Genomic DNA, 57,671 nt, shown 5'->3' on the forward strand with positions numbered 1-57,671 from the left:
CCGCGCCGCGCCGGGGGAGCCGTCCTGACCGCCGGGGGCCAGCAGGCCGTTGGCGACCGGCTCCTTGACGATCACCCGGGCGCCCGTCGCCGCGGCCTCGGCCAGTGCCGGGGCGGCCGAGGGCTCGAGCACGTTCCACGTCGCCTGGATCGAGGTGAACAGCGGGCGCCCGCCGACCTGGATCTCCAGGGCGCGGCGGATCGTCTCGGCCTGTCGCGGGCCCGACGTCGAGATGCCGACGCGGACGCCCTCGTCGCGCAGCACGGCGAGCCTGGCGTGCAGGTCGGTGAGCTCCAGGACGCCGGTCTCCAGGGTGGCCGAGTGCACGTGGTAGACGGCGAGCCGCTCGCCCAGCAGCGCGCGGGTCTGCGCGATCTGCTCGGTGAACGCGCCGAGGGAATGGTCCTTGACCTCGTGGACGGGCGCGTCCGTGCGCCACTCGCCGACGTAGCGGTAGCCCCACTTGGAGCCGACCTCGACCGGCGCGCCGGGGTGGGCGTCGAGCCAGCCCGCGAGGAACTCCTCGGCACGGCCGTAGGACCGGGCGACGTCGACGTAGTCGATCCCGGCCGCGACGGCCGCGTCGAGCACCGCCCACGTCCGCGCGCGCAGCGCGTCGACGCTGCGGTCGGCGCCGAGGTCGTGGTCGCGACCCGAGGTGATGTAGGCCGGGCGCGCGACGGCGGCGAGCCCGATCCCGAGCCGGGCGGTCATGCGCTCGCCGCCGGCCGGTCGCGCACCACGGGCGGCCACGACGGTGCGCCGAGCTCGCGGGAGATGCTGCGGGCCGCGGCGCGCAGCGCGTCGGTCGCCCCGGGGCCGACGGGCCACTCGGTCTGCGGGACGACGAGCCCGATCGCGCCCGCGATGGTGCCGCTGTGGTCGGCGACCGGCGCGGCGAGCCCGTACTCGCCGAGCACGGCCTCCTCGGCCTCGGTGGCCAGCCCCACGCGGCGGATCGCGGCGAGCTCGGTACGCAGCCGGGCGGGGTCGGTGATCGTCTCGCCCGTCATGCTGCGCAACGGCTCGCCGGCCGTGTCGAACGCGGGCTCGCCCGCGGGGTCGAACGCCAGCAACGCCTTGCCGAGCGCGCACGCGTGCGCGGGAACCACGATCCCCACCTCGTTCATCTGCCTGCCGCCGCCCGGTCGCGGCTCGTGGGCGACGACGATGACGTCGCCACCCGGTCCGGCCAGCAGCACGGCGGTCCGCACGGCCATCCCCGTCCGCGCGGCGAGGTCCTCCGCCCACGGTACCGACCGCGAGCGCAGCTCCAGGGTGTCGAGGTAGACGTTGCCCAGCCGTAGCGTCGCCGGGCCCAGCCGGTAGCGGCCGGAGTCGCGCTCCTGGGCGATCATCCCGTGGTCGAGCAGGGTGCGGACGATGCCGTGCACCGTCGACGGCGCCAGCTCCAGCTCCGCGGCGAGCTCGCCGAGGCCCATCCGCCGGGCGCCCTGCAGGGCCGTGAGGATGCGGACGGCGCGGTCCACGGACTGGATCACGCGGGCCTCCCGCCACGTCGCCGGGCTCGTCGGGTCGGAGTCTTGCCCCGCACCACGGGTGAGCGTACCTTCCGATGGACGTTCGGCATAGTCGAAATGCGTTCAGCTCGACCTGCACGTGCCGTCAGGATCCGGTCGCGCCCAACGGAGGGCTCACGATGAAGAAGCTCATCAACGATCCGGCCGACGTCGTCGCCGAGGCGCTGCGCGGCATGGATGCCGCCCACCCCGAGCTGCGCGTGGACCACGCGAACCGGATCGTCTACCGCGCCGACGCGCCCGTGCAGGGCAAGGTCGGGCTGATCTCGGGCGGTGGCTCCGGCCACGAGCCGATGCACGGCGGGTTCGTCGGTCCCGGCATGCTCGACGCCGCGTGCGCGGGAGAGGTCTTCACCTCCCCGGTGCCCGACCAGATGATCGAGGCCACCAAGAACGTCGACGGCGGCGCCGGCGTCCTGCACATCGTCAAGAACTACACCGGCGACGTGATGAACTTCGAGATGGCCGCGGAGCTGGCGGCCGCCGAGACCGGCGTCGACGTGCTCTCGGTGGTCACCGACGACGACGTCGCCGTCCAGGACAGCCTCTACACCGCGGGCCGCCGCGGCGTCGGCGTGACGGTGCTGCTGGAGAAGATCGTCGGTGCCGCCGCCGACGAGGGACGCGACCTCGCGGCCGTGGCGGCGGTGGCGCGCAAGGTCAACGGCCAGGGCCGCAGCATGGGCATGGCGCTCACGTCCTGCACCGTGCCGGCCGCGGGACAGCCGACGTTCGACCTGCCCGACGACCAGATGGAGATCGGCATCGGCATCCACGGCGAGCCCGGCCGACGCCGGGTCCCCGTCGCGCCCGCCCGCGAGATCGCCGCGATGCTCGTCGAGCCCGTGCTGGCCGACCTCGACTTCACCGGCCCCGACGGCGTCATCTGCTTCGTCAACGGCATGGGCGGCACGCCGCTGCTGGAGCTGTACCTGATGTACAACGAGGTCGCCGCCCTGCTCGACAAGGCGGGGGTGCGGATCGCGCGGTCGCTGGTCGGCCCGTACATCACGAGCCTGGAGATGGCGGGCTGCTCGGTCACGCTGCTCAGGTGCGACGACGAGCTGATCCGGCTGTGGGACGCGCCGGTCAGGACTCCTGGACTCCGGTGGGGGGCATGAGCGCGACACTCGACCAGCTCACGGACTGGGTACGGCGGTTCGCGGCCCAGGTGCACGAGCACCGCGACGAGCTGACCCGGCTCGACGCCGCGATCGGCGACGCCGACCACGGTTCCAACCTCGACCGCGGGATGACGGCCGTCGTCGCGGCACTCGACGCCGAGCCGCAGCCCTCCGCGGCGGCGCTGTTCAAGAAGGTCGGGATGACGCTGGTCAGCACAGTCGGCGGCGCGAGCGGCCCGCTGTACGGGACGCTGTTCCTGCGGGTCGCGACGTCGGCGGGCGAGGTCACCGAGCTCGACGGGCCCGCCTTCGCCAAGGCGCTGCGGGCCGGGCTCGAGGGGGTCGTCGCGCGCGGCAAGGCCGAGGCCGGCGACAAGACCATGTACGACGCGCTGAGTCCCGCCGTCGACGCGCTCGACGCGGCGCTGGCCGACGGCGACCCGCTCGCCGAGGCCCTGCGCGCGGCGGCGGCCGCCGCAGCAGCAGGGCGGGACGCGACGATCCCGCTCGTCGCCCGCAAGGGCCGGGCGAGCTACCTCGGCGAACGCAGTGCGGGACACCAGGATCCGGGAGCCACCTCGGTCACGATGCTCGTGGCCGCCGCGGCCGACGCACTGGCGTGACCGCTCCCGCCGAGAGCCGCGGGCCCGTCGACGGCGGCGAGGCCGTCGCCGTCGTGGGGATCGTCGTCGTGTCCCACAGCCGGGTGCTGGCCGACGCGGCCGTCGGGCTCGCCCGCGAGATGGTGCACGACGGCGGCCCACGGATCGAGGTGGCCGCCGGTCTCGACGACACGACGTTCGGCACCGACGCCGCCGCCATCATGACCGCGATCGAGGCGGCCGACGAGGGCGCCGGGGTGGTCGTGCTGATGGACCTCGGCAGCGCGGTGCTCTCCGCGGAGCTCGCGGTGGAGATGCTCGACCCGGACCGCGCCGAGCGCGTGCTGCTCTGTGCGGCACCGCTGGTCGAGGGGCTGGTGGCCGCCGTCGTCACTGCGGCCGGGGGTGCCGACCGGGCGGGGGTCGCGGCCGAGGCGTCCGGTGCGCTCGCGGCGAAGACCGCGCAGCTCGGTGGCCCGGCACCGGCGCCCGGGGACGCCGGACCCGTCGCGGGCGGCCCGGTCCTGCGCCTGGTGGTCACCGACGCGCACGGCCTGCACGCACGGCCCGCGTCCCGGCTGGTCGGCGCGGTCCGTGGACTCGACGCCGACGTCCGCGCCCGCAACGCGACGACCGGCTCGGACTGGGCCGACGTCACGAGCCTCTCGCGGCTCGCGGGGCTCGGCGTGCTCGCCGGGCAGGAGATCGAGGTCGTCGCCTCGGGGCCGGACGCGACCACCGCACTCGACCGGGTCGGTGCGGCGGCGACCGCATCCGGCCTGACGGGCCCGGCCGCGGCGGCGTCGGCGCAGGCCGCGCCGCAGACGGCCCTGGCGCAGGCCGCGCCGCAGACGGCCCTGGCGCAGGCCGCGCCGCCGACGGCCCCGGCGGCGCCGGCCGTCGCCGGCCGCCCGCTCGGCGCCTCCCCGGGAGTCGTCGTCGGACCCGCGCGTCCGCTGCGGGCCCCCGCTCTCCCCGACGGCTCCGCTCTCCCCAACGGGTCCGACCTCCCCGGGGCGTCGTCACACGACCCGGAGGCCGACCGGGCCGCGCTCGACGACGCGTTGCGCGCCACCGCGTCCACGATCGAGGCCGCCCGCGCGCACACCGCCACCACGGCGGGCGCCGACGAGGCGGCGATCTTCGACGCCCACCTCGCCCTGCTCGACGACCCCGACCTGCGGGAGGCCGCGGTCGCCGGCATCGACGCCGGCGTCGGCGCGCCCCGGGCGTGGGCCGACGCGATCCGCGCGGTCGCCGAGCGGTTCGCGGCCCTGCCCGACGAGTACCAGCGCGCCCGGGCCGCCGACGTCCGGGCCGTCGGTGACCAGGTCCTGCGGGCCCTGCTCGGCGTGCCCGCGGCGGACGCGCCCGTCGCGGGCGAGGGTGTCCTCGTCGCCCGCGACCTCACCCCGGCCGACGCGGCCGCCCTCGACCCGGTGGCCGTCGTCGGGGTCGTCCTGGCGGCGGGCAGCCCGACCGCGCACGCGGCGATCCTGCTGCGGGCCAAGGGCATCCCGACGATCGTCGGGGCGGGCGACGCCGTGCTCGACATCGCGGCCGGGACGCCACTGGCCCTCGACGGCGCGACGGGTGAGCTGCTCGTCGACCCCGCGCCCCCCGACGCCGACCGGTTCCGGGACCGCGCCGCCGCGCAGGCCGTCCGCGACCGCGCGGCGCGGGCGCTGGCGCGGGAGCCGGCCGTTTCCCGCGACGGGGTGCGGGTGCTCGTCGGGGTCAACGCCGCCGGGCCCGCCGACGCCGCGGCCGCGACCGGCGCCGACCTCGCCGGGCTGGTCCGCACCGAGTTCCTGTTCCTCGGCCGCGACGCCGCACCCGGGATCGACGAGCAGGAGGCCGCCTACCGGGGGATCGCCGCCGCGCTCGGCGGTCGCCGGATCACGCTGCGGACCCTCGACGTGGGTGGGGACAAGCCGCTGCCCTACGTCGCGCAGCCCGCCGAGGCCAACCCGTTCCTCGGGCTTCGCGGCCTGCGGCTGGCGCTGCGCGCACCGGACCTGCTCGACACCCAGCTGCGCGCGATCGTCCGCACCGCGCACGCGACCCCGGTGAGCGTCATGTTCCCGATGGTCTCGACGGTCGCCGAGCTGCGCGCGGCCCGGGCGGCGCTCGACGCCGCCGTCGTCGCCGAAGGCCGCGGCACCCCGGCGGACCTGCAGGTCGGGATGATGGTCGAGGTGCCGGCCGCGGCGCTCAAGGCCGCCGCGTTCGCACCGCACGTGGACTTCCTGAGCATCGGCACCAACGACCTCACCCAGTACGCGCTGGCCACCGAACGCGGCAACGACGCGGTGGCCGGGCTCGCCGACCCGCTGGACCCCGGCGTCCTCGCGCTGGTCGCCGCGACCTGTCGCGGCGCCGGTCCCGACGTGCTCGTCGCGGTGTGCGGCGAGGCCGCCGCGGACGAGGCCGCCGCCACCGTGCTGCTGGGCCTGGGCGTGCGGGAGCTGAGCGTCGCGGCGCCCGCCGTCGCCGCTTCCAAGCACACCGTCCGCGAGATCGACGTGTGCGCGGCGGCCGAGCTGGCCGCCCGCGCGCTCACCGCGCCGGACGCCGACGCGGTGCGCGCGTTGCTGTCCGAGGGCCCGTGAGCGGGGGACCCCGACGAGGCGTGGCCTGCGCGATCCGCGCTCAGACCTGCGGCGTGATCGCCTGCAGCGCCGCCGAACCGCGGACCGCCCTCGCGAGGTCGGCGAGCGCCGCCCCGTGCACCGCGGCGAGCTCCGCGGTCTCCGGCGTCAGCGTCGTGCGGTCGACGTAGCCCGCCTGCTCGACGTAGAGCCCGGGGGAGAGCACCTGGACGGCGAAGAACCCGGCGAGGACGTTGCGCAGGTCGTCGACCGCGAGGAAGTGGTGCGCGCTCGCGCCGGTGAGCACGGTCGCCGCGACCTTGCCCTGCAGGGGTTGGGTCTTCTCGCCCCAGCGGCCGCGCTCGGTGGCCTCGAGGACCTGCTTGAGCAGGGCGCTGTAGGTCGCCCGGTACACCGGGCTGCCGAACACCACGCCGTCGGCCGCCTCGAGCGCCGCGGCGACCTCGTCGGGAGCGGCCTGGCTCAGCTCGAGCAACGACGTCGTGGCGCCCGCCTTCTCGGCGCCGACGAGCACGCCCTCGACCGCGGTCGTGGTACGGCCACCGGCGTCGGGTCCGCCGACGAGGCCCAGCAGGACGGGGCTCATCGGCCACCCTCCTCGACGGCGGGGGAGACCGCGCTGTAGCCGCCCCGGTAGAACAGCAGGGGCAGCCGGGAGGCGTCGGCACCGAGGTCGTGCACCCGGGCGACGACGATCGTGTGGTCGCCACCCTCGTACTCGTGCTCGAGCGTGCAGTCGACCCACGCCGTCACGCCGTCGAGGACGGGTGCGCCCGAGGGTGCCGGGCTCCACGTGACGCCCGCGAACTTGTCGACGCCCGAGCGTGCGAACCCGGCGCTGTAGTGCTGGTGGTCCTCGGCGAGCACGTTGATGCAGAACGACGAGGTCTCCCGGATGCGGGGCCAGGTCGACGACGTCCGCGCCGGGGAGAAGTTGACCAGCGGCGGGTCGAGCGACAGCGACGCGAAGGATTGACACGTGAAGCCGATCGGTCCCTCCGGGCCGATCGCGGTGATCACGACGACGCCGGACACGAAGTGCCCCAGTACGTCGCGCATCGTCGCGGGATCCACCGGGCCGGGACGGGCCTGCGCACTCGAGAGGGAACCGGTCACACACGCAGGGTATGCACCCGGCCCAGGGCGACACCATTCCTGAGAGTCATCCCACCGCGCGGTATCGGTGTGACCTGTGTCATGGAGCCGGGCGCGCCGCGCAGCGATGGCCGCCCGGGTCGGGTTTCTCGTAGCGTGATCCGGCAGCACGCCCTGGCGACGTCGAGGAGGACGGACGAAATGGCGGATCTCGAGCACTTCCGGATGGTGATCGGCGGCAAGTCGGTCGACGCGATCTCGGGAGCGACGTTCGAGTCGGAGAACCCCTACACCGGGCGGCCGTGGGCCGTCCTGCCCGACGGCGGGACCGAGGACGTCGACGCGGCGGTCGCGGCGGCGAGGGCGGCGTTCGACGGCGAGTGGGGCGAGCTGACCGGGTTCGCCCGCGCGGCGCTGATGCGTCGCCTCGGCGACCTGATCGGGGAGAACGCCGAGCGGCTCGCCCGGCTGGAGGTCAACGACTCCGGCAAGCTCTACCGGGAGATGCTGGGCCAGCTCAACGGGCTGGGCGGCTGGTTCCACTACTACGCGGGGCTGGCCGACAAGCTCGAGGGACGTCAGATCCCCTCGCCCAACCCGAACTACCTCGTCTACACCCGCCGGGAGCCGGTCGGCGTCGTCGCGGCGATCACGCCGTGGAACTCGCCGCTGCTGCTGCTGACGTGGAAGGTGGCGCCCGCCCTCGCGGCCGGATGCACGGTCGTCGTCAAGCCGTCGGAGCACGCGCCGGCGTCGTCGCTGGGCCTGGCCGAGCTGTTCGAGCAGGCCGGCTTCCCCGCGGGCGTGGTCAACGTCGTCACCGGACGCTCCCGCGAGCTCGGGGCCCACCTCGCCGGGCACCCCGGCGTCGACAAGGTGGCGTTCACCGGCTCGACGGCCACCGGCCGTGCCGTCGCGCACGCCGCCGCGGAGAACCTCAACAAGGTCACCCTCGAGCTCGGCGGCAAGTCCCCGCAGGTCGTGTTCGCCGACGCGGACCTCGAGGCCGCGTCCAACGGGCTCGTCGCCGGCGTCTTCGCCGCCACCGGGCAGACCTGTATGGCCGGGTCGCGGCTGATCGTGCACGAGTCGGTGCACGACGACCTCGTGCGGCTGGTGGCGGAGCGGGCATCACGGATCCGGCTCGGCGACCCCAACGACCCCGACACCGAGATGGGTCCGGTGGCGAACCGGCCGCAGTACGAGAAGGTGCTCGGCTACCTGGAGACGGCCAAGGGCGAGGGTGCGACGGTCGCCTACGGCGGGGCCGCCGACACGGGACTCGGCGGGCTGTTCGTGAAGCCGACTGTGCTCACCGGTGTGGGACCGGAGTCGACGGTCGTCCGGGAGGAGGTGTTCGGCCCGGTGCTCTCCGCGTACACGTTCAGCACCGAGGAGGAGGCGATCAAGCTCGCCAACGACACCCAGTACGGCCTCGCCGGGGCGGTCTGGACCAAGGACGTGCACCGCGCGCACCGGGTCGCGGCCAGGATCCGGGCGGGGTCGGTGTGGATCAACGCCTACCGCGTCGTCGCCCCGAGCGTGCCGTTCGGCGGCTACAAGAGCTCGGGCCTGGGCCGGGAGAACGGCGTCGAGGCGGTCAACGAGTACACCGAGAACAAGTCGGTGTGGGTCGAGCTGACGGGCGGCACCCGCGACCCGTTCACCCTCGGCTGAGCGCCGTTCACGCTCCGCCACCCGATAGGGGTGCCTGTCGCCCGGCCGTGTCGAGGCCGGGCACGGTACAACGTCCGCGGAAGTCGTCGCCCGTCAACTCACGGGGAGCCCGGTGGGCGGCGACGACCCGACGGTCGGCGACCGGGGTCCGGTCGCCGACCGACGGCTGTCGGACGGTGGTGGGACGGCTCAGCTCGCGTAGGCGCGGAGCCGGTCGGCGCGCTCCCCGACCCGCAGCTTCGCCATCACCTCGCGCTCGATCTGGCGCACCCGCTCGCGCGACAGGCCGAACCGGCGGCCGATCTGGTCGAGCGTGCACGGCTGACCGTCGTCGAGGCCGTAGCGCATCCGGATCACGTTCTGCTCGCGCTCGTCGAGCGTCGCGAGGACCCGGCGCAGGTCGTCGTGCAGCAGGTGCGAGATCACGGTGTTCTCGGCGTCGGCGGCCTCCGCGTCCTCGATGAAGTCGCCGAGCGGCGCCTCCTCCTCGGACCCGACCGGCATGTCGAGGCTCACCGGGTCGCGGGCGTGGTCGAGCAGGTCGGCGATCTTCTCCTCGGGCAGGCCGGACTCCTCGGCCAGCTCCGCGTGGGTCGCCTCCCGGCCCAGCCGCTGGTGCATGTCGCGCTTGATGCGCGCGAGCTTGTTCACCTGCTCGACGAGGTGCACGGGCAGCCGGATCGTGCGGGCCTGGTCGGCCATCCCGCGGGTGATCGCCTGGCGGATCCACCAGGTCGCGTACGTGGAGAACTTGAAGCCCTTCGCGTAGTCGAACTTCTCGACGGCGCGGATCAGACCCAGGTTCCCCTCCTGGATCAGGTCCAGCAGCGGCATGCCGCGGCCGGTGTAGCGCTTGGCCAGGCTCACGACCAGCCGGAGGTTGGCCTCCAGCAGGTGGTTGCGGGCGCGGGCGCCGTCGCGGGCGACGGCCCGCAGGTCCCTGGCGTAGTCGGGGTCCAGCTCGCGGCCCTCGGCCGCGGCGGTGTCGAGGACGTGGCGGGCGAACACGCCGGCCTCGATCCGCTTGGCGAGGTCGACCTCCTGCGCGGCGGTCAACAGTGCGGTCTTGCCGATGCCGTTGAGGTACACGCGGACGAGGTCGGCCGCGGGGCTCTGCGCGTCGAGCTCGTCGGCGGACAGCTCGACCGGGGTGTCTGCCTGCAGCGCCTCACGCTCGGGGGCGGTACGCTGCTCCGGAACGGCCTTGGGCTTGCGGGCGGTGATCGACGCGGTCATCTGTGGTTCCCTCCCTGCGCGACCTCGGCGGTACGCTGTGGCGTCTGCCGCCTGAGGTTCTGTCCGTTCCAACGCAGCGGCGTGGGTATTCGTTCCCGGCCCGGCGCATCCGCCGTGCGGGTGACAGTGCAACTCGTCACGTCCCGTGAACCCGCGGGACGGGCGGCGGGGCGTCGGGACGTCAGGGGGGCCGGGGTGAGCACGTCCGAGGGGATGCCCTCCGGGTCCGGCCGTCCCCCGGGCCCCGTCGCGGCGGCCCGGCGGCTCGGCGACGTCCTCGCCGGGGCCGGGGGTCGCCTCGGCGACGTCGTCTCGCCCTCGTGGCTCGTCGCCCGGGTCGACCCGATGAACTTCGCCGGCGCACTGGCCGAGACGGCAGTGGCCGTCGCCGCGCACCCCGGGACCGCCGTCACCGCGACCGCGCAGCTGGCCGGCGCCGCCCTGCGCGCGGCAGCCGACGCCGTACCGGGGACCCGCGTGCCGGGGACCCGCGCGCCCGGTGCGCGGTCGGCCGACCGGCGCCACCGCAACCCGGCGTGGGAGGACAACCCCTGGTACGCGCTCTGCCGCCGGGAGCACGAGGTGCTCGCCGGATGGGCGCGGACCGTCGTCGAGGACGTCGAGCTGGGCCCGGTGGCCCGTCGCAAGCTCGCCTTCCTCGTCGAGCAGGCCGTCGTCGCCGCCGACCCGGTCAACTGGCCGTGGTCCAACCCCGACGTCCCGGCCGCGGCGCTGCGCACCGGCGGGCGCAGCGTCCTGCGCGGTCTGCGCAACCTGGTCCGTGACGTCGCCATGAACGGCGGCATGCCCCGCCAGGTCGCCGCCGATGCGTGTGTCGTCGGTCACGACCTCGCCGCGACCCCCGGTGCGGTGGTGTTCCGCAACGACCTCGTCGAGGTCATCCAGTACGCGCCGACGACGCCGACGGTGCACCGCACCCCGCTGCTGCTCTCGCCGCCGTGGATCAACAAGTACTACGTGATGGACCTCGCGCCGGGGCGCAGCTTCGCGCAGTGGGCCGTCGAGCACGGCCGCACGGTGTTCGCGATGAGCTACCGCAACCCCGACGGCGCGCAGCGGGACCTGACGCTGTCCGACTACCTGCAGCAGGGCCTGTTCGCCGCGCTCGACGTCGTCGAGGAGATCACGGGCGAGTCCCGCGCCGACGTCGCCGCGCTGTGCCTCGGCGGCACCCTGGCCACGGCAGGGGCGGCCTGGCTGGCGGCCCGCGGCGACCGCCGGATCGCGTCGTTGACCCTGCTCAACACGATGCTCGACTACTCCGAGCCCGGTCCGCTCGGCGTCTTCACCGACGCGCGGACCGTCGACCGGCTGGCGCGCCGGATGCGCGCCACCGGCTACCTGCCGGCCTCGAGCATGAAGGCGGTGTTCGACGCGTTGCGCCCCGCGGACCTGGTGTGGCGCTACGTGCTCGACGGCTGGTGGCTGGGGGAGGACCCGCCTGCGTTCGACCTCCTCGCGTGGAACGTGGACTCGACGCGGATGCCCGCCGCCATGCACACCGAGTACCTCGCGGAGCTCTACGTCGAGAACCGGCTGGCCGCGGGCACGATGGAGCTTGCGGGCGAGCGGCTCGACCTCGGGGCGGTGCGCTGCGACACCTACGTCGTCGGTGCCGAGACCGACCACATCGCGCCGTGGCGCTCGGTCTACGCCGGCGCCCGTCTGCTCGGCGGTGACGTCCGGTTCGTGCTGACGACGGCCGGGCACATCGCCGGCGTCGTGAACCCGCCGTCGGCCCGGTCCGCGCACCGGGTCGGGACGCGGCCGCTGCCCGCGGCGCCCGACGACTGGTTCGCCGCCGCCGCACGCCGGCCCGGGAGCTGGTGGGATGACTGGGCGATCTGGGCGGGGGAGCGGGCCGGTCCGCAGGCGCCCCCACCGCCACTGGGCAGCACCGCCCACCCGGCGATCGAGGAGGCCCCCGGCAGCTACGTGCGCGCCGGGTGAGCACCGTCCCGCCCGCGCACCGCGCCGCATCGGGGAGAATGCGCACGGACGAAGGAGGCGATGGCCACGACGAGCACGTCGGAGAACGGGTCGAGCGCGCGCACCGGGCCGTGGACCGAGCAGGTCAACGCGCTGGGCGACTTCATCCGCGCCCAGCGCCAGCTGGCCAACCTGTCGCTGCGCGAGATGGCCTCGCTGACCAGCGTCTCCAACGCCTACCTGTCGCAGGTCGAGCGGGGGCTGCACCAGCCGTCGCTCAAGGTGCTGCGCTCGATCGCCGACGCGCTCCAGCTCTCGACCGAGCAGCTGCTCTCCCAGGCGGGCTGGTCGACGGCCGAGCCCGCCGGCCCCGCCGCGGCGGGGCCGGGCCCGCAGCCCGCGCCGGGTGCGGCGGCGACCTCCGCGCCGGCCAGCACCGAGGACGCCATCCGCGCCGACGCCCGGCTCACCGAGGACCAGAAGGCCGCCCTGCTCGGCGTGCTGCGCAGCTTCGTCGACGGGGCCACGCCGCCGCGCTGAGCGGCGCCGACGCGCGGCGCGAGCGCCGGGTCAGACCTCGACGAGCACCGTGAAGGGGCCGTCGTTGACCGACTCGACCTCCATCATCGCGCCGAACACCCCGGTGGCGACCGTCGCGCCGCGGCCGCGCAGCTCGGCGACGACGGCCTCGACCAGCGGTTCGGCGACCTCCGGCCGGGCCGCGGCCTGCCAGGACGGCCGCCTGCCCTTCGTGGTGTCGCCGTGGAGGGTGAACTGGCTGACGACGAGCAGCGCCGCGCCGGCCGTCGCGCACGACGCCTCGTCGCGCAGGATGCGCAGCTCGTGGAGCTTGCGGGCCATCGTCGCCGCCGTGTCGACGGTGTCGGCGCGGTGCACGCCCAGCAGGACGAGCAGCCCCGTCCCGATCTCCCCGACGACGGTGCCCTCGACCCGGACCGCCGCCCGGGTCACCCGCGCCACGACCGCTCTCACGGGGCCACCGGGACGAGCAGCCCGTGCCGCACCAGCTCGCGGACCGCGGGCAGGGTGGCCGCGACGAGGGCGTCGTAGGGCCGGTCGTGCGCGAACGACAGCAGCGCGAGCAGCTCGCCCAGCGGTAGCTCGCCCCGGCAACCCGCGAGCATCGCGGCCGCGGGCTCGTCGACCTCGTGGCGCCACAGCGGGCCGTCGCGGCGGGCGACGGCCGCCCCCGCCTCTGCCCAGCCCTCCTCGCCGGGCACCGCGTAGCGCTCGAGCGTCGCCGACGCGGTGAGCGCGAGCGTCGCACCGAGCAGCGCGTCGTCGCCGGCGTGGGCGCGCAGCCAGTCGACGCGGTCGAGCCAGCCGTCGGCCTCGGGCCCGAGCGGGCCGCCGAGCTCGCCGACGAGGTCCTCGACGACGACGACGGGCTCGGCGTCGGTGCGGCGCAACAACAGGTGCCCGAACCCGACGCCCTCGACGGCGCGGGCCTCGGCCCAGTCCAGCCACTCGCCGGCGCGCGCCCTGGCCGACGGTGCGGCCGGGTCGAGTCCCGCGTCGCGCTGCCAGGTGCCGACGTGCATCGCCGGGTCGACGACCTCGCGCTGCAGGATCCACGCGTCGCACCCCGGCGGCAGCCACGACCGCACGCGGTCGGGCCAGTCCTCACCGCGCACGTGCAGCCACGACCCGAGCAGCTGCGCGACCCCGCCCGCCTCCAGCACCCCCGGCAGGTCGCCCAGCAGCGCGGCCAGCGCGTCGTCCCCGTCGGCGCCGGAGTCGCGGTAGACGTAGTCGACGCGGGCGGGGCCGGGCACGAACGGCGGGTTGGACACGACGTGGGCGAACCGGCGGCCTGCCACCGGCTGCAGCCACGGCCCCTCGCGCAGCTCGGCCCGCACCCCGGACAGCGCGAGGGTGGCGGCGGCCAGCGCCAACGCCCGTGGCGCCACGTCGGTGCCGACGACCGTGCGCGAGTGCCTGCTCGCGTGCAGGGCCTGCACCCCGCAGCCGGTGCCCAGGTCGAGCGTGGCGTCCACGGGCCGGCGGATCGCGGCGGCCGCGAGCGACAGCGACGCCCCGCCCACGCCGGTCACGTGGTCGCGGTCCTGGCGCGCCGCGGGGGTGTCGAGGTCGGACACGACCCACCACGCGTCGTCCGCGGCGCCCGAGCCGGCGTCGTCGGCGTAGGGCCGGACGTCGAGGGCGGCCATGAACCCGTCACCCGCGACCCGCAGCAGGCCGGCCCCCACCAGCGGCCCGGGGTCGCCCAGCGCCGCCCGCACCGCCGCGGCGGGCTCCGTGGCGCCGAGCAGCAGCAGCCGCACGAGCACGCCGAGCTCGCCGCCGTCGCGGGTGGCGCGGTCGGCGGCCTCGGGCTCACCGCGGGTCAGGGCGTCGTGCGCGGCCCGCCCGAGCAGCGCGCGGACACCGTCGACGGTGTAGCCGTGGGTCAGGAACGCCGTACGCAGGCCCGGCGCCGCCGGGACGAGATCGGGGAGCACGCGTCCATCCTCGTCGCCCGCCGGTCCGGGCCGGCAGGACGGGTCCGTGGTGCGGCCAGCCCCGCCGTCGGGTTCGTCCCGCCCGAGGTATTCGTCGCGCTGATGGTGCGTCAGCAGCAATGGTTGTTTCCGTCGCCGTATCCGTTCCGGTTACCGTCTGTGCAGGTCCGACGGCTCCACCACCCGATCGGGCCGCCGGGAGGAACGACGATGTCGACCGCCGACGCCGAGCACGATCCCCCACGCCGATCACGCTGTGTCCCCACCGGCGAACGGGCCGCGCCCGTTCGCTGACACCTGCGCCCGCCGGGCCTCCGCCGTGGCCCCGCGGCGGGTGGTCGTCGCGCGCCCGGAACACACGTCGCCCGGGGAGGGCAGGCCCCGCCCGGCGCACACCGCCGTGCGCCGGGCGGGACCGCTCGGGCGGGACCCACCTCACGGACTGCACGACCGCACAGACCGCACGAGCGCCGTCGCCGGACCGGCGGCGCAGGAGCCGAACTCGACGAGGAGTGACGGATGCCGGGAGCGTGTGTGCCTTCACCGCGAGTGCCTTCACGACGGGAGCAATCGCCGCGTGTACCTGCGCAGGGCGGGCCGGGCGGGCGGCGGGCGAGGGGGGGCCGCGGACGCGCACTCGTCGCCACGGCACTGTTGACGGTGCTGGTGACGGTGCTCGCCGCCTGCGGCGGGTCCGCGGCGGGCGAGGGCGGCGCGGGCGCCGGCCCGATCCCGGCCACCAACCCCTACGGCAGCGACGTCGCCGCCGAGGGGACGCCGAAGGACGGCGGGGTGCTGGTACTGGGCACCGACCGGGAGGCGGTCAGCTTCGACCCGACGGTGCAGAACACCAACAACGCGGCGTTCGCCGTGTACGACTCGCTGATGAAGCTCGCCCCCGACGGGTCGGCACAACCGTTGCTGGCCAAGGGGATGGCGACCACCGACAACGGCCGGACGTGGCGGCTGGAGCTGCGGGAGGGCGTGAGGTTCTCCGACGGCACGCCGCTGAACGCCGACGCCGTCATCGTCAACACCCGCCGCCACGTCGAGAAGGTGCGCTCGGCCGCGCACTCCTTCGCGACCCAGATCGAGACCATGACCGCGCTCGACCCGCTGACGGTGCAGTTCACGCTGAAGGCCCCGCTCGGTGACTTCCCGGTCCTGTTCGCGCAGAACCAGTACTCCGGCACGCTCGGGCTCATCGTCTCGCCCGCGGCGCTCGCGAAGTACGGCGACGACATCGGCAGCAACCCCGTCGGCGCCGGCCCGTTCGTGCTCAAGAGCTGGACGCGCGACTCGAAGATGGTGCTGGCCCGCAACCCGACGTACTGGCAGCCGGGCCTGCCCCACCTCGACGGGCTGGAGTTCCGGCCGTTGTCCGACACCAACTCCCGGCAGGCCTCGATCCAGAACGGTGACGTCGACCTGGCGTTCGGTGCCTACAACCAGGAGCTCGTCGCGGCGCTGGACAACCCGAACCTGCAGGTGTTCTACGGTCCCGGCAACTCCGGCGAGTTCCTGATCTTCAACACGACCAAGCCGCCGTTCGACGACCGGAACATGCGCGAGGCCATCGTGCGCGCCATCAACCTGCAGGCGCTCTCGGCCAGCCAGTACAACAACCGGATCGTCCCCGCCGACAGCCTGTTCGACGCGCAGAGCCCGTTCCACACCGACGCCGCGTCGAAGGAGTGGCCCGCGTTCGACCTGGAGAAGGCAAAGCAGCTCGTCGCCGACTACCGGGCGTCGGGCAAGAACCCGGACTTCACCTTCAAGACGTCCAACAGCCGCCCGCCCTACGCCGAGTTCGTCCAGGCCCAGATCGAGGCCCTCGGGATCAAGGTCGACGTGCAGATGTACGACCTGGCGCAGTACTCGGCGTCGGTCGTGCAGAGCGGGGACTTCCAGCTGAGCACCAACGTGGCGTCGGTCGACTACCCCTACCCGGGGGTCCGGCGGCTCTTCGGCACCGGCGGCAGCACCAATTTCGGCAAGTACTCCGACCCGCAGGTCGACGCGTTGCTCGCCGACGCCGCCTCCACGACCGACGACGACGCGCGGGCCCGGGCCTACCAGCAGGTCGAGCTCATCGTGAACAAGGACATCCCGGTCGCCTGGACGAGCCGGGTGTACCTGGCGACGATCGCGAAGAAGGAGGTCAAGGGGATCGACCGGTACCAGTCGCGCGACCTGTTCCTCGCGCGCACCTGGTTGGACCGCTGACCCACCGGTGTGGCGGCGACGGGTCCACGACGGGCCCGCCGCCGCTACGCTGACCGGCGTGACGCTCTGCCTGGCCCAGGACGCCGACGCCGACGCGCTGCTCGACCGCGACCCGCTCGCGCTGCTGATCGGGATGCTGCTCGACCAGCAGTTCCCGATGGAGCGCGCCTTCGCCGGGCCGGCGCTGCTGGCCCGGCGGCTCGGTGTCGAGCGGCTCGACGCGCGCGAGCTGGCCGGGTACGACCCGGACGCGCTGGTCGAGCTGTTCACCGGCCCGCCCGCGGTGCACCGCTACCCGCGGTCGATGGCGCAGCGGGTGCAGGCGTTGGCCGCCGCGGTCGTCGACCGCTACGACGGCGACGTCCCCGGGATCTGGTCCGACGTCGCGTCCGGCAAGGAGCTGTTCACCCGGCTCGCGGGCCTGCCCGGCTTCGGCACCCAGAAGGCGCAGATCTTCACCGCCCTGCTGGGCAAGCAGCGCGGGGTCACCCCCGACGGCTGGCGCGAGGCCGCGGGCGGCTACGGGCAGGACGGCGTCCACATGTCGGTCGCCGACGTCGTCGACGCCGACTCACTCGGGCGCGTCCGGGAGTACAAGCAGGCGGCGAAGGCGGCACGCAAGGCGGCCGCCACCGGCTGACGGTCCGGACCGGGCGGGGACGCGACCGGGATCACGGCGCCGTGTCCGCCGCGTCGCGGACTAGCATCGAGATCGTGCACAAGGTCCCGTCCGATCGTCAGGGCCTGCGGGTCATCGATCCCGACCAGGTCTGCGACGCCACCGCCGTCCTCGCGGACGAGGCGCAGCTGCAGCACTCGGCCACCGTGCTCGACGCGCTCGGCGAGGTCAACCGCCTGAGCATCCTGCTCGCGCTCCTGCACGCGGGCGACCTCTGCGTGTCCGACCTGGCGGTCGCCGTCGGGATGAGCGACAGCGCCGTCTCGCACGCGCTGCGGCTGCTGCGCGCGCACGGAATGGTCACCGCGCACCGCGAGGGCAGGCTGGTCCGGTACCGCCTTGCGGGCGGGCTGGCCCGGCGGCTGCTCGAGGTCGTGTCGGAGGAGGCGGTGGCACCCGTGACGCTGCACGCGCACGGTCACGCCGACCCGGCGGGGGACAAGGCGGGCGCGTCCTGACGGGTCCGCCCGGCGGGTGGCTGCCTGGTTCCTGCCCGTCCGGGCGTTTCCGGTGGTGACACGCCGGACGATCGGCACGACAATCCGCCCGCGGACGGGCGTTCCCGGCCTCGCAGTGCAACGATGGAGGTGGCCGCCGGTCACCCCCGGCGGCAGCGAGGGGTGGTGGTCGTGACCGAGCCGCAGCGGAGCAGCAACGACGAACCCGTGCTCATCACGGACGCCGCGATGTCCTACGAGCAGGAGCTCGCCGTCCGCAAGCGACGCTACAAGACCATGATGTTGATGCGGGTGCCGTGCATGATCGCCGCGGCCGCCTTCTACCAGATCCCGTGGCTCGCCGTCGGCCTGCTGGTGCTGTCGATCCCGCTGCCGTGGATCGCAGTCCTCGTCGCCAACGACCGCCTGCCCCGCAAGGCGGAGAACCCCAACCGGTTCCGGCCCGAGCGTCCCGCGCTCGGACAGGGGGACCGGGGCGTCATCGACGACTGACGGTCGGCCGGTCGGCGACCGATCGCGACGTCCGCGCGTCCGGCGCGCATCCCGCGGAGGCGGTCACAGCAGTGCGGCGAGCTGTGCCGCGAGCGCCGCGTTCGCCGTCACCAGCGCGATGTTCGTCTCCAGGCTGGCGCCGTCGCTGCCGCTGTGGAAGTGCTCCAGCAGCGCCGGGGTGACGTCCTTGCCGACGATGCCGCGCGCCGCGACCATCGCCAGCCCGTCGGCGAGCAGCCGGTCGTGGAGGTCGGCGTCGAGCTCCGCGTCGACCGGCACCGGCTGCGCCAGGACGAGCCCGCCGCCGGTGGCACGGTGCGCCCGCCAGACGGCGGCGGCGTCGGCGGGGGAGTCGACCCGCCACGGCACCGGCACCCCGGAGTCGCGCCGGTAGAAGCCGGGGAACGCGTCGGTCCCGAACCCCAGCACCGGCACCGACCAGGTCTCCAGCACCTCCAGCGTGGCGCCGACGTCGAGGATCGACTTGACCCCGGAGCAGACGACCGCCACCGGGGTGCGCGCGAGCGTCGCCGGGTCGGCCGAGACGTCCCAGGTCTCGCGGGCGCCGCGGTGCACCCCGCCGAGCCCGCCCGTCGCGAACACCTCCACGCCCGCCGCCGCGGCGAGCCACGCGGTGGCGGCGACGGTCGTGGCACCGTCGAGCCCGAGCCCGGCGGCGACGCCCAGGTCGCGCATCGAGAGCTTCGCGACCCCGCCCGCACAGATCCGGTCGAGGGCCTCGGCGTCGAGCCCGACGCGCGGCCTGCCGTCGAGCACCGCGACCGTCGCCGGCACCGCGCCGTGCGCGCGCACGACGTCCTCCAGCGCGCTCGCCGTCGCCCGGTTGCGCGGCGCCGGCAGGCCGTGGGCCAGTAGCGTGCTCTCCAGTGCCACGACGGGCCGCCCGGCCGCGAGCGCGTCGGCGACCTCCGGGGCCACCAGAGGATCGAGCGGGGAAGCGGGGCGCGGCGGCGGGGTCACGTGCGGCATCATGGGGCAATGGCCACCCAGACGCTGCCCGAGGTCGACACCCGCCCCGAGGGCACCGACACGACCGGCAACGACGAGCCGAAGATGTTCCACTACGTGAAGAAGGCCAAGATCGCCGAGAGCGCGGTCATGGGCAACCTCGTGGTGGCGCTGTGCGGCGAGACCTTCCCCGTCACGAAGTCGCCCAAGCCCGGGTCGCCGGTGTGCCCGGACTGCAAGAAGATCTACGAGTCCCTGCCGCCAGGCGGCGACTCCTGACCCAGCCGTCCGCGGAGGTCACCCCGCCGGCACCGCCCCGGGATCGTCCGGGGCGGCCAGGAACGCGTCGACGACGGGCGCGAGCTCGTGCGGCTCCGTCAGGAGCGCGAGATGTCCGCCCGGGTGCAGGTGCAGCTGCGAGCCGGCGATGCCGCGGTGCAGGATGCGCGCGTTGACCACCGGGACGACGGGATCGTCCTCGCCCGCCACGACGAGCGTCGGGACGTGCAGCAACGGCAGGAACGGCAGGCTCGTCCAGCTCGCCGCCGCCAGCAGCTGGAACCGGTAGCCGCGGTCGCCCGGGCCCGTCGTGCGGCCCGTCCCCAGCACCTCCGCCGCCCGCTCCGGCCGGGTCCGCATCGTGCCGCCGTAGATGCGGCCCGCGACCTCGCGGGCGTGCTCCGGATCGTGGTAACGCCGCCCGGTGAGCATCCGCGCCAGCACCGACGGCGGCCCCGGCACCATGAGCGCTCCCGTGCCGGTGGCGACGAGCACCAGCCGGCGGACCCGCCCCGGGCTGCCGAGCGCGAGCTGCTGGGCCAGCGCCCCGCCCCACGAGTAGCCGAGCACGTCGACCCGCCCCCGACCGAGCCGGGAGAGCAGGCCGTCGACGGCCGCGGCCAGCCCGGGGAGGTGGTAGGGCAGCACGGGCGCGGGCGAGCCGCCGACGCCCGGCGGGTCGAAGCGGATGGTCTCGACGTCGGGCGGCAGGGCGTCGACGAACGGGTCGAGCAGGCCCAGCGCCGCCCCGATGCCGTTGACCAGCAGCAACGGTGTGCGGCCCGAGCCGTCGGCGGGCCGCACCGCCACGTGCAGCGTGTGCCCGTCGACGGTCAGGTCCGCGACCCGGTCGGCGACCCGACCGTCGCGGGCGCCCGTCATCGGGCGAGTACGTAGTCGCCCGGCGACGGCGCGACCGCGCGCAGCCCGCGCCCGCCCAGCTCGGCGGGCGCCTCGCGGGTGGGGCCGGTGCGCGGGCCCAGCCAGGCCAGCAGGGCGGTCCACCAGGAGTCGTCCGGCGCGCCGGCGTCCGGGGTCGCGACGACCGCGTCCGGTCCGGCGTGCGAGAGCTTCTCGACGTGCACCGCACCCGACCCGGCGGCCCGGGCCCACCGGGCCACCCCCGGGCCGTCGCCGACGACGAACGTCTCGGCCGCGACCGCGTCGACGTCGACCGGGGTGCCGAGCAGGTCGGCGTGCCCGTGGCCGTCGAGCGCGGCGGCGGCCCGTTCCAGCGCGCCCCGGAGCCCGTCGGGCACGTCCGCGCCGTCGGCGGCCCACTGCCGCAGGTCACGGGCCGCCCCGGCGGGCAGCGGTCCGTCGGCCGCGACCCAGGCGGCACAGGCCACCCGGTCGGCGAGCCCGAGCGTCGCGAGATGGGCGAGCGTGGCGGCCGCGAGGGTGGCCCCGTCGCCGACGCCCAACAACGCGGTGGCCGGGGTCCGGCTGATGCGCTCGCAGGCGTCGAGGGCGTCCAGGACGGCCTGGCCGTGCAGGTCGAGCGGGGCGCCGTGCGCGTCGCCCGCGCGGGCGGCCGGGTCCGCCCAGCTCATCGCCAGCACCTGCTGGCCACCCCGGACGAGGTACTCGACGAGGCTGCGGCGGGGGGAGAGGTCGGCGAGGTAGGACGCCGCCGTGGGCGCGGGGACGACGAGCACCGGCACGTCACGCACCTCGCGGGTCTGCGGCAGGTAGTGCAGCAGCTCGAACGACGGGGTGCGCAGGACGACCGCGCCGGGTGTGGCCGCGACCTCCTCACCGACGACGAGCCGGCGCGGGGCGGTCGGCCGGGCCGCGGGCGGGACGGCGGCCAGGACGACGGAGGTCTCTCCCGGCGCGACGTCGGGGGTGTCCGCCGGCGCGTCGGCCCGTCCGCTCGCCAGCGCCCGCAGCACCGGGTTGCTCGACGGCGACGCGAGGTCGGCGAGCGTCGCGACGAGCCCGCGCAACACCGCGTCGTCCGCGTCGGCGAGGCCCGCGTCGGCGAGCAGCGCGTCGGCGGCGCCGGTCGTCGCGAGATGGGTCTGGACGGCGCGGCGCAGCACCGGGTCGCGGGCCCAGGCCGCGGCGGCGAACCGCGGATCGGCGGGGTCGGGCGCCAGCGTGGAGCTGCCCAGGCCGATCCGGACGAGCTCGCCCACGAGGCCCGCGGTGTGCCGGGCGAGCCGGACGGGCCGCGAGAGCAGGGCCGTGGCCAGCCGGGCCCCGGCTGCGGCGAGGGTGGCGTCCGTCCCGGCCGTGGGCGGCTCGCTGCTCACATCGTCTCCTGGTGTTCTCGGCTCGGTCGGCCGCTCGGGGCCAAGCATGGGCGGGGGGTCGTGGCGTCGGCAAGTCCGGAGGGGGTGAGTTCGGGTCGCGGGGCGGTCACCTGGGTCGTCGCCCACCCAGCATGGCCCGAGCCGGTGCGACGGCGGGTCACGGCATGCCGTCGGATCCCTGCGGGTTAGGCTCGACGCCGGTCGCGCGAGCGGGATCCTCGGTCCCGACGCGAGCCGGAATGCCCGTCCGACCAGGGAGTTGTGTGTCGCAGGCCGTTGATCGCAGCCCCGGGATCCCCGTCGAGCAGCGTCCGCTGCGTGCCTGGCAGCGGTCCGCGCTGGCCCGGTACCTGGCCGGGTCGCCGCAGGACTTCCTGGCCGTCGCGACGCCCGGCGCGGGCAAGACCGCGTTCGCGCTGCGGGTCGCCTCCGAGCTGCTGCGCGACCGGGTGATCGACCGCCTCACCGTCGTCACGCCGACCGAGCACCTGAAGTACCAGTGGGCGGCGGCGGGCGCCCAGGCCGGGATCGCCCTCGACCCGGAGTTCCGCAACTCCGCGGGCGGCACGTCGTCGGACTACACCGGGATCGCGGTGACCTACGCCGGCGTCGCGGCCCACCCGATGCTGCACCGGGCGCGCACCGAGAGCCGGCGCACCCTGGTGATCCTCGACGAGGTGCACCACGCCGGCGACGCGCGCTCCTGGGGCGACGCGGTCAAGGAGGCGTTCGACCCCGCGACGCGGCGGTTGACGCTGACCGGGACCCCCTTCCGCAGCGACGACAACCCGATCCCGTTCGTCGACTACGTGCCCGATGCCGAGGGCGCGCTGCGCAGCCGGGCCGACCACTCCTACGGCTACGCCGACGCGCTCGCCGACGGCGTCGTGCGGCCGGTGGTGTTCCTGGCCTACTCGGGCACGTCGAGCTGGCGGACGAGCGCGGGGGAGGAGATCACGGCGCGGCTGGGCGAGCCGCTGACCGCCGAGCAGACCGCGCGGGCCTGGCGCACCGCGCTCGACCCGGGCGGCCAGTGGATCCCGGCGGTGCTGGCCGCGGCCGACAAGCGGCTCACCGGACACCGCTCGGGCGGTATGCCCGACGCGGGCGGCCTGGTCATCGCGACCGACCAGACGTCGGCCCGGGCCTACGCCGCGATCCTCGAGCGGGTCACCGGGACGCCGCCGGTCGTCGTGCTGTCCGACGAGAAGGGCGCCTCCGCGCGGATCGAGCAGTTCTCGCGGTCGCAGGACCGCTGGATGGTCGCGGTCCGGATGGTCTCCGAGGGTGTCGACGTCCCGCGGCTCGCCGTCGGGGTGTACGCGACGAGCGCCTCGACGCCGCTGTTCTTCGCACAGGCCATCGGCCGGTTCGTGCGGTCGCGGCGGCCGGGGGAGACGGCGTCGGTGTTCGTGCCGAGCGTGCCGGTGCTGCTGGGGCTGGCCAGCGAGCTGGAGGCCCAGCGCGACCACGTCCTCGGCGCGCCGCACCGGGCCGCCGAGACCTGGAACGACGAGGAGCTCGCCGCGGCGCAGCGCGTCGAGGACGAGCCGGGGGAGGACGAGAAGTCGTTCACCGCGCTGCACGCCGACGCCGAGCTCGACCAGCTGATCTACGAGGGCACGTCGTTCAGCGCCGACGAGGAGGACTACCTCGGCCTGCCGGGGCTGCTCGATCCCGACCAGGTGCGCACGCTGCTGAGCCAGCGTCAGCAGGAGTGGATGGCCCGGGGCCAGCGCCGCTCCGGTGCGCAGGCCCGCGCCACCCCGGCCCCCGAGCCGCCCGCGCAGCGTCCGCAGCTCTCGGTGCGCGAACAGCTCAACGGCCTGCGCAAGGAGCTCAACACGCTCGTCGCGATGTACCACCACCGCACGAACAAGCCGCACGGGGCGATCCACAACGAGCTGCGCCGCGTGTGCGGGGGACCCGTCACGGCCATGGCGACGATCGAGCAGCTGGAGGAGCGCATCGCGACGCTGCGCTCCTGGCGGTGAGCATGACCGGCGACGCTGCTCTCGACGTCACGCGGCTGCGGGCCCATTACCCGGCGCTGGGCGACGGGCGCGCCTGGCTCGACGGCGCCGCCGGCACCCAGGTCCCGGAGTCGGTGATCGAGGCGGTGGCCTCGACGATGCGGGCGGGCGTGGCCAACCAGGGTGGGGTGTTCCCTGCGGCCCGGCGCGCGGATGCACTCGTCGACGCGGCCCGCCGGGCGTTCGCGGCCTTCGCCGGCGCGCCGGATCCCGACGGGGTGATCCTCGGGCCGACGGCAACGGCGCTGCTCGCGCGGCTGGCCGCCGCGCTCGAACCGACGTGGGGCCCGGGCGACGAGATCGTCGTGACCGAGGCCGACCACGAGGCCGACGTCGCGCCGTGGGCACGGGCCGCGGCGCGGGCGGGGGCGACCCTGCGGACCGCGCGCCTGCGGGCCGACGGGGCGCTGCCCACCGATGCCGTGACGGCGCTGATCGGGCCCCGGACCCGGCTCGTCGCGGTCACCGCGGCCTCGAACCTGACCGGTGCCCGGGTCGACGTCGCCGCGGTCGCCGCCGCCGGCCGCGCGGTGGGCGCGCTCAGCGTCGTCGACGGGGTGCACCACGCGGCCTACACGCCGGTCGACGTCTGCGCGCTCGGTGCGGACCTCTACGCGACGAGCGCGCACAAGTGGGCCGGTCCGCACGTCGCCGCGCTGGTGGCGGCCGATCCCGCGGTCGTGGCGGCGATCGACCCGCCGCGTCCGGCGGGTGCCCCGGCGTCGGGGCCCGCGCGGTTCGAGCAGGGCACCAACCCGTTCCCGGCACTGGCTGGGGTGGTGGCCGCCGTCGAGCACTGGGCGGGGATGCTCCCCGGGGGCGACGACCCGCACGCGGGCCAACGGGCCGCGGCCGCCCACACGGCGGCGCTGGGCAGCCGGCTGTGGGCCGGGCTGGGGGAGCTGGCGCACGTGCGGCGCTACGGCCCCGACGGCGGTCCTGACGTCCGGACGCCGGTCGCCGCCTTCCGTGTCGCCGGGTGGACGCCGTCGGACACGGTGGCGGCGCTGGACGCGGCCGGGGTAAACGCCTGGGCCGGGTACGCCTACGCGTGGGGCGCCGCGGGGGCGCTGGGCGTCCGCGACGACGGCGGCCTCGTCCGGCTGAGTCCCAACCACTACTCACGCGCCTGGGAGGTCGACCGCGCCCTCGACGTCGTGTCGGACCTCGCCCACCGGGCGCGCTGACGGGCGGACGGCGGAGCACGGACCCCGACGCACACGCAGGGCGGGAACCGGAGTGGTTCCCGCCCTGCGCTGGACGTCTGGTCGACCGGCTACCGCCGGCGCGTCAACTGCCTGACTGCACGTCCACCTCGAGCTCGCGCAGCTTGTCGGCGTGCGCGCGCGCGTGGTGACCACAGAAGAGCAGCTCTCCACCGGAGGGAAGTACGGCGCGAACCTTGGCCGCCGCTCCGCAACGGTCACAGCGGTCGGCGGCGGTCAACTCGGGGCGGGTAAGGGTTCCGGGCTGCATGGCGGTCTCCCTCCGTCTCGACACCGGAACATCCGGTGCCCTGTGCACTGGAGTACCGCTCGCGCGGCACATCCACTCTTGCAGACGTACAGCACCCCTGTACGTGTTCCCGGCCCGGAGGCGACGACCGTCACGTTCGACCACTCGGGGCCGGTGGCGTGTCGTTCCGGTGGGCCGCCGGAGAACCTCTGCGCATTCAGTTGACGACGAGTGAATGATGCGGGGCCGTTTCCACCCCCGCAAGGCCGGGCGCGTTAACACTCGTCGAGCCGCGACTACGCTGCGCAGTCGTGGTGAACGGGTCGGCGACGTGACGACGAGGCACTCGTACCGGGTCCCGGCACCCGTCCTCTTCGTCGCGGGCGGCGCCTCGATGTACGTCGGGGCGGCCGTCGCCGTCGGCCTGTTCGATGATCTCTCGCCGTCCGTCGTGGCCGCGTTACGGATCATGGCGGCAGCCACCGTTCTGGGTGTCTGGCGACGTCCGGGGCGTGCGGCGTGGCGGGGCCGGCGGGCGGGACGGGCCGCCGCGTTCGGGCTGGCGACGGCGGGCATGAACGTCGCGTTCTACGAGGCCGTCGCGCGCCTGCCGCTGGGCACGGCGGTGGCGGTCGAGTTCTGCGGACCGGTGGCCGTCGCGGCACTCGCGTCCCGGCGCCCGCGCGACGTCGCGGCTGTGGTGCTGGCCGCGGCCGGGGTGCTGTGCATCGCCGATGTGCGCTGGTCAGGCAGCCCGGCCGGGGTGGCGTGGGGGCTCGCGGCGGCGGCACTGTGGGCGGCCTACATCGTCCTGGGCAAGCGGGTCGCGCTCGGCGGCAACGGGCTCGACGACATGGCCGTCGGCTTCGCGTACGCATCTGTCCCGCTGGCGGTGCTGCTCGCGCTGGACGCGGGCGGGCTCGGCGCGCTGTCGTCGCCGCGGGTCGTCGCGCTCGCGGTCGGGGTCGGGGTGCTGTCGAGCGTCGTGCCGTACGCGATAGACCAGGTGGTGCTGCGCAGGCTGGGCCGGGCGCGCTTCGCGGTCCTGCTCGCGCTGCTGCCGATGACGGCGACCCTGATCGGGTTCGTGGCTCTCGGCCAGGTGCCCGGACCCCTCGAGTCGGTCGGCATCGTCGCCGTCGTGGTGGCTGTCGCGCTGCGGTCGCGCGACGGCGACGAACCCGCGGTGGCGGCCGCCCGGACCCCCTCGTGACGGCGGCGCGGCCCCGGCGTCTCGATCACACAGAGTGATACCTGAAAGCGTGACTACGCGTGACATTCATCTGATCGAACGGGTGAATACCGCGCCGGGTATGGCTGTGTTGAGCCCGAATTGTCGGTATCAAACCTACGTGCAGTGACGCTCGGACGGCACGGGCTCCTCGTGACCAGGGCGATTCGGGTGCTGTCCGGCACCTCGACCGCCGCGCGTGGTCGGCGCCGGCTGCCCGCGCTCGGATCACACTGACGGCTCCGAACCGTTCGGGCGTGTCGCCGGCGTCCGGAGGACGCGCCCGGAACGCATCTTGTTCGGCTGGGGCAGACAACAAATTCCGCGCTGCGTAACCCAAACGTGATGATCCGCGGCGTACTTGACCGATGCAGTGTGCTTCCCGTCACCCGGGTTGTGGACATACGTTGTCGGTCGCAACATTCGAGCGCCGCTGCGGCGGCCCACGAAGACGTGGGAAGGACATCGATGCGCATACGGAGAACGGCCCTCGCCGTCGTGAGTGCGGGCCTCGCGCTCGCGCTGGCCGCCTGCGGACAGAACAGCGCCCCTTCGAGCAGCGGATCGGCGGGGAGCTCGGCGCCCGCCGCGGCCGGCGGGGTGAAGGTCGGCGTGATCCTCCCGGAGACCGACTCGTCGGCCCGGTGGGAGGGCTTCGACAAGCCGATGCTCGACAAGGCGATGCGCTCCGCGGGCCTCGACCCGGACATCCAGAACGCGCAGGGTGACGAGCAGAAGTTCTCCACCCTCGCCGACGGGATGATCTCCAGCGGGGTGAAGGTCCTGGTCATCGCCTCGATCTCCAGCGACGGCGGGTCCGCGGTCGCGGCCAAGGCCAAGGCGCAGGGCATCCCGGTCATCGACTACGACCGGCTCAACCTCGGTGGCTCGAGCGACTACTACGTGTCGTTCGACAACGTGAAGGTCGGCGCGCTGCAGGGCCAGGGCCTGGTCCAGGGCGTGGGCGACAAGGCCGGCGCCCAGATCATCCAGATCGAGGGCGCCCCGACCGACAACAACGCGACCCTGTTCACCCAGGGCCAGATGACGGTGCTGCAGCCCAAGTACGACTCGGGCCAGTACAAGCTCGTGCGCAACCAGCCGATCGACAAGTGGGACAACCAGACCGGCGGCACCACGTTCGAGCAGATCCTCACCGGCAACGGCGGGCAGGTCGATGGTGTCGTCGCCGCCAACGACGGCCTGGCCGGCGCGATCATCACCGTCCTGACCAAGTACGGGCTCAACGGCAAGGTCCCGGTCACCGGCCAGGACGCCACCGCGGACGGCCTGCAGGCCATCCTGCGCGGCGACCAGTACATGACGGTGTTCAAGCCGATCCAGGAGGAGGCCGATGCGACCGCGAAGCTCGCGGCGGCGCTGGCCAAGGGGGACACCGCGGCGGCCGACGCCGTGGCCACGCAGACGACGAACGACCCGAAGGGCAACCGCCAGGTCAAGTCCGTCCTGCTCACCCCGCAGCTGATCACCAAGGACAACGTCAAGACCGTCACCGACGCCGGCTACGTCAAGGCGAGCGAGATCTGCAACGCGCAGACCCAGGCCGCCTGCGACCAGCTCGGGATCAAGTCGTCCTGACCCTGTCCGGCTGAACCCGCGGCGCCGGCGTCGACGACCTCGACGCCGGCGCCGCGACCCAGGCCCCGATCGCGAGGAGCGCGAGTGTCCGAACCGATCCTGCAGCTGCGGGCGGTCTCCAAGAGCTTCGGCGCCGTGCGCGTGCTGCACGACGTCGACTTCACCGTGCGGGCGGGCGAGGTCACCGCGCTCGTCGGTGACAACGGCGCCGGCAAGTCGACGCTGGTCAAGTGCGTCGCCGGAATCCATCCCATCGACGGCGGCGACATCCTCTTCGAGGGGAACCCGGTCACCGTGCACTCGCCCGCCGACGCCGCGGCGCTGGGGATCGAGGTCGTCTACCAGGACCTCGCCCTCGCCGACAACCTCGACATCGTCCAGAACATGTTCCTCGGCCGCGAGCGCGGGCGCTCCTGGCTGCTCGACGAGTCCGACATGGAGCAGGCCGCCCGGCGCACGCTCGCCTCGCTCTCGGTGCGGACCGTGACGTCGGTCCGGATGCCCGTCGCGTCGCTGTCCGGGGGGCAGCGTCAGACCGTCGCGATCGCGAAGGCCGTCCTGTGGGACTCCAAGGTCGTGCTGCTCGACGAGCCGACCGCCGCGCTCGGCGTCGCCCAGACCCGCCAGGTCCTCGACCTGGTGCGCCGGCTCGCCGAGCAGGGCCTGGGCGTGGTGCTGATCAGCCACAACATGGCCGACGTGTTCGAGGTGGCCGACCGGATCGCCACGCTCTACCTCGGCCGCATGGTCGCCGAGGTGCCGACGAAGGACGTCACGCACGGCCAGGTCGTCGAGCTCATCACCGCCGGACGCTCCGGGGACCTCGGTCTCGCCCGGCCCGAGGCCGCGGGGGTGACCCAGTGACCGGCAACTCCGGCGACGACACGCCGGTCGACGTCACGAAGGGCGCGCCGCAGGCCGAGACCGGCGCGACCGTCGCGACCTCGACCGAACACCCGCCCGGGGCGGCGGAACGTGCCGCGCCCGGCAGCCGCCAGGGCGACTTCGGCATCGACACCACGGCGCGCACCACCGGCCAGGCGCTGCGCGACTACGGGACACGGCTGCGGTCGGGCGAGCTCGGGTCGCTGCCGGCCCTGCTCGGCCTGCTCGCGCTGTTCATCCTGTTCACCGTCCTCGACAAGGGCGGGGTGTTCCCCAGCCTGCTCAACCTCGCGAACCTGCTCCAGCAGGGCGCGGGCCGCACGATCATCGCGATGGGGCTGGTCTTCGTCCTGCTCACCGGTGAGATCGACCTCGCGGCGGGCACCGCGTCCGGACTGGCGGCGGCGCTCATGGCGCTGCACCTGGTCTCGGGCGGCAACATGCTCGGCGCGATGGGCACGACCGTCTTCATCCTGTTCGTCGTCGTCATGCTGCTCGCGGCCGCGCTGGCCGCGTTCCTGCGGATCTGGTGGGCAGTCGCCTTGAGCGTCGTGGCGGCGTTGCTGCTCGTCGTCGGGTTCCCGCAGAACGCCTGGCTCGAGATGCTGCTCGCGATCAGCGTGGGTGTCGTCATCGGCGTGCTCACCGGCTTCCTCGTCGCGAAGGTCGGGATGCCGTCGTTCGTGGTCACGCTGGCGCTGTTCATCACCTGGCAGGGCGTGATCCTGCAGCTGATCGGGGACGGCGGGACGCTGGGCCTGCGCGACCCGGTGATCAACGCCGTCGCCAACGGCAACCTGTCGACGCTGGGCAGCTGGCTGCTGTTCGTCGTCGGCGCGGGCGGCTACGCGCTGGTGCTGCTCAACCGCCAGCGCACCCGGCTGGCGAAGGGGCTGGTCGCGCAGCCGACCGGGCTGGTGCTGCTCAAGATCGGGGCGGTCGTCGTGCTGGGCGCCGTCGCGACCTACCTGCTGACGCAGGACCGCTCGCCGGGCCTGATAGAGATCTCGGGTGTGCCCTACGTGGTCCCGATCGTGCTCGTCCTGCTGGTGGTCGGCACCTACGTGCTCGACCGGACGCGCTTCGGCCGGCACGTCTACGCCGTCGGCGGCAACCGCGAGGCGGCCCGCCGCGCCGGTATCGACGTCGTGCGCATCCGGGCGAGCGTGTTCGTGATCAGCTCGGCGTTCGCCGCGATCGGCGCGATCGTGTACTCGTCGAAGGTCGGGTCGGTCTCGCCCGCGGCCGGTGGCGGGAACACGCTGCTGTTCGCGGTCGGCGCGGCCGTCATCGGCGGGACGTCGCTGTTCGGCGGGCGCGGCCGGGTCAGCAACGCCGTGATCGGCGGCGCCGTGCTGGCGACGGTCGAGAACGGTCTCGGCCTGCTCAAGCAGCCCGCGGCGGTGGTCTTCGTGATCACCGGCCTGGTCCTGCTGGTGGCGGCGGGCGTCGACGTGCTGTCGCGGCGTCGATCGGCCACCGCCGGCCGGTGACCGCCCCGACGTCCGGCACGCGACCCGACGACGCGCGCAGGCACAACCGCTCGGCGCTGCTGCGCCGGCTGCACGTCGGCGGACCCTGCACGCGGGCCACGCTCGCGACCGAGCTGGGCCTCAACCGCAGCACGATCAAGGCGGTGGTCGACGGCCTCGCGGAGGCAGGCGTCGTCACCGAGGCCGTCCCGTCCCAGCGCAGCGGGGCGGGACGGCCCTCGCTGATGGTCCTGCCCCAGCCGCAGTCGGCGGTCGTGCTCGCCGTCGACGTGCGGGTCGACCAGGTCGCGATGGCGATGGTCGGGATCGGCGGGCAGATCCTCGGCCGGCACAGCTGGAACCTGCACCGCACCACCCGGCTGCCCGGCGAGGTGATCACCCACGTCGTCGAGTCGGCGCAGCTGCTGCGCGACGAGCTGGCGGTCGTCGTGTCCGGGGTCGGGGTGTCGGTGCCGGGGGTCGTGCGCCGCGCCGACGGCTTCGTCCACGAGGCACCCAACCTCGGCTGGCGTGACGTCGCGCTGGGCCAGCGGCTCGGTGCCGTCCTGCAGTACCCGACGCTCGTCGGCAACGACGCCGAGCTCGGCGCGCTGGCCGAGCACGTCCGCGGCGCGGCCCGCGAGGCGAGCGACCTCGTCTACCTCTCCGCCGACGTCGGGCTCGGCGGCGGGGTCATCGTCGGTGGCCGTCCGTTGCGCGGGACCCGCGGCTACGTCGGCGAGCTCGGGCACATCCTCGTCCGGCCCGGCGGGCGCGCCTGCTTCTGCGGCGCCCAGGGCTGCTGGGAGACCGAGGTGGGGGAGCCCGCGCTGTGCCGCGCCCTCGGCCTGCCCGAGGACACCCCCCGCGGCGCGCTCGTCGCGGAGCTGCGCGCCCTCGCGGCCGCCCCGGGTGAGATCGACAGCACGCTCGGGGAGTTCACCGAGTGGCTCGGCGCGGGGCTGGTGACGGTCGTCAACATGCTGGCACCCGAGCTCGTCGTGCTCGGGGACCTGCTGACGGCCCTGCCGCCGCGCGTCGTCGACCGGGCCCGCGGGATCGTGCACGAGCGCAGCCTCGTGAGCCGGGCCGTGGGCGGGACACGGATCACCGTCTCGCCGCTGGGCCGCGACGCCCGCCTCGTCGGCGCCGCCGAGCTGGCCTTCGAGCAGGTCCTCGAGACGATCTGACTCCGGGGGCCGGCACCCCCGCACCGGGGGCAGGCCCCCTCGTCGCGCGGGCCGCGGCACGGGAGCCTGCGGTCGCCCGGACGTCGTCCGCGGCCGCCGCAGGCCCCGGTGCCCGGGGCCGCCCGAGGAGCACAAGTGGACCCGCGCACCGCACCCGACACCGCACGGACCTGGGAGAACGTGTACGACGACGCCTCCCGTGCCGAGCTCGTGCCCTATCTGGCCGACCTCACGCGGCTCGACTCCTGCGGCCCGCCCGTCCAGGACCCGTACGTCCTGTGACCCCCCACCCGCGTGCCGCGTCCGCTCTCCCGGCGCACCAACGACCCGGCCGCGCTGCCGGGTCGCGCGAGCATGCCGTCCGTGCAGGTCGGAGCGGGGACGAGCCCTCGACGAACCGGATATACCGGGCAGAGGGGTGGCCCTACCCGCGGTCGGGGGCGGGCACCCGCGGCTCGGGGGAGCGCACCATCGCCGCGCCGGTCGTCACGGCCGCAGGCTGACGTCGAGTCCCGGACAGTCCGGGCCGGGGGACCGAGGAGAACGTCATGGCAGGGCGCAGGAGCGGCGAGTCGGCACCGCGGTCGATCAGCGGGCCGCAGGCGCCCCTGGTGTGGAAGTTCGGCGGCACGTCGGTCGGCGACCACGACCGCATCCGGGCCGTCGCGCAGCGGATGGTCGACGCGCAGCGCTCGGGCCGCGGCGTCGTCGCGGTGCTGTCGGCGATGGGGAAGTCGACCGACGCGCTCGTCGCCCAGGCCGCCGCGATCTCGGCCAACCCGCCGCTGCGCGAGCTCGACGCGCTGCTGTCGGTCGGCGAGCAGATCTCCTGCGCGCTCACGGCGATGGCCGTCGCCGAGCTCGGCGGCCGGGCCGTCTCGCTGACCGGGCCGCAGGCCGGCATCCGCACCGACGCCACCCACGGCGGCGCCCGCATGCTCGGCCTCGACCCCGCCCGCATCCGCGCCGCGGTCGAGGACGGCGCGATCGTGCTGGTCACCGGGTTCCAGGGCGAGTCGCCCGACGGCGACACCACGACGCTCGGCCGCGGCGGGTCCGACGCCTCCGCCGTCGCCGTCGCCGCGGCACTGGGTGCCCGCGAGTGTGAGATCTTCACCGACGTCCCGGCCGTCTTCACCGCCGACCCGCGCGTGGTGCCCACCGCCCGCAGGCTCGCGACGATCCGCCCGCAGGAGATGCTCGAGCTCGCCGAGGCGGGCGCGGGCGTGCTGCAGCCGCGGTCGGTCGAGCTGGGGATGGCCCACGGCGTCGACATCCACCTGCGGTCGAGCTTCGGGACCGAGGAGGGCACCTGGATCCGCGGTGGCGCCGGGGACTTCGAGGTCGCCGGCACGGCGGCCGTCGCCGGGGTCGCGCACCGCCGCGACGAGCACCTCTACACCGTCGACGCGCCGCTCGGCGCGGTCGCCGCCGCGCTCGCCGCGCGGGGCCTGGTCCTCGGCGCGGTCGTGCCCGGACCCGCGACGACGGTCAGCGTGCCCGCCGCCGCCCCGGAGGCGGTCGTCGCCGCGCTCGACGCGGCCGGGATCGCCGTCGCGTCCCGCGAGGACCTGGGGTCGGTGGGCGTGGTCAGCCTGGGCCTGGCCCGGGCGCCGGGCGTCGTCACCGCGACGCTCGACGTGCTCGCCACCGCGGGCATCACCCCCCGCCTGGTGACGACGACCCCCGCGCGGGTGTCGGTGCTCGTCGCCGCCGACCGTGTCGACGACGCGACCCGCGCGCTGCACGCCGCACTCGTCGTCGGCGAGGACACCGGAGCCCGCCGCACCGCCGCCTGAGCGCCCGACCCGTGAGTGGCGATGGTCGCCCCGGCGACCATCGCCACTCACGACTGCGGTCGCCCTCCGGGGAGAGAACCCCACCCGGGTCCGGGGGGCGGCCCCGAGCGGTCGGGGGAGCGCACCATCGAACCGCGACGCCGGGGTCGGCAGGGTTGTGACCAGCAGGAAAAGCCCCCCCCTGGAAGCCCTCAGCCGCTCAGGAGCCGACCGTGACCACGTTGCAGGAACCCGATGCGCCGCCCACTGCGGCGACCGATGCGCCCGGCCTCCTCGTGGCCGACGAGTACGCCCAGGGCTCGCGGGCCCGCAGCGGCGAGCGCCTCGACCACGTCTTCGAGGAGCAGGCCGACTGGATGCGCACCTACGGGCGCGCCGGCCACCTCGCCGTCGACGCAGGCGACATCACGCTGACCTACCCCGAGCTCGACGAGCGGGCCAACCGGCTCGCCCGCCAGCTGCTGGCCTCCGGCGCCCGTGCGGGCGACCGGATCGCGCTGCTGTTCGACCAGCCCGTGCACTCCTACATCGGGATGCTCGCGGTGATGAAGATCAACGCGGCGTACGTGCCGCTCGACGTGGCCTTCCCCGCCGACCGCATCGCCTACATCCTCTCCGACGCCGGCGTGACCTCGGTGCTGACGCTCTCGCACGTGCCGCAGCGCGTCGTCGGACTGGCGGACTTCGCGCCCGGGCTGAACTTCGTCGACACCCTTGCCGCCGAGATCGCCGCGCGGCCCGGCACCCGGCTCACCGACGACGAGCGCGGCGCGCCCGTCGAGGACCTCGCCTACCTGATCTACACCTCGGGCACGACCGGCCGCCCCAAGGGCGTCGCGATCGAGCACCCCAGCATCTGCAACTTCGTCCGCGTCGCCGCCGAGGTGTACGGCCTGCGCGCCAAGGACCGCGTCTACCAGGGCATGACGATCGCCTTCGACTTCTCCGTCGAGGAGATCTGGGTGCCGTGGATGGCGGGCGCGACGCTGGTGCCCAAGCCGGCCGGCACCTCGCTGCTGGGCATGGACCTGCACGCGTTCCTCACCGAGCGGCACGTGACCGCGATGTGCGTCGTCCCCACGCTGCTCGCGACGATCGAGGAGGACCTGCCCGCGCTGCGCTTCCTGCTCGTCTCCGGGGAGGCCTGCCCGCAGGACCTCGTCGCCCGCTGGCACCGCGACGGCCGGCGCTTCCTCAACGTCTACGGCCCGACCGAGGCCACCGTCACCGCGACCTGGACCGAGGTCCACCCCGACCGGCCCGTCACCATCGGCCAGCCGCTGCCGACCTACACCACCGTCGTCCTCGACCCGGACAACCCGTACCGGGCGCTGCCGCACGGCGAGGTCGGCGAGATCGGGATCGCCGGCATCGGGCTGGCCACGGGCTACCTCAACCGCGAGGACCTCACCGACAAGTCGTTCATCGAGGACTTCCTCGGGATCGCCGGCAACCCGTCCGGGCGCATCTACCGCACGGGCGACCTCGGCCGCGTCAACGACGACGGCCAGATCGAGTACATGGGCCGCATCGACCTGCAGGTCAAGATCCGCGGCTACCGTATCGAGCTCACCGAGATCGAGTCCGTGCTGCTGCAGGTGCCCGGGGTGTCGGCGGCGGTCGTCGACACCTTCGAGCCGACGCCCGGCCAGGTCGAGCTCGTCGGCTACTACAGCCTCAAGACCGGCGTCGTGCCGCCCGAGACCGACGCCATCCACGCCCACCTGCGCGAGCGGCTGCCCGCCTACATGGTCCCGGCCTACCTCGAGCACCTCGCCGCCATCCCGATGACGACGTCGGACAAGGCCGACCGCAAGGCCCTGCCGCCGCCGACCACGCGGCGCGCGGGCGGGCCCGCGGGCGAGATCGTCGCCGCCGCGACCGACACCGAGCAGATCCTCGCCGCCACCCTGGCGAAGACGATCGGGCTCGACGAGGTCTCGGTCGACTCGAACTTCTTCGACGACCTCGGCGCCAACTCCCTGCTCATGGCCCGCTTCTCCGCGGCGCTGCGCAAGGAGACGGCGCTGCCGGCACCGTCGATGCGCGAGATCTACGCCCACCCGACGATCCGTGAGCTGGCCGTCGCGCTCGGCGGTGAGGAGGTCGGCACGTCTGCCGCGGTCCGCACCGGGCCGCTCGTGCGGACCAGCACGCTGGGCTACCTGACGACGGGCCTGCTGCAGCTGCTCGCGTTCCTGGGCGTCGCCTACGGCGGGACGTTCCTGCTGGAGAACGGGTTCCTCTGGGCGACCGAGGCACCCGCCGTGACGCAGATCGTCGAGCGCACGGTCCTGTACGGGGTCGTGGTGTACGTGGCGGCCTGCCTGCTGCCCATCGCCCTGAAGTGGCTGCTCGTCGGCCGCTGGAAGGAGCGCGAGATCCGGCTGTGGGGCCCCGGCTACCTGCGGTTCTGGGTCGTCCGGACGCTCGTGCGCGCGAACCCGCTCGTGCTGTTCGCCGGCTCGCCGCTCTACACGCTCTACCTGCGCGCGCTCGGCGCGAAGATCGGCCGGGGCGCGACGGTCCTGTCCCGCACCGTGCCGGTCGCCACCGACCTGATCACGATCGGCGAGGGCGCGGTCGTCCGCCGCGACAGCTCGTTCACCGGCTACCACGCCGTCGCCGGCGCGATCCGGACCGGGCGCGTCACCATCGGCCGCGACGCCTTCGTCGGCGAGGCCACCGTCCTCGACATCGGCACGTCGATCGGTGACGGCGGGCAGCTGGGCCACTCGTCGTCGCTGCACACCGGCCAGTCGATCCCGGCGGGCGAGCGGTGGCACGGCGTGCCGGCCGAGCCGACGACGACCGACTACCGCACCGTCGAGACCGGTCGTCCCGGCACCTTGCGCCGGTTCGTCTACAGCGCGCTGCAGCTGTTCTCGGTGCTGGTCATCGGGCCCGCGGTGCTCACCGGGCTCGTGCTGCTCGTCAGCTCCATCCCCGCGGTCACGACCGTGCTCGGCGGCTACTCGCTGACCGACCCCGGCTTCTACCTCGGCGTCGCGGTGCTCTCGCTCGCCCTGTACTTCGGCGGCGTCCTGTTCGCGATCCTCGTCATGGCGACCGTGCCGCGGCTGCTGCGGCGCGTCGTCCGGCCGGGCCGGACCTACCCGCTCTACGGCATCCACTGGGCCGCCCAGCGCGCCCTGACCCGGCTGACCAACTCGCGGTTCCTGATGCTGCTGCTCGGCGACAGCTCGTTCATCGTGCACTTCGTCCGGGCGCTGGGCTACGACCTGCGGCGCGTCGACCAGACGGGGTCGAACTTCGGCACCGAGATGCACCACGACACGCCGTACCTGACGACGATCGGCACCGGCACGATGGTCTCCGACGGCCTGTCGGCGATGAACGCGGACTTCTCGGCCACGTCGTTCCGGGTTTCGCCGGTCACCGTGGGTGCCCACAACTTCCTGGGCAACAACATCGCCTTCCCGGCGAACGCCGCGGTCGGCGAGAACGTCCTGCTGGCCACCAAGGTCATGGTCCCGATCGACGGCCCGGTGCGCGAGAACGTCGGCCTGCTCGGCTCGCCGCCGTTCGAGATCCCGCGCGGCGACGCCCGCGACGAGCAGCACCCCGCGATGACCGACCTGGCCCTGCGCCGGCGCCTGCTCGCCAGGAAGAACCTGCACAACGCGTCCTCGATGCTCCTGGTGCTGTTGCTGCGCTGGTTCGTCCTCGCCGCGACGATCCTGTTCGTCGCCGCCGGCGTCCGGCTCTACTCGACCTACGGCACCGCGGCGCTCGCCACCGCGCTCGTCGCGAGCCTGGTGTTCCGCACCGTCTACACCGCCCTGCTCGAGCGGGCGACCCTCGGCTTCCGCTCGCTGCGCCCGCGGGTCTGCTCCATCTACGACCGCTACTTCTGGCACCACGAGCGGCTCTGGAAGCTTTACGTGACCCCGCGGTTCACCGGAACCCCGTTCAACAGCCTCGTGTGGCGCCTCGCCGGCGTGCGCATCGGCCGCCGGGTGTTCGACGACGGCGCGGCGATGCCGGAGAAGTCGCTCGTCACGATCGGGTCCGACGTCGTGCTCAACGCGGGCACCGTCATCCAGTGCCACTCGCTGGAGAACGGCTCGTTCAAGTCCGGCGCCACCGTCGTCGGCGACGGCGTGACCCTCGGGGTCAAGTCCTTCGTCCACTACGACGTGACGATCGGCGAGGGCGCGGTGCTCGACGCCGACGCGTTCCTGATGAAGGGCGAGGTCGTCGCGCCGTTCGCGGTGTGGCAGGGGAACCCGGCCACCGAGCTGCGCGAGCGGGTCCTGCCCGCGCCGGCGGCGCCGCCCGTGCCGACCCCGCCCGTGCCGGTCGTGCCCGTCCGGTCCGAGGCCGACAAGGCCGCCATGCTCGCCGCGTACGCCGCAGGTTCGGTGCCCAACCTGGCGCTCGACCGCCCGGCTCCCGGCCCGGTCTTCACCGCCCCCGCCGGCACGGCCGCGCCCCGGCCCATCGCCACGGTGACCGCACCGCCGCTCGCGGCGGTCGGCGCCGACACGACCGTCGCCCTGCCGGTGGTCCGCCGCCCGGCGCCCGTGCAGCCGGCGCCCGTGCAGCCGGCTCCCGTCCACCCCGCGGCAGCGGTCCCGGCGGCCGTCGCGCCGCAGGCGCCCGGCATGCCGCGGCCCGCCGAGCGGGTGCCGGTCCGGCCCGCCGTCGCGGCCGGGACGCCCGCGCCTCAGCCCGGCCCGAACCGGCCGACCCAGTACCGGCCCTCGTTCCAGCCCGCCCCGCCGGCGCCCGCCGCGCGGCCCGTCACCGCGGACGCGCAGCGCCCGCTCGTCCACCAGGAGACCGTCATGACCAACACCACCACCGGCACCGCCCGGCCCCCGCTCGCAGCCGTCCCGGCCCTGCCCGCGACCGTCGCGCCGGTTCCGGCCGCGCCCGCGCCGGCGCCGCGTCCCGCTCCCGCGGTGCGCCTCGCCGACGGCCCCGCGACGGGTCCACGCCCCGTCCCGCGCGGCGCACCCGCCCCGCTCGCGCCGGTGCCGCCCGGTCCGGCCGCGCCGATGTCCGGCCCGTTCGTCGGGACGCCGCTGCCCGGCCCGCGCTCGGCGGAGCTGCTGGCCCGCCAGGCCCGTCGCGAGTCCAACGCCCGCGTCTACCCGCGGCACTTCCCCTTCGCCGTCGCCGAGGCCTCCGGCAGCTTCGTCCGCGACCTCGACGGCAACGTCTTCGTCGACTTCCTGGCCGGCGCCGGCGTGCTCTCGCTGGGGCACAACCACCCCGAGCTCGTCGCGGTGGCCACCGAGCAGATGGGCGTGTTCACCCACGGCCTGGACATGGCCTCGCCCGCCAAGGACGCGTTCACCGACGCCCAGCTGTCGATGCTGCCCGCCGGGATGCGCGACCGGATGCGCATCCAGTTCTGCGGCCCCACCGGCGCCAACGCCGTCGACGCCGCGATCAAGCTCTGCAAGACGGCCACCGGGCGCGGGCAGGTCATCTCCTTCCAGGGCGGTTTCCACGGCTCGTCGCACGCGGCGATGGCGCTGACCGGCAACGTCTCCCAGAAGCGCCCGGTCGCCAACGGCATGCCCGGCGTGCAGTTCTTCCCGTTCTCCTCGTGCAGCCGCTGCCCGCTCGCGCTCGACCCGCAGACCTGCCAGATCAACTGCGTCTCGTTCCTCGAGCGCGCCCTCAACGACCCCAACGGCGGCCTCGAGCTGCCCGCCGCGGTCATCATGGAGATGGTCCAGGGCGAGGGCGGCGTCATCCCGGCGCGGCTCGAGTTCGTCCAGCGCGTCCGCCGGCTCACCCGTGAGCTGGGCATCCCGCTGATCGTCGACGAGGTGCAGACCGGGTGCGGGCGCACCGGCACCTGGTTCGCGTTCGAGCAGTACGACATCGAGCCGGACGTCGTCGTCGCGTCGAAGGCGTTGTCGGGCATGGGGATGCCGGTCGCGATCATCATGTACGACGCCGCGCTCGACACCTGGGCGCCCGGCGCCCACACGGGCACCTTCCGCGGCAACCAGCTCGCCTTCGCCGCGGGCGCGAAGACCGTCGAGATCGTGCGTCGCGACGACGTGCTCGGCAACGTCGTGGCCCGCGGCCAGCAGGTGGCCGCCCGGCTCGCCGGGTTCACCGCGCACCCGGGTGTGCTCGAGGTCCGGGGGCGGGGCCTGATGTGGGGCATCGAGCTCGTCGCCCCGGCCGACGGCCGCACCGTGACGCAGTTCGCCGAGGACGTGCAGGCCCGCGCGCTGCGGGCCGGGCTGATCGTCGAGCTCGGGGGTCGCGACGACTGCGTCGTCCGGATGCTCCCGCCGCTCAACGTGACCGCCGAGCTGATGGACGTCGCACTCTCCATCCTGGTGCGCGCCATCGAGGGTGCCTGGGCGAACGCCTGACCGACCCGCCCGGTCCGCGGTTCCCGACGGCCCGGCCCCTGTGAGTGGCGATGGTCGCTATCGCGACCATCGCCACTCACGTGTGTTCGGGGAGCATCCCGGCCAGGACGGCCCACTCGCGGCGGCCTGCTGCACCAGCCGGGTCTGCACGGCCGGGAAGTCCTCGTCGAGGATGCCGCCGCCCGGGCGCTCGCTCGCGGCGTAGGTCCGGATCCTCTCGAACAGCGTGCCGACGACCTCCATCTTGCGGCTGCCCGGCGCGGGGTGCCCGGCCATGCGGGCCAAGGTGTTCTCGACGGTCGTCGTCCCGTTCGGCCCCGACGCCGGCGGGAGCGCACCACCTCGATCAGCCATGGCCGCTGGCGCAGCAGGCGCAGCACCTGCAGGTGGTCGGCGACGAGCTCGGCCCGCCGGTCGCCGCTGTCGGGCGTCGGGACGAACGCGGCGAGAGCCTGGTCGGCCATCAGGTCGAGGAGGTCGTCGCGGGTCGAGACGTAGCGGTACAACGACGCCGCGCCCGTCCCCAGCGCGGCGGCGACGCGCCGCCTCATGACCGCGGCCAGGCCGCTCGCGTCGTCGACCAGGAGCGCCGCCTCGGTGATCCGGGCGCGGCTCCACTCTGCTGCACCGGGGCGGCGCGCATCGCCGCCTGGTTCTCCCGGTCAGCACGCGCCGCGTCCGGTCGTCGCCCGGCCCCCAGACCGGGCGCCGCCTGTCGAACCTGCGCGCCGAGGCCGGAGAACACAGCAGAGCCCGGCCGTCGGGCGACGGCCGGGCTCGGGGACGAGCGGCGGGTCAGGGGTCGGTGACCAGCTCCGCCCCGATCTCGCGCAGGCGCGGGGCGTGGCGGCGGGCGTGGTGGCCGCAGAAGAGCAGCTCACCGGTCGTCGGGAGGACGACCCGGACGCGGGCGGCGGCACCGCAGGCGTCACAACGGTCGGCGCGGGTCAGCGGGCGGGCGATGGCGGAGGCGACGGCGGCGGTCGTGGCCGTGGCGGCGGCGAAGGCGGTCATCGTGATCACGCGGCCGCGAGGACGGCGACGCCGGTCGGGGTCAGTGCGGCGGGCCCGGGGCGGTCGACGATCAGACCGGCCGAGGCGAGCCGCAGCGCGGTGAACTGGTCGCTGAGGTTGAGCCCGTCGACGACGAGGCCACCCCGGGTGGGGGAGAACTCGGCGCGGCCGGCAGCGACGGCACGCAGGACGGCGCGGTCGCGGCCGTTGATGGGGGTGACGGTGGCGTTCATGACGTTCTCCCTTCGGTGTGGTGACCGCTGTGATGCGGACCACTGAAGGATGCGCCGCGGCGCCGCCCCGATACATATCGCAGACCCCCCACCTGACAGGGCCACCCCACCGGAATCCGGTGGGGTGGCCCCTACTCCCGTGCGGCGGGCGGCGCTCAGCCGCCGGCCAGGTTGAGCACGGTCAGGGTGCCGTCGTTCAGGTTGGTCACGTAGCCGGTCCGACCGTCGGGCAGGACCGCAACCGACGTCGGCCCGTTCCCGACCGGCAGCGTCGCCGTCACCGTGTTGGAGTCGGCGCTGATGACCGACACCGTGTTGTCGGTGACGTTGGCGACGTAGCAGAACCGGCCGTCGGGCGACCAGGTGATCTCCTGGGGGTTCTTGCCCACCGGGATGCGTGCCGTCACCGCGTTGGTGTCGGTGTCGATCATCGTCACCGTGTTGGAGTCGTAGTTGACGTTGGCGACGAGCGGGCGGTCCGGGTTGACCGCCAGACTGTGCGGGCTCTTGTCCACCGCGATCGTCGTGATCACCGACTCGCTGGCCACGTCGAGCACCGAGACGACGTTCGACTCGTGGTTGGCCGTGTAGGCCTTCGTCCCGTCCGTGCTGAACTCGATCCAGTGCGGGTTCGCCGCGACCGCGAGGTCCTTCTCGACCTTGTAGTCCGACGTGTTGATGATCGAGATCGAGCCCGAGTCGTGGTTGGGCACCCACAGCTTCGAGCCGTCCGGGGTCACCGCGGCCAGGAACGGCCGCGTGTTGACCTTGATGTCCGCGACGATGGAGTTCGTCGTCGTGTCCAGCACGGCGACGTCGGCGATGGTCCGCGCGTCGTCCCAGACACTGACGTAGATCTTCTTGCCGTCGGGCGCGAACGCCAGGTACTGGGGCGGGCCCGCGTCGACCGGAATGGTCGCGGTGATCTTGTTGACCGACGTGTCGATGACGGTCACCGTCTTCGTCGCGCGGTTCGCGACGTAGATCTGGCGGCCGCTGGGCGAGGCGACCGCGAAGCCTGCGGGCTTGCCCCCCGGGATCGTCCCGGCGAGCGAGGGCACCGGCACGGCGGCCGAGACGCTCGGGGGAGCCTGCGTCGCCGTGGCGGCGTCGGTGGCGTCGGCCGCCGCGGTCGCGGTCGGCGAGGTGCCGCCGCCGGAGCTGCCGCCCAGCTTGCTGACACCCAGCCAGACACCGCCACCGACCAGCCCGAGCAGCACGACGACGGCCGCGACGATCGCGAGGGCCTTGCGGTTGCCACCACCACCGCCGCTGCCGTTCCCGGTGCCGGGGGCCGACGGCGGGGGCGAGGACGGCGTGCCGGGCGCGACACCCGGCCGGAACTGGCTCTGCGGGCCCAGGTTCTGCGGCCCCGAGTTCTGGGGCGCCATGTTCTGCCCCGGCGGGGGACCGGCCTGTGCGGCGTGCTGCGGCGGACCGGCAGGCGCGCCCCACCCGCTGCCCGCGGGAACGGGCTGCGGTGGCGGAGTCGGCTGCTGCCCCGGGCCGGGCTGCTGCACGGGCGGCGGCAGCGTCGCGGCACCCGGCGGCGTGCCTGCCGCCGCGCCACGGGCGCCGAACGCGGCGCCCGCCGCCGCACCCATGCCTGCCGCGCCCGCCGCGGAGAGTGCGCCACTCTGCTCCGGCGCCGCCGAGATGCTGACGCCCGGCCACGCGACCGCGCCGCCCGCGCCCCGGCCCGCCCCCGACGCGCTGGCCGCGGCGAGGGTGGCCGCGCCGAGGGCGACGGCGTACTTGGGGTGGGCGTCGACGACGGTCGGCCTGCCGAGCTCCTCGGAGATCATGCGCGACACCAGCGGGATCCGCGACGACCCACCGACCAGCAGGACCGCCGACAGGTTCGCCGGTTCGACCTGCGCCGAGCGCAGCGTCCGCGAGAGCGTCCCGATCGTCGACTCGATCGGCGCCCGGATCATGTCCTCGAACTCGCCGCGGGTGATCCGGACGTCGAAGTGCCGTCCCGGCAGGAACACCGGGATCGTCGTCTCCGAGTCGATCGACAGCGCCTCCTTGGCCAGGACGCAGTCCTGGCGCAGCCGTGCGAGCGCGATCGCGGTCTGCGGGTCGCCCATGTCGAGCTCGGCGAGCGCACCGCCGGAGGAGAAGTTGACGTGCGACAGGATCGCCTCGTCGAAGTCGACACCGCCGAGGCGCTCGATGCCCTCCGGCGAACCGAGGATCTCGATGCCGCCGGGGTGCTTGCGCAGCACCGTCGCGTCGAACGTGCCGCCGCCGAGGTCGTAGACCGCGATGACCTCGCCGTCGGCCAGGTGCCGCGAGGCAGCGTAGTGCGCCGCGGCCGCCTCGGGTTCGGTGACGGTCTCGGGACCGGTCAGCCCCGCGAACTGCGGGACCTCCTCGAACAGCTCGCGCCGGAACGGTCCCCAGTTGGCCGGGTGGGTGAGCACCACGCTCTCCGGCTTGCCGCCCTCGGTCTCGGTGACCCGGGTCAGGACGTCGCCGAGGAGCGTGCCGAGCAGCGTCGTCACGGCGTAGGGGGAGCCGCCGAGCACGACGGGCGTCGGGTCGCCCAGGCGCCGCTTGAACTCCCGGGCGACGCGGTCGGGGTTGCTGACCGCCCGCCGGTTCGCCGCGTCGCCCGTGACGAGGTTCCCGTCCTCGCGCAGGAAGACGACCGCCGGTGTGACGACCGTCCGATCGCCCAAGGTGAACATCTCGACACGAGCATCCCGGGCGACCGCAGCCGCCACGAACGTCGTCCCGAGGTCAACTCCGAGGTTGTAACCCACCGCCGTCGCCTCCCCCTGAAACCGGCACACATCGTAACGAGCCGTCGACGCTGGATCGAGATACCTACGGGTGCGATACCCCTGGTCGGGCCAAATCGTGACTCGCCGGAGCACCCTGCAGCGTTACCGGTGGACCGCGGCCTGCAACGAACGGGGGACAACCCCTGCGAGGGTGGGGTTTTCCCCCTTCCGTGGACCGCCCGTCGGGGGCAGGCTGCGACGATGATTGCCGAGCCCGCGCACCGTACCGACGGTGCCCCCCAGGCGGGTGCAGAGGTCGGCCCCCGGTCCGAGGGCGCGCGTCCGGGATCGCCGACGGTCCGGCTGCTGCCGCCGGGCCCCGACGACCGGCTGCGGTTCCGGCGTGCCAGGTGGCAGAGCCGGCAGCGGCTCGAACGTCAGCTGCACGACGGGGCCTCGCTGCGGATCTCCGCGCTCGCGCTGAAGCTGGGCGTCGTGCGCCACCACATCGCCAGTGCCGCACCGGATCTCGACGGATCGATCGACGATCTGCAGGACCAGCTGCACGCCGTGCTCCAGGAGCTGCGCGAGATCGCCGGCCGGATCTACCCGACGCTGCTCGACGAGGCCGGGCTCGGACCGGCGTTGCGCGGGGCGGGCGACCGCTGCGAGGCGACGGTCCGCGTCCAGGCACCCGACCGCCGGTTCGACCCGGCCGCCGAGGGCGCCGCCTACTTCGCCGTCGCCGACCTCCTCGGCGCGCTCGGACCCGACTCCGATGTCGCGATCGTCGTCGGGGACGACGGCGGGGCACTGGTCGTCACGGTCGAGGGGGTCCCGGTCGAGTACGCCGGGCGGATGCTGGACGAGGTCGCCGGTCTTGATGGGACGATCGACGTGACCGGCGGGACGGGCGTCGGCACGATCACTGCGAGGATTCCATGCGCGTAGCACTGGCCGAGGACGGTGCCCTGTTCCGCGAGGGCCTGCTGATGCTCCTGCAAGCGGCAGGACACGACATCGTCGGCGCGACCGCCGACGGCGACGCCCTGCTCGACCTGCTGGCGACCGAACCCTGCGACGTCGCCATCCTCGACATCCGGATGCCACCGGAGCCCGACGGCGGGCTGATCACCGCGGAACGGCTGCGCGCCAAGTACCCGGACATGGGGCTGCTGTTCCTGTCGCACTACGCCGAGTCGCACTACCTGATGCGGATCCTCGACATCGGGACCGAGGCCGTCGGCTACCGGCTCAAGGAGAAGGTCGGCAGCGTCGACGTCCTGTCCGACACCCTCGACCGCATCCGCGACGGCGAGATCGTCATCGAGCCGGTGCTGGCCAAGCGGCTCGTCGAGCGCCCGCGCGGGGAGAAGAAGGGGCTCGTCGCGTCGCTGTCCGAGCGCGAGACCGACGTGCTGAAGCTGATGGCGGAGGGCCGGTCCAACAACGGGATCGCGGGCCAGCTGTTCGTCACGCCGAAGGCCGTCGAGAAGCACATCGCCAACATCTTCGGCAAGCTCGGGCTGCACGCCGACACGTCGGAGAACCACCGCCGGGTGCTCGCCGTGCTGGAGTACCTGCGGGCCCAGCGTGACGACGACTGAGGTCCCCGGCGGCGGCCGGGCGAGCGCGGGGGCTGTCCAGGCATCGCCGGTACCTCTAGCGTGACCGTCTCGGACCCGGGCGTCGCCCGGACGGACGGGCATGGTGGACGATGAACCGGACGATCCTCGCGCGGTTGGTGCGCGGCCTCATCGTGGCGCTGGCGGTCGCGGTCGTCCTGGTCGCCGTCGTCGACGGTGTGGGCGTGCTGCTGCCGGCCGAGGGCGTCGGGGTACTGCTGCCCTTCGCCGCCGCCGCGCTCTGCGGCGCGGCGCTCGTCGCGTTCATGCCCCGGTTGGGCCGCATCGTCATCCGGCTGACCCATCACCGCGAGACCACCCCGTACATGGCGCTCGCCGACGCCGCGGCCCGCATCCGCGCCGGCTCGCTCGAGGAGGCGCTGCCCGGCCTCGCCGAGGTCCTCGCCGAGGGGACCGGCGCCCCACGGGCCGCGGTGTGGCTCGCGGTCGGCGACCGGCTCGTGCTCGCCGCCCGGCACCCCGACGACCCCGCCGACCCGCCGGCGCTGCGGCCGGGTGGGCTCAGCGTCGAGAACCTCGCGGTGCTGCTCACCCGTGACGACACCGACCACGTGGTGCCGATCCTCGACGGGACCGAGCTGCGGGCGGCGCTGTCCGTCGGCAAACCTGGCTCGTGGATCACCCCGGCCGACCGGCAGCTCATGCGCGACGTCGGCAACGGGGCGGCGATGCTGCTGCGCGGCGTCGCGCAGAACGCCGAGCTCGCCGAGCGCGTCCGGCGTGCCGACGAGCTGGCCGCCACCCTGCAGGCCTCACGGCAGCGGCTCGCCCGCGCCCGCGAGATGGAACGTCGCCGCCTCGTCGTCGAGCTGTCGCACGCGACGACCGACCGGCTGTCGGACCTGCGCGCCGAGGTGCTCACCGCACGCACGTCCGTGGCCGCCGACGGCGCCGAGGACGGTGCGGCGGCGGCGACCTCGCTGGCCACGGCCCGCACCGGTCTCGACGAGCTGCTCGACCGGTTCCGGGTGATCGCGCGCGGCGTCTACCCGTCGGTGCTGCGCGACCACGGCCCGGTGAACGCGCTCGACGAGGTCGCGGCCGACCTGACGCGCACCGTCGTCGTCAGCGGCGGGTTCGGCGAGCGGCTGGGCTGGGAGATCGAGTCGGGCATCTACTACGTCGCCGCCGCGGCGATGAAGGAGCTCGCCGAACAGGACGTCGACGAGGAGCTCGTGATGACGCTGGAGCACGGCGACGGCCGCGTGTCGGTGACCGTCGACGACGCCGCGGCCCCCGTCGGGCCCGCCCGGCTGCGCGTCGCGCTGGCCGACGAGGCCGAGCGGCTCATCGCGCTCGGCGGCGCGGTCGAGCTCACCGGCGAGGAGGCGACGAGCGCCGGTCCGGACGCACGGGCGCACGTCGTGCTGCGGGCGTCGATGCCCGACCGGCTGGAACCGTTGGTCGACCCGGCCGGCGCACCCGGCGGCGCCGACCTCCCGGCGCGGGTGTGACGCCGTGGACGAGCGTGAGAACGACCCGACCCGCCCGGTCCGCGAGCACCACGCCGGGCACGAGCTCCACCCGTTCCGGATGACCGGCGGGACGTTGGGGCGCAACGTGCCCACCCGCCCTCCCGCCCACCTCGCCGCGTCCCGGAGCGAGCTGCTGACCGCCCCCGCCGCCCCGACGTGGGCGCCGCCGACGACGGTGCTGCCCACCGGCGTCGCCTGGACGACGCAGCCGCCCGTCCCGCCCGCCGCGCCGCAGCCGGCGCCACGCTCCCCGCGCGGACCGACGGCCCGGACGTGGCTGCTCGCCGGGTACTGGCTGCTGCTCGCGGCGTGCGCGCTGTTCTCGGTGGTGTGGCTCGTCGTCGGCGCGGTCGTCGGGTTCGCGGCGTCGTCGCCGGCGTTCGCGGCGTCGCTCACCGCGTCGGCCGCGAACGGCGGGACGTGGGCGCAGGGCATCCTCGGCGCCCTGGGGCACAGCGAGCCGGGTGCCCAGGCCCTTCTCGACTACGCGCTGAGCCTCGCGTCGATCCTGCTCGGTGTCGTGATGGCCGTGCGGCGTGGCCGCAGCTGGTCGGCGCGGCTGCTGGTGCTGGCGCTCGTCGGGTCGGCCGGCGCGTTCAACCTGCAGGCCCACGCCGCGGCGAGCGCCGTCGAGACCGCGACGGGGCTCGCCATCGGTGGCGTGCACCAGATCCTGCTGCACGGCGTGGCGTGCGCGGCCTACATCCTGGCGCTGCTGATCTTCCCGCCCGGGGCCGACGAGGCCTCCGCCGACGGTGCCGGGATCCGCAGGCCCGGTGCCGTCCCGGTCGTCGTCGCGACCGTGACCCTGCTGCTCGCCGGGTTCGGCACGGCCCTGCTGCCGCACACCGCGAGCTGTGTGTTGTTCTTCGGGTTCGCGGTGCCCGCGGCCGGCCTGCTCGCGCTGCCGCGCCGGGTCCGGCACAGCTCGACCGACGACCAGCGCACCCAGGCCCGGCTCCTGTTCAGCGTGCTGCTCGCGGCCGGGGCAATCGCGGTCGTGCTGGCCGGGGTCAGCCTGCTGGTGTGGGGGATCGGCTGGGGCGGCCTCGCCCTGATGGACCCGACGGCGGGCGGGTCCGGCGACCTGCCGCTCGCGCTGCTGTTCTGGTTCTCCCGGCTGGCCTGCGTCGCGATCGCGGGCGCCGTGCTCATCGCGCTGCGCACCGGCGGGCTGCAGAACGCCGAGCGCTGGTTCAGCCGCGGGCTCGTCGTCGCACTGGACACCGCGGTGATCGGCGGCGGGTACGTGCTGGTCCACACCGTCGTCGCGCTGCTGGTCGGCGGCCCGGGAGCGACGCTGTGGTCGGCCGTCGCCGCCTGCACGGTCGCAGCCGTCGCGTTCCTGCCGGTGCACGTCGCGGCCGAGCGGATCGTCGACCGCCTCCTCTACGGCACCCGGCCCACCCCGTACAGCGTGCTCGCCGGCATCGCCGCGCTGTCGCGATCGACGGCCGCCGACGCCCCCGACCTCGCGCGCGTGGCCGAGGCCGTCGGCCGCGGACTCGGGGCGACGACGTGCCGGCTCACCGTCGTCCGGCCGGGGCTGCGCGACCGCACCTACTCGTGGGCCGAGCCCGGCGTGCACGTCGCCGACGACCTCACCGAGGTCGCCGTCCGGCACGGCGAGGAGCGCATCGGCACCATCGCCGTCGACCGGGCCGCCGTCGCCGGGCTCGGGGCGCAACGGCAGAGCCTGCTCACCGACATCGCCGACAGCCTCGGCGCCGTCCTGCAGGCCAGCCGCTACGGCATCGAGCTGGAACGGCAGCTTCGGGCCGCGCTGGCCCACGCGGGTGAGATCGCGGTGTCGCGGCGCGCGGCCGTCGCCGAGATGGACGGGGAGCGCCGCCGCATCGAGCGCGATCTGCACGACGGTGCCCAGCACCACCTGGTCTCGCTGCGGCTGAGCCTCGGGCTCGTCGAACACCTGGTGAAGGCGGGGAAGTTCGACCAGGCGCGCGAACGGCTCGACCAGGTCGTCGAGCAGATCCGCACCGCGGAGTCGATCCTCGCCGAGACCGCCACCGGGGTGGTGTCGCCGCTGTTGTCCGAGCACGGGCTCGTCGGCGGTCTCGCCAGTGAGCTCGGGGGCGGCTCGCCGCCCGTCGCCGTCGAGGCGCCGGGGTTGGCGGGCGTGCGGTTCCCCGCCGACGTCGAGGCCGCGGTGTGGTTCTGCTGCCTCGAGGGCGTCAACAACGCGCGCAAGTACGCCGGTGGCGCGCCCGTCGTCGTGCGGCTCGCCGTGCAGGGCGGGTCGCTGCGGTTCCTGGTGCGCGACGAGGGGCCCGGGTTCGACCAGACCGCCGCGCAGGGCGGCGCCAACCGTGGCATGCGCAACCTCGTGGCCCGCATCTCCTCGGTCGGCGGGCGGATCGAGGTCCGGTCGCGGCCGGGGGAGGGCACGACGGTCGAGGGCTCCGTCCCGGTGCCGTCGCACCACGAGGAGACGGTCCCGATCGATGCGGTGCAGGCCGCCGCGTGGCGTGCGGGAAGCGCGTCGTCGCCGCCCCGAACGGAGCCCCGGACGAGCCGGGTCGGCGGGGCCGCCGCCGGAGCGGCCGCGGCGGCGGGGGCCGTCGGCCGGGCCGCGACGCGCGGGGCCGACGCCGGGCCGTCCGGTACGGAGCGCGGTGGTGCGACCGCGCCCGTCGACCCGTCGGCTGCGGTGGGGTCCGGTGTCACGGGGTCCGGTGTGGCGGCCGGTCCGACGGATTCCGGTGTCGCCGGATCTGGTGTCGCCGGAACCGCCGACGCCCCGGCCGCGGCTTCCGAACGGCCGTCCTCGGAGTCCGCCGAGCCCGCGACGGGGCCGCCCGCGGGCGAGCGCACCCGCGCCGGCGCCGGCCCGGCGCCGGCGGGCGGGATGTGGAGGTCACGGCCGCCCGAGGAGGAGCCGGCGGCCCTGACCGGAGGCGACCTCACGGGTGCCGCCGACGACCTGGAGTGGTTCGACCCGCGTGCCGTCGCCCCGGCGCCCCGGTCCGACACCACGACCGAGGATCCCGGGTTCGGCGCCGGGTTCGTCGACGGAGGACCGGCGGGTCGGCACGTCCGGGACGAGGCCCCGCAGGATCCGGAGGAGAGCGCGGCCTTCGTTGCGGGACAAGAGGTGTCGCCGGGCGGGCAGGTCCATCGCGTCGCCGGCGACGCCGCCCCCGAGGAGGCGCCCGACCCGGGCGGCGCACCCGACGCGCACGACGGTACCGCCGCCGAGGTCGAGAGCATCGACGACGGTACGGCGCCGGTGGCGCCCGTGATCGGCGACGCCGCGGTCGCCGAGACGGTGGCTGCCGAGCCCACGGCCGCCGCACCGGGCGTCGAGGAGCCCGCGGTCGCAGCCGGGCCGGGGGAGGGTCGGGCCGCGGTCGAGCCGGACGACGTCCGGGCCGGCGCCGCCGGGTCCGCGGTCGTCGCCGGGTCCGGGGACGCTCGGCCCTGGGATGAGCCGGTTGCCGCCGGGTCTGGTGCTGCGGAGCCCGTTGCCGCGGAGCCCGTTGCCGCGGGGTTCGGTGCTGTGGAGCCGGTTGCCACTGAGTTCGGGTCCACCGAGCCCGTTGCCGTCGAGTTCAGTGCTGCGGATCCGGTCGCGGCCGAACGGTTCGCGGGGGAGCAGGTCGCCGCCGAGCCGTTGGCGGGGGAGCGCGTTACCGCCGAGCCGTTGGCGGCCGAGCCGTCGCGCCCAACCAGGTCCGGGGACGAGTCCGCCTCATTCGGGTCCGGCGCCGGCGAGCCGGTCGCCGCTGAACCGGTCGCCACTGAGCCGGTCGCCGCTGGACCGGTCGCCGCCGAGCCCGGCCTCGCCGAGCAGGGTGCTGCGGAATCGGCGGTCCCCGTCGCGTCCGGGGACGAGCCGGGCGTCGCAGAGCCCGGCGTCGCAGAGCCCGGCGTCGCAGAGCCCGGCGTCGCAGAGCCCGGCGTCGCAGAGCCCGGCCCGGCCGGGTCGTTCGCCGGCGGGTCCTTCGGTGCAGGGTCCGTGGTCCGGCCCGGCTCCGGGGACGAGTTCGCCGCCGTCGGGTCGGGCGCCGCGCAGGTTGCCGCTGAACAGGTTGCCGCTGAGCAGGTTGCCGCTGAGCAGGTTGTTGCTGAGCCCGACCTCGCCGAGCCGGTTGGCGTCGGGTCCGCGGTCCCGGCCACGCCCGGGGGCGAGCCCGGCGACCTCGCGGGCGGCGAGTTCGCGCCCGGCGGGTTCGGGGCGCAGGCGCCGGAGGGCGCGCCCGACACCGTCCGGGTCGCGCCCGACGCCGAGACGACCGGCCCGATCCCCGTCGTCACGGCGACGCCCGGGGAGGCCGACGCGTCGACTGCGACGGCGACGTCCCCGACCGGCATCCCGGCGGTCGGCGCCGTGGCCGCCGCCCCGCCGCATCCGACCACCCCGGCAGAACCGCCTGTGGCGCAACCGACCGGTGCATTCCCCGCGGCTGCGCCGCACCCCCGGTCGTCCCCGTCCGGTCCCGCGCCGTCCGTTCAGGGCGCGGCGCCCGGGCTCGTCCGGGGCACTTCGGGTCCCGCCGGTGCCGGGACGCTGCGCGACCGCGTGCGCGGCGCGCTCGCCCTCGCCGCCGAGCTGTACCGCGAGACCCCGCACGCGACCCGGATCGTCGCCCTCTACGGCAGGCTCGACGAGCCGCTGCGGATCGCGTTCGCCGGTCCGGCAGGCGTCGGCACCTCGACGTTGGTCGAGGCCGTGCTCGGACACCCGGGCGCCCCGGCGCCGCCGCCGCCGACGCGCGCGCCGGTGTGGTGGCGACACGGCGCGCCGGCGGCGGTCGGCGTCCACACCGACGGCACGGGCGCTCCCTACGGCGGGCCGTGGCCACCCGACGCGGCGACCGCTGCGGCGCTGGACCGCATCGAGCTGCACGTGCCCCACCCGCTGCTCGGCTCCGCGACGATCCTCGACCTGCCGGGCGTCGACGCCCCCGACGGCCGGGGCGCCGGCCTGCTCGGTCCCGACGAACCGGTCGCGGACGCGCTCGTGCTGCTGCTGCGCCCGGACCACCCCGAGGACGCGGCGGCGTTCGCGATGCTGCACACCGGCGTCGTGCCGCACGCCCGGGCCAACGCGCTCGGTGTCCTCGCCCGAGCCGACGAGACCCCGGGCGGTCTCGACCCCGACACGGGCGCCCGGGTCGCCGCCGAGCTCGCGTCGCGCTCCGACGTCCGGCGGCTGGCGCGGACGGTGGTCCCCGTGTCGGGACTGCTCGCCCGGGCCGCGCCGACTCTGTCACCGGCGGACGTCGAGGCCCTCGCCAGGGGCGCGGCCGTCGACCCCGCGTTGGCCGCGCGGCTCGGACCGTCGGGGCTCGGTGCGGCCGCGGCCATGGCGCGGACGGCACCCGATCCGGCTTCGGTCGTCGCGGGTCTGTTGGCGCGCAGCGGCATCGACCGGTTCCGCGACCTCGTCGCGACGAGGTTCGTGAGCCGCTCGGACGTCCTGGTGGCGCGCTCGGTGCTGCAGCGGCTCGAGATCATGGTCCGGACGACCCCGCCGCCGGCGGGTGCGCGTCCGCTGCAGTACGAGCTCGAGCGCGTCCGTGCCGGGGCGCACGAGCTGGCCGAGACCGATCTGCTCGATCAGCTGCTCGCGGGCACCCTCGTCATGCCGCCGGCCGAGCTGCTCGCCGCCGAGCGCCTGCTCGGGATGAACGGCACCGCACCCGCGGCGCGCCTGGACCTCGACCCGGACGCCGACGACGCCGCGGTCGCCGCGGCCGCGGCGGACCGGCTGCACTACTGGCAGCGCGCGGCGGCGCACCCGGCCTCGCCGCAGTCGGTGCGGGCCGTCGCGGCGGTCCTGGTGCGCACCTGCGAGCGGCTGCTGGCGGTGTCGGCGCGCTGAGCGGGCGGGCGTCGTCGCACACACGGCCGCTCAGCCGGACGTGCCCCCGGCCGCCCGGGGCGTGCCGAGTGCGGGGCCCCGGTCGCCCGGGAGGGCCGCCCGCTCGCCGGGGGCGGCGACACCGGCTCGTTGCGCCGCGGGTGCCCGCCGCGCCGCGCGCTGCGGTTTGCCGGTGAGCGCGAGCCGCAGCGGGGTGCGCCGGACGAGCTCGACGAACGTCAATGCGGCGGCGATCGTGACGACGTACGTCACGACGGTCTCCCACGGCCGCTGCAGGTGCGCCGCGGGGGCGTCGGGGATCGTCGTCAGCACCCACAGGATCGCGGGGTGCACGAGGAAGACGCCGAACGAGCGGGTCGAGGCGGCCTCGACCAGGCGGGAGCCGCGCCAGCGGTCGCGGCGGTCGGCCCACAACGTCCCGAGGCCCCAGACGGCGGCCATCACCGAGACCGTCCACGGGACGATGACCGGCTGGAAGACGTCGGCCGCGAACTGGGCCGTCGCGCCGCCGGTGATCGAGTGCCGGTACCACAGCTCGACGGCCGCGCAGGTGACGACGGGGGCCGCGAGGACGACGGGCAGATGCCGCCGGATCCAGGCGTCCACGGCCGGCAGGTGCATGCCGACGACCCCGCCGAAGACGACGAAGAACTGGTAGCTCAGCAGCGACGACATCGCGTAGGGCATGAGCGCGGTCTCGGCCGGTCCGGGCGCCGGGACGTGCAGCCACAGGTCGGTGACGACCTGCAGCGCCGCGCTCCCGAGCAGCAGCAGCCCGTGGTGGCCCCGGGTGGCCAGCAGCAGCTTCCGGAACAGCGGGAAGACCAGGTAGAACTGCAGCGACACGAGCAGGAAGTACAGGTGGTACCAGGCCGTCCCGGTGACGAGCGCGTGGCCGAGGCCCGCCAGCGCCTGCAGCGGCGGCGCCGGCGCCGCGACGAGCCCGAGGCCGGTGTAGATCACCGACCACACGACGTAGGGCACCCCGACGAGCAGGAAGCGTCGTCGCCAGAAGTGCACCGGCCGGGGCCGGTCGTCGCGGTAGCGGTGCATGAGCACGAACGCGGTCAGCGCGAAGAACGCCTCCCGGGTGAAGTGCAGCAGCACGACGAGACCGCCCGCACGGACGCTGTCCTGCGGCGTCGTCGTCGAGATCGTGTGCACCGCGATGACGCACGCGAAGGTGAAGACACGGACCAGGTCGACGGGGTACAGGTGTGGCGTACGCGCCGGGGCGGCGCTCACGATCGGGCCGCCGTGATGTGGGGTCCGCGAGCCGGTTGGGGAGAGCGATCGCAGCACAGGACCTGAGGGTGGTCTGCGAAGCTGTGTGCGAGCTGAGGACGCCGTGTGAACTCGCCAGCGCGAGGTGCGTCGGTCGTGGACGGTGCGGCCATCGGGCGAGCACACTACCCCGATCGGTATCGCGCCCATGGTCCGTGTCGGGGGCTGCGGTGACTGATGGTTGACTGCCGCGCACACGACGTGCCCGTGCGGCGCGGTCGGCGGAAGGACGGTGGCAGTGCTCGCGAACGACCCGGCGCTCGTCGGTCTGGCGCTCCAGGTGGCGCGGACGCCGGCAGCGCAGCTCGATGTCGGAGCGGTCGTCGCGGGGGTGTGCCGGGCCCTGCCGATGGCGGTGGGTGTCGCGGGCGCGGTCGTCGTGCTGCGGCATGCGCCTGACCCGCTCGCGGGCCCGGTGTTCGCGTCCGACGCGGCGGCGATGCGGCTGGGCGAGCTGCAGCACTCCCGGTCGGCGGGACCGGCGCACGAGGCGATCCGCACCGGCCGGGTCGTGGCGACGGCGGATCTCACCCGCGCGGACACCGTCGAGGTCGCGGCGGTCGCCGCCGAGACCGGTCTGGCCAGCGCGGTGACGGTGCCGCTGCTGCTCGACGGGCGTCCCGCCGGTGCGCTGCAGCTGCTCGGCACGGGGTACCGGCCGGTGCCCGCCGAGCTCGCCGAGACCGTGCGGCCCTTGGTCGAGGTGCTGTCCGCACGGCTGGCCGACGCCCGGTCGTTCCGCACCCTGACCGCCGCCGTCGCCCGCTCGACGGCCGCGCTGGAGGCCGGCCTGCCGCTGGCCCACGCGACGGGGATCCTCGCCGAGCGGTACGGCACGGACGTCGAGGAGGCCGGCCGGTTCCTGGCCGGTGCCGCGGTCCGGGCGGGGCTGACCGCCGAGGCGCACGCCGCCGCGGTGGTCGAGGGCGTCGGCCGCCGCGACGCGCAGTGGGCGGCCGCCCGCGGTGAGGGCGACCTGCCGGCGCAGCGCGACGACGGCGCGGGTGCCGCCCCCGACGCGCCCACGGGCCGCAGGCACCGCCGCGACGACGCGACCGGGCCGCTGAGCTGGATCACCGGTGACCTCCCGCTGCCACGGCACTCCCGGGCCCGCCGCTCCGGCGACGCCCGGCCGGCGGCGGGTGCGCCGCGGCACGGCCGGACGCGCCACGACGACGGGTCCTCCGGCGACGAGGGCCCCGGGGACCCGCCGGCGTCGCCGCGCCACCGGCGCGCCGACATCTCCTGAACCGGCCGCGCACCGCGCGGGGAGCGACCTGCGCCACTCGGCTGGTTGCCGCCACGGCGCGGCACGTATCGTGTCCACACCCCACGGGAGCACTCGCGTACCGAGGCTGAGAGGGCGGCAGGACCGGCCGTCGACCGTTATCACCTGACCCGGTTAGCACCGGCGTAGGGAGGAAGACGGTGCACATGCACGTCCGTACGGCTTCTCGCCGGGTACTCGCGGCTCTGGTCGCAGTACTCGCCTTCGCACTCGCCGGCTGCTCCGGCTCCGGCGCTCCCGCCGGGGCGACGACGATCCGCGTCGCGCTCGACTGGACCCCGAACACGAACCACACCGGCCTGTTCGTCGCCCAGCAGGAGGGTTGGTTCCGCGACGCGGGCCTCGACGTGCAGATCCTGCCCTACAACAGCACGTCGCCGGACACGCTGGTCGGGTCGGGCGCCGCCGAGTTCGGGATCGGCTTCCAGAACTCGTTCACCTTCTCCAAGGCCGCGGGCGCCGACATCGTCTCGGTGCTCGCGATCCTGCAGCACTGGGGATCCGACATCGCCGTCCGCGCCGACCGGACCGACATCACGTCGCCGAAGGACCTCGACGGCAAGGTCTACGGCGGGTTCGGCGACCCGGGCGAGGTCCCGAAGATGAGCGCCGTCATCAAGGACGCGGGCGGCAAGGGCACGTTCAGCACCGTCGTGCTCGGGACGTCGGCCTACGAGGCGCTCTACTCCGGGCAGGTCGACTTCACCGAGCCGTTCGTGGCCTGGGAGGGCATCGAGGCGCAGCTGCGCAACGAGCCGCTCAAGACCTTCGCCTACACCGACTACGGCTTTCCCGACGCCTACGGCGTGCTGCTGGAGGGCAACGCCGGCTGGCTCGCCGCGCATCCCGACGTCGCGACGAAGTTCGTGCAGGCGGTGCAGCGCGGTTACCAGCTCGCCGCCGACGACCCCGCGACCGCCGCGAAGCTGCTGATGGACGCCAACCCGGGCGCGTTCACCGACCCGGAGCTGGTGAACCGCAGCCAGCAGATGCTCGCGCAGCAGTTCATGAAGGACCCGTCGGGTCGCGTCGGCACCCAGACGCTCGCGCAGTGGTCCGGCTTCTCCGGGTTCCTCTTCGACTCCGGTGCCCTCGTCGACGCGGCGGGCAAGCCGCTGACCACCCGCCCCGACTTCGCGACGTGGTTCACCGACAAGTACCAGGCGACGTCGTCGTGAGCGTCCGGCTGAGCACACCGGCGGTACGCAGGCCCGCCGCGCCGGAGCCGCCGCGCGACGCGGCCACCCCGTCCCGTGGCCGGCTGCGCCGGGTGCTGCCGGCGCTGGTGGTCGTCGCGGTGCTGGTGGCCGCGTGGCAGTGGGCGGTCACGGCGTTCGCGGTGCGGCCGCAGGTGCTGCCGTCGCCGCTGCGCGTCGTCGAGCAGGGCTGGCTGTTCCGCGACGCGCTGTGGACCAACACCGTGCCGACGCTGCAGGTCACCGCGGTCGGATTCGCGGTGTCGCTGGCCGTCGCGTGGGTGCTGGCCGTCGTCGTCGACTTCTCGCCGTGGCTGCGGCAGGCGCTGTTGCCGCTGCTGGTGGCCTCCCAGACCATCCCGATCATCGCGATCGCGCCGCTGCTGATCATCTGGTTCGGGTTCGGACTGCTGCCCAAGGTCGTCGTCATCGCGCTGGTGACGTTCTTCCCGGTCGCGATCGGGCTGATCGAGGGCTTCTCCTCGGTCGAGCGCCAGGCGACGAACTTGGTGCGCAGCATGGGCGCGGGCCGCTGGCGGGAGTTCCGCTACCTGCGGCTGCCCGCCGCGATGCCGTCGTTCTTCACGTCGCTGCGCATCGGCATCACCTACGCCGTGACGGGCGCGGTGTTCGCCGAGTACGTCGGCGCCCGGGCGGGGCTGGGCATCTTCATGAACCTGCAGAAGAACTCGTTCCGCACCGACCTCGTGCTCGCGGCGGTGATCGTCACGGCGGTGATCAGCGTCGCGCTGTTCGGGCTCACCTACGCCGTCCAACGGCTGGTGATGCCGTGGTACGCCGCGGAGCGCCGCCGTGCGTGAGGTGCGGGTGCGCGACCTCGTCGTCCGGTTCGGCGACCGCGAGGTCCTCGACGGCGTCCGGCTCGACGCCCGGCCCGGTGAGCTCGTGTCGGTGATCGGCCCGAGCGGGTGCGGCAAGAGCACGTTGTTCAACGTGCTCGCCGGGCTCGTCGAACCCGCCGCGGGCAGCGTGCTGGTCGACGGCGCCCCCGCGTCGGGGTCGACGTTCGCCTACATGCCGCAGAAGGACCTGCTGTTCCCGTGGCGGACGGTCCTCGACAACGCGGCGCTCGGCCTGGAGGTCGGCGGGCTGGGCAAGCGGGCCGCGCGCGAGCGCGCCGCACCGCTGTTCGAGCCGTTCGGCCTGGCGGGTTTCGAGAACGCGCGGCCCTCGGAGCTCTCGGGTGGGATGCGCCAGCGGGCGGCACTGCTGCGCACCGTCGTG

45 protein-coding genes (1 of these 45 running past the window's edge) are annotated in these 57,671 nt (G+C 74.9%); 29 read left to right on the top strand and 16 right to left on the bottom strand.

The window, feature by feature from the left end:
• Nucleotides 1–714, bottom strand: a 714-nt coding sequence (locus tag PSD17_RS14690) for an aldo/keto reductase (protein ID WP_339122962.1), incomplete at its 3' end; no start/stop codon positions are given.
• Entirely contained in the window at nucleotides 711–1,502 is a 792-nt protein-coding gene (locus PSD17_RS14695; protein ID WP_339122963.1) for an IclR family transcriptional regulator, read from the bottom strand. The genes PSD17_RS14695 and PSD17_RS14690, both read right to left, overlap by 4 nt.
• 158 nt (nucleotides 1,503–1,660) lie before the next feature.
• Here PSD17_RS14695 and dhaK point away from each other — a divergent pair, with 158 nt between their 5' ends.
• From dhaK to ptsP, 3 genes are read left to right on the top strand one after another with little or no spacing between them, the layout of a single operon-like run.
• A complete protein-coding gene (gene dhaK / locus PSD17_RS14700) occupies nucleotides 1,661–2,662 on the top strand; it encodes a dihydroxyacetone kinase subunit DhaK (protein ID WP_339122964.1) in 1,002 nt (333 codons plus the stop codon).
• Entirely contained in the window at nucleotides 2,659–3,288 is a 630-nt protein-coding gene (dhaL, locus tag PSD17_RS14705; protein WP_339122965.1) for a dihydroxyacetone kinase subunit DhaL, read from the top strand. The genes dhaK and dhaL overlap by 4 nt, the downstream gene beginning before the upstream one ends.
• Nucleotides 3,285–5,879 carry a phosphoenolpyruvate--protein phosphotransferase gene (gene ptsP, locus PSD17_RS14710; protein ID WP_339122966.1) on the top strand — a complete coding sequence of 865 codons (2,595 nt, stop codon included), beginning with the start codon at nucleotides 3,285–3,287 and terminating at the stop codon, nucleotides 5,877–5,879. Before dhaL ends, ptsP begins: the two co-directional genes overlap by 4 nt.
• A gap of 40 nt (nucleotides 5,880–5,919) precedes the next feature.
• Here the strand turns inward: ptsP and PSD17_RS14715 are convergent, their stop codons facing one another.
• Complete coding sequence (locus PSD17_RS14715) at nucleotides 5,920–6,465, bottom strand: NAD(P)H-dependent oxidoreductase (RefSeq protein ID WP_013675098.1); 546 nt, start codon at nucleotides 6,463–6,465, stop codon at nucleotides 5,920–5,922.
• Entirely contained in the window at nucleotides 6,462–6,938 is a 477-nt protein-coding gene (locus PSD17_RS14720) for a flavin reductase family protein (protein WP_049803682.1), read from the bottom strand. The genes PSD17_RS14715 and PSD17_RS14720 overlap by 4 nt, the downstream gene beginning before the upstream one ends.
• Nucleotides 6,939–7,175: 237 nt before the next feature.
• On the opposite strand from PSD17_RS14720, the gene PSD17_RS14725 reads away from it, so the two are divergent.
• A complete protein-coding gene (locus PSD17_RS14725) occupies nucleotides 7,176–8,651 on the top strand; it encodes an aldehyde dehydrogenase (protein WP_339122967.1) in 1,476 nt (491 codons plus the stop codon).
• Between the two features lie 189 nt (nucleotides 8,652–8,840).
• Here PSD17_RS14725 and PSD17_RS14730 read toward each other — a convergent pair whose 3' ends face one another.
• Nucleotides 8,841–9,887 carry a sigma-70 family RNA polymerase sigma factor gene (locus tag PSD17_RS14730; RefSeq protein WP_013675101.1) on the bottom strand — a complete coding sequence of 349 codons (1,047 nt, stop codon included), beginning with the start codon at nucleotides 9,885–9,887 and terminating at the stop codon, nucleotides 8,841–8,843.
• A gap of 195 nt (nucleotides 9,888–10,082) precedes the next feature.
• On the opposite strand from PSD17_RS14730, the gene PSD17_RS14735 reads away from it, so the two are divergent.
• Nucleotides 10,083–11,858 (top strand): PHA/PHB synthase family protein, encoded by a 1,776-nt coding sequence (locus PSD17_RS14735; protein WP_339122968.1) that lies wholly within the window; start codon nucleotides 10,083–10,085, stop codon nucleotides 11,856–11,858.
• Between the two features lie 60 nt (nucleotides 11,859–11,918).
• Nucleotides 11,919–12,377 (top strand): helix-turn-helix domain-containing protein, encoded by a 459-nt coding sequence (locus tag PSD17_RS14740; protein ID WP_013675103.1) that lies wholly within the window; start codon nucleotides 11,919–11,921, stop codon nucleotides 12,375–12,377.
• A 30-nt stretch (nucleotides 12,378–12,407) separates the two neighbouring features.
• Here PSD17_RS14740 and dtd read toward each other — a convergent pair whose 3' ends face one another.
• Nucleotides 12,408–12,830: a D-aminoacyl-tRNA deacylase gene (dtd, locus tag PSD17_RS14745; RefSeq protein ID WP_013675104.1), complete on the bottom strand. Its 423-nt coding sequence runs from the start codon at nucleotides 12,828–12,830 to the stop codon at nucleotides 12,408–12,410.
• Complete coding sequence (locus PSD17_RS14750) at nucleotides 12,827–14,320, bottom strand: DUF7782 domain-containing protein (RefSeq protein WP_339122969.1); 1,494 nt, start codon at nucleotides 14,318–14,320, stop codon at nucleotides 12,827–12,829. Before PSD17_RS14750 ends, dtd begins: the two co-directional genes overlap by 4 nt.
• Nucleotides 14,321–14,980: 660 nt before the next feature.
• On the opposite strand from PSD17_RS14750, the gene PSD17_RS14755 reads away from it, so the two are divergent.
• The 4 genes from PSD17_RS14755 to PSD17_RS14770 all read left to right on the top strand — a co-directional run bounded on the left by PSD17_RS14755 (nucleotide 14,981) and on the right by PSD17_RS14770 (nucleotide 18,175).
• Entirely contained in the window at nucleotides 14,981–16,546 is a 1,566-nt protein-coding gene (locus tag PSD17_RS14755) for an ABC transporter substrate-binding protein (protein WP_339122970.1), read from the top strand.
• A 49-nt stretch (nucleotides 16,547–16,595) separates the two neighbouring features.
• Nucleotides 16,596–17,186 carry an HhH-GPD-type base excision DNA repair protein gene (locus PSD17_RS14760; RefSeq protein ID WP_445261013.1) on the top strand — a complete coding sequence of 197 codons (591 nt, stop codon included), beginning with the start codon at nucleotides 16,596–16,598 and terminating at the stop codon, nucleotides 17,184–17,186.
• A gap of 74 nt (nucleotides 17,187–17,260) precedes the next feature.
• The gene (locus PSD17_RS14765; RefSeq protein WP_041761280.1) at nucleotides 17,261–17,683 is read left to right on the top strand and encodes an ArsR/SmtB family transcription factor; all 423 of its coding nucleotides are present in this window, start codon (nucleotides 17,261–17,263) and stop codon (nucleotides 17,681–17,683) included.
• A gap of 171 nt (nucleotides 17,684–17,854) precedes the next feature.
• On the top strand, nucleotides 17,855–18,175 hold the full coding sequence (locus PSD17_RS14770) for a DUF3099 domain-containing protein (protein WP_013675109.1): 321 nt from the start codon (nucleotides 17,855–17,857) through the stop codon (nucleotides 18,173–18,175).
• Between the two features lie 63 nt (nucleotides 18,176–18,238).
• On the opposite strand, the gene PSD17_RS14775 is transcribed toward PSD17_RS14770, so the two are convergent.
• Nucleotides 18,239–19,165, bottom strand: coding sequence for a pseudouridine-5'-phosphate glycosidase (locus PSD17_RS14775; protein ID WP_339123041.1), 927 nt, complete (start codon nucleotides 19,163–19,165; stop codon nucleotides 18,239–18,241).
• A 9-nt stretch (nucleotides 19,166–19,174) separates the two neighbouring features.
• Here PSD17_RS14775 and PSD17_RS14780 point away from each other — a divergent pair, with 9 nt between their 5' ends.
• Nucleotides 19,175–19,423 carry a DUF3039 domain-containing protein gene (locus PSD17_RS14780; protein ID WP_013675111.1) on the top strand — a complete coding sequence of 83 codons (249 nt, stop codon included), beginning with the start codon at nucleotides 19,175–19,177 and terminating at the stop codon, nucleotides 19,421–19,423.
• An 18-nt stretch (nucleotides 19,424–19,441) separates the two neighbouring features.
• Here PSD17_RS14780 and PSD17_RS14785 read toward each other — a convergent pair whose 3' ends face one another.
• Together PSD17_RS14785 and PSD17_RS14790 are read right to left on the bottom strand one after the other, a co-directional pair.
• The gene (locus PSD17_RS14785; protein WP_339122972.1) at nucleotides 19,442–20,305 is read right to left on the bottom strand and encodes an alpha/beta fold hydrolase; all 864 of its coding nucleotides are present in this window, start codon (nucleotides 20,303–20,305) and stop codon (nucleotides 19,442–19,444) included.
• Entirely contained in the window at nucleotides 20,302–21,681 is a 1,380-nt protein-coding gene (locus PSD17_RS14790) for a hypothetical protein (RefSeq protein WP_158703409.1), read from the bottom strand. The genes PSD17_RS14785 and PSD17_RS14790 overlap by 4 nt, the downstream gene beginning before the upstream one ends.
• 263 nt (nucleotides 21,682–21,944) lie before the next feature.
• On the opposite strand from PSD17_RS14790, the gene PSD17_RS14795 reads away from it, so the two are divergent.
• Nucleotides 21,945–23,675 carry a DEAD/DEAH box helicase gene (locus PSD17_RS14795; protein ID WP_013675114.1) on the top strand — a complete coding sequence of 577 codons (1,731 nt, stop codon included), beginning with the start codon at nucleotides 21,945–21,947 and terminating at the stop codon, nucleotides 23,673–23,675.
• Between the two features lie 2 nt (nucleotides 23,676–23,677).
• Complete coding sequence (locus PSD17_RS14800; protein ID WP_339123043.1) at nucleotides 23,678–24,901, top strand: aminotransferase class V-fold PLP-dependent enzyme; 1,224 nt, start codon at nucleotides 23,678–23,680, stop codon at nucleotides 24,899–24,901.
• 103 nt (nucleotides 24,902–25,004) lie between these two features.
• Here PSD17_RS14800 and PSD17_RS14805 read toward each other — a convergent pair whose 3' ends face one another.
• Nucleotides 25,005–25,190: a DUF7455 domain-containing protein gene (locus tag PSD17_RS14805; RefSeq protein ID WP_013675116.1), complete on the bottom strand. Its 186-nt coding sequence runs from the start codon at nucleotides 25,188–25,190 to the stop codon at nucleotides 25,005–25,007.
• Nucleotides 25,191–25,563: 373 nt separating this feature from the next.
• On the opposite strand from PSD17_RS14805, the gene PSD17_RS14810 reads away from it, so the two are divergent.
• From PSD17_RS14810 to PSD17_RS14845, 8 genes are all read left to right on the top strand, one after another.
• Nucleotides 25,564–26,382 (top strand): EamA family transporter, encoded by an 819-nt coding sequence (locus tag PSD17_RS14810; protein WP_234027862.1) that lies wholly within the window; start codon nucleotides 25,564–25,566, stop codon nucleotides 26,380–26,382.
• Between the two features lie 486 nt (nucleotides 26,383–26,868).
• Nucleotides 26,869–27,999, top strand: a complete 1,131-nt coding sequence (locus tag PSD17_RS14815) for a sugar ABC transporter substrate-binding protein (RefSeq protein WP_013675118.1) — start codon at nucleotides 26,869–26,871, stop codon at nucleotides 27,997–27,999.
• Nucleotides 28,000–28,083: 84 nt separating this feature from the next.
• Entirely contained in the window at nucleotides 28,084–28,863 is a 780-nt protein-coding gene (locus PSD17_RS14820; protein WP_013675119.1) for an ATP-binding cassette domain-containing protein, read from the top strand.
• The gene (locus PSD17_RS14825; RefSeq protein ID WP_013675120.1) at nucleotides 28,860–30,377 is read left to right on the top strand and encodes a sugar ABC transporter permease; all 1,518 of its coding nucleotides are present in this window, start codon (nucleotides 28,860–28,862) and stop codon (nucleotides 30,375–30,377) included. Before PSD17_RS14820 ends, PSD17_RS14825 begins: the two co-directional genes overlap by 4 nt.
• Nucleotides 30,374–31,546, top strand: coding sequence for an ROK family protein (locus PSD17_RS14830; protein WP_013675121.1), 1,173 nt, complete (start codon nucleotides 30,374–30,376; stop codon nucleotides 31,544–31,546). The genes PSD17_RS14825 and PSD17_RS14830 overlap by 4 nt, the downstream gene beginning before the upstream one ends.
• Before the next feature lie 135 nt (nucleotides 31,547–31,681).
• Nucleotides 31,682–31,828, top strand: coding sequence for a hypothetical protein (locus PSD17_RS14835; RefSeq protein WP_013675122.1), 147 nt, complete (start codon nucleotides 31,682–31,684; stop codon nucleotides 31,826–31,828).
• Between the two features lie 266 nt (nucleotides 31,829–32,094).
• Nucleotides 32,095–33,345 (top strand): aspartate kinase, encoded by a 1,251-nt coding sequence (locus PSD17_RS14840; protein WP_339122973.1) that lies wholly within the window; start codon nucleotides 32,095–32,097, stop codon nucleotides 33,343–33,345.
• A gap of 212 nt (nucleotides 33,346–33,557) precedes the next feature.
• Entirely contained in the window at nucleotides 33,558–39,713 is a 6,156-nt protein-coding gene (locus PSD17_RS14845; RefSeq protein ID WP_339122974.1) for a Pls/PosA family non-ribosomal peptide synthetase, read from the top strand.
• 57 nt (nucleotides 39,714–39,770) lie between these two features.
• Here PSD17_RS14845 and PSD17_RS14850 read toward each other — a convergent pair whose 3' ends face one another.
• The 4 genes from PSD17_RS14850 to PSD17_RS14865 form a co-directional block, all read right to left on the bottom strand.
• Nucleotides 39,771–40,067, bottom strand: coding sequence for a hypothetical protein (locus PSD17_RS14850; RefSeq protein ID WP_339122975.1), 297 nt, complete (start codon nucleotides 40,065–40,067; stop codon nucleotides 39,771–39,773).
• Between the two features lie 441 nt (nucleotides 40,068–40,508).
• Nucleotides 40,509–40,727, bottom strand: coding sequence for a DUF7455 domain-containing protein (locus PSD17_RS14855; RefSeq protein WP_013675126.1), 219 nt, complete (start codon nucleotides 40,725–40,727; stop codon nucleotides 40,509–40,511).
• Nucleotides 40,728–40,732: 5 nt separating this feature from the next.
• Entirely contained in the window at nucleotides 40,733–40,960 is a 228-nt protein-coding gene (locus tag PSD17_RS14860; RefSeq protein WP_013675127.1) for a hypothetical protein, read from the bottom strand.
• A gap of 155 nt (nucleotides 40,961–41,115) precedes the next feature.
• Entirely contained in the window at nucleotides 41,116–43,731 is a 2,616-nt protein-coding gene (locus PSD17_RS14865) for an Hsp70 family protein (protein WP_339122976.1), read from the bottom strand.
• A 222-nt stretch (nucleotides 43,732–43,953) separates the two neighbouring features.
• Here PSD17_RS14865 and PSD17_RS14870 point away from each other — a divergent pair, with 222 nt between their 5' ends.
• The 4 genes from PSD17_RS14870 to PSD17_RS14885 all read left to right on the top strand — a co-directional run bounded on the left by PSD17_RS14870 (nucleotide 43,954) and on the right by PSD17_RS14885 (nucleotide 52,658).
• Nucleotides 43,954–44,643, top strand: coding sequence for a sensor histidine kinase (locus PSD17_RS14870; protein WP_339122977.1), 690 nt, complete (start codon nucleotides 43,954–43,956; stop codon nucleotides 44,641–44,643).
• Complete coding sequence (locus tag PSD17_RS14875) at nucleotides 44,634–45,299, top strand: response regulator transcription factor (protein ID WP_013675129.1); 666 nt, start codon at nucleotides 44,634–44,636, stop codon at nucleotides 45,297–45,299. The genes PSD17_RS14870 and PSD17_RS14875 overlap by 10 nt, the downstream gene beginning before the upstream one ends.
• A gap of 110 nt (nucleotides 45,300–45,409) precedes the next feature.
• A complete protein-coding gene (locus tag PSD17_RS14880; RefSeq protein WP_339122978.1) occupies nucleotides 45,410–46,792 on the top strand; it encodes a hypothetical protein in 1,383 nt (460 codons plus the stop codon).
• 4 nt (nucleotides 46,793–46,796) lie between these two features.
• Entirely contained in the window at nucleotides 46,797–52,658 is a 5,862-nt protein-coding gene (locus PSD17_RS14885; protein ID WP_339122979.1) for a histidine kinase, read from the top strand.
• Between the two features lie 30 nt (nucleotides 52,659–52,688).
• Here PSD17_RS14885 and PSD17_RS14890 read toward each other — a convergent pair whose 3' ends face one another.
• Nucleotides 52,689–53,903 (bottom strand): acyltransferase, encoded by a 1,215-nt coding sequence (locus PSD17_RS14890; RefSeq protein ID WP_339122980.1) that lies wholly within the window; start codon nucleotides 53,901–53,903, stop codon nucleotides 52,689–52,691.
• A 271-nt stretch (nucleotides 53,904–54,174) separates the two neighbouring features.
• Between PSD17_RS14890 and PSD17_RS14895 the strand changes: the two genes are divergently transcribed.
• The 4 genes from PSD17_RS14895 to PSD17_RS14910 all read left to right on the top strand — a co-directional run.
• A complete protein-coding gene (locus PSD17_RS14895; RefSeq protein WP_339122982.1) occupies nucleotides 54,175–55,191 on the top strand; it encodes a GAF domain-containing protein in 1,017 nt (338 codons plus the stop codon).
• Between the two features lie 185 nt (nucleotides 55,192–55,376).
• Nucleotides 55,377–56,408: an ABC transporter substrate-binding protein gene (locus PSD17_RS14900; protein WP_013675134.1), complete on the top strand. Its 1,032-nt coding sequence runs from the start codon at nucleotides 55,377–55,379 to the stop codon at nucleotides 56,406–56,408.
• A complete protein-coding gene (locus PSD17_RS14905) occupies nucleotides 56,405–57,247 on the top strand; it encodes an ABC transporter permease (RefSeq protein WP_339122984.1) in 843 nt (280 codons plus the stop codon). The genes PSD17_RS14900 and PSD17_RS14905 overlap by 4 nt, the downstream gene beginning before the upstream one ends.
• Nucleotides 57,240–57,671: the 5' portion of an ABC transporter ATP-binding protein gene (locus tag PSD17_RS14910; RefSeq protein WP_103384048.1), read on the top strand. It continues 339 nt past the right edge of the window; the window shows 432 of its 771 coding nt (coding positions 1–432); its start codon is at nucleotides 57,240–57,242; its stop codon lies off the right edge, out of view. Before PSD17_RS14905 ends, PSD17_RS14910 begins: the two co-directional genes overlap by 8 nt.

The organism is Pseudonocardia sp. D17 (assembly GCF_036984265.1).
GTDB lineage: Bacteria > Actinomycetota > Actinomycetes > Mycobacteriales > Pseudonocardiaceae > Pseudonocardia > Pseudonocardia benzenivorans.

Coding starts and splice junctions, on each gene's coding strand:
- dhaK (WP_339122964.1), top strand. CDS start 1,661: ATGAAGAAGCTCATCAACGATCCGGCCGACGTCGTCGCCGAGGCGCTG.
- dhaL (WP_339122965.1), top strand. CDS start 2,659: ATGAGCGCGACACTCGACCAGCTCACGGACTGGGTACGGCGGTTCGCG.
- PSD17_RS14715 (WP_013675098.1), bottom strand. CDS start 6,465: ATGAGCCCCGTCCTGCTGGGCCTCGTCGGCGGACCCGACGCCGGTGGC.
- PSD17_RS14720 (WP_049803682.1), bottom strand. CDS start 6,938: ATGCGCGACGTACTGGGGCACTTCGTGTCCGGCGTCGTCGTGATCACC.
- PSD17_RS14725 (WP_339122967.1), top strand. CDS start 7,176: ATGGCGGATCTCGAGCACTTCCGGATGGTGATCGGCGGCAAGTCGGTC.
- PSD17_RS14730 (WP_013675101.1), bottom strand. CDS start 9,887: ATGACCGCGTCGATCACCGCCCGCAAGCCCAAGGCCGTTCCGGAGCAG.
- PSD17_RS14740 (WP_013675103.1), top strand. CDS start 11,919: ATGGCCACGACGAGCACGTCGGAGAACGGGTCGAGCGCGCGCACCGGG.
- PSD17_RS14775 (WP_339123041.1), bottom strand. CDS start 19,165: ATGCCGCACGTGACCCCGCCGCCGCGCCCCGCTTCCCCGCTCGATCCT.
- PSD17_RS14780 (WP_013675111.1), top strand. CDS start 19,175: ATGGCCACCCAGACGCTGCCCGAGGTCGACACCCGCCCCGAGGGCACC.
- PSD17_RS14785 (WP_339122972.1), bottom strand. CDS start 20,305: ATGACGGGCGCCCGCGACGGTCGGGTCGCCGACCGGGTCGCGGACCTG.
- PSD17_RS14800 (WP_339123043.1), top strand. CDS start 23,678: ATGACCGGCGACGCTGCTCTCGACGTCACGCGGCTGCGGGCCCATTAC.
- PSD17_RS14805 (WP_013675116.1), bottom strand. CDS start 25,190: ATGCAGCCCGGAACCCTTACCCGCCCCGAGTTGACCGCCGCCGACCGC.
- PSD17_RS14810 (WP_234027862.1), top strand. CDS start 25,564: ATGTACGTCGGGGCGGCCGTCGCCGTCGGCCTGTTCGATGATCTCTCG.
- PSD17_RS14815 (WP_013675118.1), top strand. CDS start 26,869: ATGCGCATACGGAGAACGGCCCTCGCCGTCGTGAGTGCGGGCCTCGCG.
- PSD17_RS14840 (WP_339122973.1), top strand. CDS start 32,095: ATGGCAGGGCGCAGGAGCGGCGAGTCGGCACCGCGGTCGATCAGCGGG.
- PSD17_RS14850 (WP_339122975.1), bottom strand. CDS start 40,067: ATGGCTGATCGAGGTGGTGCGCTCCCGCCGGCGTCGGGGCCGAACGGG.
- PSD17_RS14855 (WP_013675126.1), bottom strand. CDS start 40,727: ATGACCGCCTTCGCCGCCGCCACGGCCACGACCGCCGCCGTCGCCTCC.
- PSD17_RS14860 (WP_013675127.1), bottom strand. CDS start 40,960: ATGAACGCCACCGTCACCCCCATCAACGGCCGCGACCGCGCCGTCCTG.
- PSD17_RS14870 (WP_339122977.1), top strand. CDS start 43,954: ATGATTGCCGAGCCCGCGCACCGTACCGACGGTGCCCCCCAGGCGGGT.
- PSD17_RS14875 (WP_013675129.1), top strand. CDS start 44,634: ATGCGCGTAGCACTGGCCGAGGACGGTGCCCTGTTCCGCGAGGGCCTG.
- PSD17_RS14880 (WP_339122978.1), top strand. CDS start 45,410: ATGAACCGGACGATCCTCGCGCGGTTGGTGCGCGGCCTCATCGTGGCG.
- PSD17_RS14900 (WP_013675134.1), top strand. CDS start 55,377: ATGCACGTCCGTACGGCTTCTCGCCGGGTACTCGCGGCTCTGGTCGCA.